55 protein-coding genes and 5 pseudogenes (1 of these 60 only partly in view) are annotated in these 57,671 nt (G+C 41.0%); 15 read left to right on the top strand and 45 right to left on the bottom strand.

The genetic code is table 11. The features are described 5' to 3' along the window. Nucleotides 1-75 precede the first annotated feature (75 nt). On the bottom strand, nucleotides 76-945 hold the full coding sequence (locus CJ483_RS17530; protein ID WP_120036392.1) for a nucleotidyltransferase-like protein: 870 nt from the start codon (nucleotides 943-945) through the stop codon (nucleotides 76-78). Nucleotides 946-1,092: 147 nt separating this feature from the next. Between CJ483_RS17530 and CJ483_RS17525 the strand changes: the two genes are divergently transcribed. Next, on the top strand, nucleotides 1,093-1,443 hold the full coding sequence (locus CJ483_RS17525) for a YgzB family protein (protein ID WP_120036391.1): 351 nt from the start codon (nucleotides 1,093-1,095) through the stop codon (nucleotides 1,441-1,443). A 32-nt stretch (nucleotides 1,444-1,475) separates the two neighbouring features. On the opposite strand, the gene perR is transcribed toward CJ483_RS17525, so the two are convergent. The 4 genes from perR to CJ483_RS17505 all read right to left on the bottom strand — a co-directional run bounded on the left by perR (nucleotide 1,476) and on the right by CJ483_RS17505 (nucleotide 4,009). Beyond that, entirely contained in the window at nucleotides 1,476-1,928 is a 453-nt protein-coding gene (gene perR / locus CJ483_RS17520) for a peroxide-responsive transcriptional repressor PerR (protein ID WP_120036390.1), read from the bottom strand. A 138-nt stretch (nucleotides 1,929-2,066) separates the two neighbouring features. Then, nucleotides 2,067-3,014 carry a D-2-hydroxyacid dehydrogenase gene (locus CJ483_RS17515; protein WP_120036389.1) on the bottom strand — a complete coding sequence of 316 codons (948 nt, stop codon included), beginning with the start codon at nucleotides 3,012-3,014 and terminating at the stop codon, nucleotides 2,067-2,069. Nucleotides 3,015-3,033: 19 nt separating this feature from the next. Beyond that, nucleotides 3,034-3,504, bottom strand: coding sequence for a thioredoxin-dependent thiol peroxidase (bcp, locus tag CJ483_RS17510; protein WP_120036388.1), 471 nt, complete (start codon nucleotides 3,502-3,504; stop codon nucleotides 3,034-3,036). 103 nt (nucleotides 3,505-3,607) lie between these two features. Continuing rightward, a complete protein-coding gene (locus CJ483_RS17505; protein ID WP_120036387.1) occupies nucleotides 3,608-4,009 on the bottom strand; it encodes a potassium channel family protein in 402 nt (133 codons plus the stop codon). A 139-nt stretch (nucleotides 4,010-4,148) separates the two neighbouring features. On the opposite strand from CJ483_RS17505, the gene CJ483_RS17500 reads away from it, so the two are divergent. Together CJ483_RS17500 and CJ483_RS17495 are read left to right on the top strand one after the other, a co-directional pair. Continuing rightward, nucleotides 4,149-5,438, top strand: a complete 1,290-nt coding sequence (locus CJ483_RS17500; protein WP_120036386.1) for a glutamate-1-semialdehyde 2,1-aminomutase — start codon at nucleotides 4,149-4,151, stop codon at nucleotides 5,436-5,438. A gap of 53 nt (nucleotides 5,439-5,491) precedes the next feature. Further along, nucleotides 5,492-6,571, top strand: coding sequence for an FUSC family protein (locus CJ483_RS17495; RefSeq protein ID WP_120036385.1), 1,080 nt, complete (start codon nucleotides 5,492-5,494; stop codon nucleotides 6,569-6,571). Nucleotides 6,572-6,603: 32 nt separating this feature from the next. Here CJ483_RS17495 and CJ483_RS17490 read toward each other — a convergent pair whose 3' ends face one another. The 10 genes and pseudogenes from CJ483_RS17490 to mutY form a co-directional block, all read right to left on the bottom strand. Then, the gene (locus tag CJ483_RS17490; RefSeq protein ID WP_120036384.1) at nucleotides 6,604-7,518 is read right to left on the bottom strand and encodes an ABC transporter permease; all 915 of its coding nucleotides are present in this window, start codon (nucleotides 7,516-7,518) and stop codon (nucleotides 6,604-6,606) included. 14 nt (nucleotides 7,519-7,532) lie between these two features. Then, nucleotides 7,533-8,537 carry an ABC transporter permease gene (locus CJ483_RS17485; RefSeq protein WP_120036383.1) on the bottom strand — a complete coding sequence of 335 codons (1,005 nt, stop codon included), beginning with the start codon at nucleotides 8,535-8,537 and terminating at the stop codon, nucleotides 7,533-7,535. Nucleotides 8,538-8,619: 82 nt separating this feature from the next. Next, complete coding sequence (locus tag CJ483_RS17480; protein ID WP_120036382.1) at nucleotides 8,620-10,227, bottom strand: ABC transporter substrate-binding protein; 1,608 nt, start codon at nucleotides 10,225-10,227, stop codon at nucleotides 8,620-8,622. 43 nt (nucleotides 10,228-10,270) lie between these two features. Next, entirely contained in the window at nucleotides 10,271-11,239 is a 969-nt protein-coding gene (locus CJ483_RS17475; RefSeq protein ID WP_120036381.1) for an ABC transporter ATP-binding protein, read from the bottom strand. Continuing rightward, a pseudogene (locus CJ483_RS17470) lies at nucleotides 11,236-12,224 on the bottom strand (ABC transporter ATP-binding protein). Before CJ483_RS17470 ends, CJ483_RS17475 begins: the two are co-directional and overlap by 4 nt. Before the next feature lie 164 nt (nucleotides 12,225-12,388). Continuing rightward, nucleotides 12,389-14,137, bottom strand: coding sequence for an ABC transporter ATP-binding protein (locus CJ483_RS17465; RefSeq protein ID WP_120036380.1), 1,749 nt, complete (start codon nucleotides 14,135-14,137; stop codon nucleotides 12,389-12,391). Between the two features lie 76 nt (nucleotides 14,138-14,213). Then, nucleotides 14,214-14,744 carry a nucleoside tri-diphosphate phosphatase gene (gene ntdP, locus CJ483_RS17460; protein ID WP_120036379.1) on the bottom strand — a complete coding sequence of 177 codons (531 nt, stop codon included), beginning with the start codon at nucleotides 14,742-14,744 and terminating at the stop codon, nucleotides 14,214-14,216. A gap of 187 nt (nucleotides 14,745-14,931) precedes the next feature. Beyond that, nucleotides 14,932-15,240 (bottom strand): gamma-type small acid-soluble spore protein, encoded by a 309-nt coding sequence (locus CJ483_RS17455; RefSeq protein WP_120036378.1) that lies wholly within the window; start codon nucleotides 15,238-15,240, stop codon nucleotides 14,932-14,934. Nucleotides 15,241-15,308: 68 nt separating this feature from the next. Then, complete coding sequence (gene fabL / locus CJ483_RS17450) at nucleotides 15,309-16,058, bottom strand: enoyl-[acyl-carrier-protein] reductase FabL (RefSeq protein WP_120036377.1); 750 nt, start codon at nucleotides 16,056-16,058, stop codon at nucleotides 15,309-15,311. Nucleotides 16,059-16,127: 69 nt separating this feature from the next. Continuing rightward, entirely contained in the window at nucleotides 16,128-17,222 is a 1,095-nt protein-coding gene (gene mutY / locus CJ483_RS17445; protein WP_120036376.1) for an A/G-specific adenine glycosylase, read from the bottom strand. A gap of 99 nt (nucleotides 17,223-17,321) precedes the next feature. Between mutY and CJ483_RS17440 the strand changes: the two genes are divergently transcribed. Beyond that, the gene (locus CJ483_RS17440; protein ID WP_120036375.1) at nucleotides 17,322-18,308 is read left to right on the top strand and encodes a metal-dependent hydrolase; all 987 of its coding nucleotides are present in this window, start codon (nucleotides 17,322-17,324) and stop codon (nucleotides 18,306-18,308) included. Nucleotides 18,309-18,425: 117 nt separating this feature from the next. Here CJ483_RS17440 and CJ483_RS17435 read toward each other — a convergent pair whose 3' ends face one another. Both CJ483_RS17435 and CJ483_RS17430 read right to left on the bottom strand, forming a co-directional pair. Further along, nucleotides 18,426-18,695 carry a YfhJ family protein gene (locus tag CJ483_RS17435; protein ID WP_120036374.1) on the bottom strand — a complete coding sequence of 90 codons (270 nt, stop codon included), beginning with the start codon at nucleotides 18,693-18,695 and terminating at the stop codon, nucleotides 18,426-18,428. Nucleotides 18,696-18,727: 32 nt separating this feature from the next. Then, on the bottom strand, nucleotides 18,728-19,039 hold the full coding sequence (locus tag CJ483_RS17430) for a YfhH family protein (RefSeq protein ID WP_120038134.1): 312 nt from the start codon (nucleotides 19,037-19,039) through the stop codon (nucleotides 18,728-18,730). 68 nt (nucleotides 19,040-19,107) lie between these two features. Here CJ483_RS17430 and CJ483_RS17425 point away from each other — a divergent pair, with 68 nt between their 5' ends. Beyond that, the gene (locus CJ483_RS17425; RefSeq protein ID WP_259455706.1) at nucleotides 19,108-19,785 is read left to right on the top strand and encodes an SDR family NAD(P)-dependent oxidoreductase; all 678 of its coding nucleotides are present in this window, start codon (nucleotides 19,108-19,110) and stop codon (nucleotides 19,783-19,785) included. A gap of 3 nt (nucleotides 19,786-19,788) precedes the next feature. On the opposite strand, the gene recX is transcribed toward CJ483_RS17425, so the two are convergent. Beyond that, nucleotides 19,789-20,586: a recombination regulator RecX gene (recX, locus tag CJ483_RS17420; RefSeq protein WP_120036372.1), complete on the bottom strand. Its 798-nt coding sequence runs from the start codon at nucleotides 20,584-20,586 to the stop codon at nucleotides 19,789-19,791. A 111-nt stretch (nucleotides 20,587-20,697) separates the two neighbouring features. Between recX and CJ483_RS17415 the strand changes: the two genes are divergently transcribed. After that, the gene (locus tag CJ483_RS17415) at nucleotides 20,698-21,603 is read left to right on the top strand and encodes a TIGR01777 family oxidoreductase (RefSeq protein WP_120036371.1); all 906 of its coding nucleotides are present in this window, start codon (nucleotides 20,698-20,700) and stop codon (nucleotides 21,601-21,603) included. A 130-nt stretch (nucleotides 21,604-21,733) separates the two neighbouring features. Here the strand turns inward: CJ483_RS17415 and CJ483_RS17410 are convergent, their stop codons facing one another. The 8 genes from CJ483_RS17410 to CJ483_RS17375 all read right to left on the bottom strand — a co-directional run bounded on the left by CJ483_RS17410 (nucleotide 21,734) and on the right by CJ483_RS17375 (nucleotide 29,017). Next, nucleotides 21,734-23,035: a uracil/xanthine transporter gene (locus tag CJ483_RS17410; protein ID WP_120036370.1), complete on the bottom strand. Its 1,302-nt coding sequence runs from the start codon at nucleotides 23,033-23,035 to the stop codon at nucleotides 21,734-21,736. Between the two features lie 186 nt (nucleotides 23,036-23,221). Beyond that, complete coding sequence (locus CJ483_RS17405; RefSeq protein ID WP_142927239.1) at nucleotides 23,222-23,713, bottom strand: STAS domain-containing protein; 492 nt, start codon at nucleotides 23,711-23,713, stop codon at nucleotides 23,222-23,224. 119 nt (nucleotides 23,714-23,832) lie between these two features. After that, nucleotides 23,833-25,710 (bottom strand): PTS fructose transporter subunit IIABC, encoded by a 1,878-nt coding sequence (locus CJ483_RS17400; protein WP_120036368.1) that lies wholly within the window; start codon nucleotides 25,708-25,710, stop codon nucleotides 23,833-23,835. A gap of 12 nt (nucleotides 25,711-25,722) precedes the next feature. Beyond that, the gene (gene pfkB / locus CJ483_RS17395) at nucleotides 25,723-26,637 is read right to left on the bottom strand and encodes a 1-phosphofructokinase (protein WP_120036367.1); all 915 of its coding nucleotides are present in this window, start codon (nucleotides 26,635-26,637) and stop codon (nucleotides 25,723-25,725) included. Then, complete coding sequence (locus CJ483_RS17390; protein WP_120036366.1) at nucleotides 26,634-27,386, bottom strand: DeoR/GlpR family DNA-binding transcription regulator; 753 nt, start codon at nucleotides 27,384-27,386, stop codon at nucleotides 26,634-26,636. The genes pfkB and CJ483_RS17390 overlap by 4 nt, the downstream gene beginning before the upstream one ends. Before the next feature lie 250 nt (nucleotides 27,387-27,636). Then, nucleotides 27,637-27,879, bottom strand: coding sequence for a hypothetical protein (locus CJ483_RS17385; protein WP_120036365.1), 243 nt, complete (start codon nucleotides 27,877-27,879; stop codon nucleotides 27,637-27,639). A gap of 137 nt (nucleotides 27,880-28,016) precedes the next feature. Further along, nucleotides 28,017-28,436, bottom strand: coding sequence for a DUF5367 family protein (locus CJ483_RS17380; protein WP_120036364.1), 420 nt, complete (start codon nucleotides 28,434-28,436; stop codon nucleotides 28,017-28,019). Continuing rightward, nucleotides 28,433-29,017 carry a TetR/AcrR family transcriptional regulator gene (locus tag CJ483_RS17375; protein WP_120036363.1) on the bottom strand — a complete coding sequence of 195 codons (585 nt, stop codon included), beginning with the start codon at nucleotides 29,015-29,017 and terminating at the stop codon, nucleotides 28,433-28,435. Before CJ483_RS17375 ends, CJ483_RS17380 begins: the two co-directional genes overlap by 4 nt. Before the next feature lie 469 nt (nucleotides 29,018-29,486). Between CJ483_RS17375 and CJ483_RS17370 the strand changes: the two genes are divergently transcribed. The 4 genes and pseudogenes from CJ483_RS17370 to CJ483_RS17360 all read left to right on the top strand — a co-directional run bounded on the left by CJ483_RS17370 (nucleotide 29,487) and on the right by CJ483_RS17360 (nucleotide 32,895). After that, nucleotides 29,487-30,494 (top strand): ATP-binding protein, encoded by a 1,008-nt coding sequence (locus CJ483_RS17370; RefSeq protein WP_259455705.1) that lies wholly within the window; start codon nucleotides 29,487-29,489, stop codon nucleotides 30,492-30,494. A 50-nt stretch (nucleotides 30,495-30,544) separates the two neighbouring features. After that, a pseudogene (locus tag CJ483_RS25835) lies at nucleotides 30,545-30,781 on the top strand (response regulator); the annotation flags it as partial. Continuing rightward, nucleotides 30,764-31,394, top strand: a pseudogene (locus tag CJ483_RS25830) (DNA-binding domain-containing protein). The pseudogenes CJ483_RS25835 and CJ483_RS25830, both read left to right, overlap by 18 nt. 229 nt (nucleotides 31,395-31,623) lie before the next feature. Further along, complete coding sequence (locus tag CJ483_RS17360) at nucleotides 31,624-32,895, top strand: cation:dicarboxylate symporter family transporter (RefSeq protein ID WP_120036361.1); 1,272 nt, start codon at nucleotides 31,624-31,626, stop codon at nucleotides 32,893-32,895. Nucleotides 32,896-32,991: 96 nt separating this feature from the next. Here the strand turns inward: CJ483_RS17360 and CJ483_RS17355 are convergent, their stop codons facing one another. The 11 genes and pseudogenes from CJ483_RS17355 to CJ483_RS17310 form a co-directional block, all read right to left on the bottom strand. Next, complete coding sequence (locus tag CJ483_RS17355) at nucleotides 32,992-33,744, bottom strand: TVP38/TMEM64 family protein (RefSeq protein WP_259455704.1); 753 nt, start codon at nucleotides 33,742-33,744, stop codon at nucleotides 32,992-32,994. 292 nt (nucleotides 33,745-34,036) lie between these two features. Next, nucleotides 34,037-34,621, bottom strand: a complete 585-nt coding sequence (locus tag CJ483_RS17350; protein ID WP_120036360.1) for a class I SAM-dependent methyltransferase — start codon at nucleotides 34,619-34,621, stop codon at nucleotides 34,037-34,039. A gap of 159 nt (nucleotides 34,622-34,780) precedes the next feature. Further along, nucleotides 34,781-36,175: a 23S rRNA (uracil(1939)-C(5))-methyltransferase RlmD gene (rlmD, locus tag CJ483_RS17345; RefSeq protein WP_120036359.1), complete on the bottom strand. Its 1,395-nt coding sequence runs from the start codon at nucleotides 36,173-36,175 to the stop codon at nucleotides 34,781-34,783. A gap of 74 nt (nucleotides 36,176-36,249) precedes the next feature. Further along, nucleotides 36,250-37,038, bottom strand: a complete 789-nt coding sequence (gene pdaA, locus CJ483_RS17340) for a delta-lactam-biosynthetic de-N-acetylase (protein WP_120036358.1) — start codon at nucleotides 37,036-37,038, stop codon at nucleotides 36,250-36,252. Between the two features lie 74 nt (nucleotides 37,039-37,112). Beyond that, on the bottom strand, nucleotides 37,113-38,138 hold the full coding sequence (locus tag CJ483_RS17335) for a 1,4-dihydroxy-2-naphthoate polyprenyltransferase (RefSeq protein ID WP_406909398.1): 1,026 nt from the start codon (nucleotides 38,136-38,138) through the stop codon (nucleotides 37,113-37,115). A gap of 167 nt (nucleotides 38,139-38,305) precedes the next feature. Beyond that, on the bottom strand, nucleotides 38,306-39,847 hold the full coding sequence (locus CJ483_RS17330; RefSeq protein ID WP_120036357.1) for a fumarate hydratase: 1,542 nt from the start codon (nucleotides 39,845-39,847) through the stop codon (nucleotides 38,306-38,308). A 139-nt stretch (nucleotides 39,848-39,986) separates the two neighbouring features. After that, nucleotides 39,987-40,163, bottom strand: a complete 177-nt coding sequence (locus tag CJ483_RS24640; RefSeq protein ID WP_182917094.1) for an SE1561 family protein — start codon at nucleotides 40,161-40,163, stop codon at nucleotides 39,987-39,989. 120 nt (nucleotides 40,164-40,283) lie between these two features. Next, entirely contained in the window at nucleotides 40,284-41,084 is an 801-nt protein-coding gene (locus CJ483_RS17325) for a YfkD family protein (RefSeq protein WP_120038128.1), read from the bottom strand. 128 nt (nucleotides 41,085-41,212) lie between these two features. Continuing rightward, nucleotides 41,213-42,363 (bottom strand): IS3 family transposase gene (locus CJ483_RS17320; protein WP_120031181.1). Its coding sequence is split into 2 segments (ribosomal slippage): nucleotides 41,213-42,090 and nucleotides 42,090-42,363, totalling 1,152 coding nucleotides; the frame shifts between segments, so codons are not numbered across the junction. Between the two features lie 117 nt (nucleotides 42,364-42,480). Further along, the gene (gene cax, locus CJ483_RS17315) at nucleotides 42,481-43,533 is read right to left on the bottom strand and encodes a calcium/proton exchanger (protein ID WP_120036356.1); all 1,053 of its coding nucleotides are present in this window, start codon (nucleotides 43,531-43,533) and stop codon (nucleotides 42,481-42,483) included. 91 nt (nucleotides 43,534-43,624) lie between these two features. After that, nucleotides 43,625-44,010 (bottom strand): annotated as a pseudogene (locus CJ483_RS17310) (OsmC family protein). A 294-nt stretch (nucleotides 44,011-44,304) separates the two neighbouring features. On the opposite strand from CJ483_RS17310, the gene CJ483_RS17305 reads away from it, so the two are divergent. After that, nucleotides 44,305-46,221, top strand: a complete 1,917-nt coding sequence (locus CJ483_RS17305) for a heavy metal translocating P-type ATPase (RefSeq protein WP_120036355.1) — start codon at nucleotides 44,305-44,307, stop codon at nucleotides 46,219-46,221. 186 nt (nucleotides 46,222-46,407) lie between these two features. Here the strand turns inward: CJ483_RS17305 and CJ483_RS17300 are convergent, their stop codons facing one another. Both CJ483_RS17300 and CJ483_RS17295 read right to left on the bottom strand, forming a co-directional pair. Then, nucleotides 46,408-47,241: a YihY/virulence factor BrkB family protein gene (locus tag CJ483_RS17300; RefSeq protein ID WP_259455703.1), complete on the bottom strand. Its 834-nt coding sequence runs from the start codon at nucleotides 47,239-47,241 to the stop codon at nucleotides 46,408-46,410. 11 nt (nucleotides 47,242-47,252) lie between these two features. Continuing rightward, nucleotides 47,253-47,603 (bottom strand): hypothetical protein, encoded by a 351-nt coding sequence (locus tag CJ483_RS17295; protein ID WP_120036354.1) that lies wholly within the window; start codon nucleotides 47,601-47,603, stop codon nucleotides 47,253-47,255. Nucleotides 47,604-48,084: 481 nt separating this feature from the next. Between CJ483_RS17295 and CJ483_RS17290 the strand changes: the two are divergent. Both CJ483_RS17290 and CJ483_RS17285 read left to right on the top strand, forming a co-directional pair. Then, a pseudogene (locus tag CJ483_RS17290) lies at nucleotides 48,085-49,442 on the top strand (alanine/glycine:cation symporter family protein). 115 nt (nucleotides 49,443-49,557) lie between these two features. Next, a complete protein-coding gene (locus tag CJ483_RS17285; protein WP_120036353.1) occupies nucleotides 49,558-49,779 on the top strand; it encodes a DUF1128 domain-containing protein in 222 nt (73 codons plus the stop codon). Between the two features lie 31 nt (nucleotides 49,780-49,810). Here CJ483_RS17285 and CJ483_RS17280 read toward each other — a convergent pair whose 3' ends face one another. The 4 genes from CJ483_RS17280 to motA form a co-directional block, all read right to left on the bottom strand. After that, complete coding sequence (locus CJ483_RS17280) at nucleotides 49,811-50,320, bottom strand: type 1 glutamine amidotransferase domain-containing protein (protein ID WP_259455817.1); 510 nt, start codon at nucleotides 50,318-50,320, stop codon at nucleotides 49,811-49,813. A 92-nt stretch (nucleotides 50,321-50,412) separates the two neighbouring features. Then, the gene (locus CJ483_RS17275) at nucleotides 50,413-51,795 is read right to left on the bottom strand and encodes an alanine/glycine:cation symporter family protein (protein WP_120036352.1); all 1,383 of its coding nucleotides are present in this window, start codon (nucleotides 51,793-51,795) and stop codon (nucleotides 50,413-50,415) included. Nucleotides 51,796-51,900: 105 nt separating this feature from the next. Further along, complete coding sequence (gene motB, locus CJ483_RS17270; RefSeq protein WP_120036351.1) at nucleotides 51,901-52,674, bottom strand: flagellar motor protein MotB; 774 nt, start codon at nucleotides 52,672-52,674, stop codon at nucleotides 51,901-51,903. Further along, nucleotides 52,667-53,458 (bottom strand): flagellar motor stator protein MotA, encoded by a 792-nt coding sequence (motA, locus tag CJ483_RS17265; protein WP_120036350.1) that lies wholly within the window; start codon nucleotides 53,456-53,458, stop codon nucleotides 52,667-52,669. Before motA ends, motB begins: the two co-directional genes overlap by 8 nt. Nucleotides 53,459-53,693: 235 nt before the next feature. On the opposite strand from motA, the gene CJ483_RS17260 reads away from it, so the two are divergent. Continuing rightward, entirely contained in the window at nucleotides 53,694-55,709 is a 2,016-nt protein-coding gene (locus CJ483_RS17260; protein ID WP_120036349.1) for a bifunctional diguanylate cyclase/phosphodiesterase, read from the top strand. A gap of 61 nt (nucleotides 55,710-55,770) precedes the next feature. Here the strand turns inward: CJ483_RS17260 and hmpA are convergent, their stop codons facing one another. Further along, nucleotides 55,771-56,979: an NO-inducible flavohemoprotein gene (gene hmpA, locus CJ483_RS17255; RefSeq protein ID WP_120036348.1), complete on the bottom strand. Its 1,209-nt coding sequence runs from the start codon at nucleotides 56,977-56,979 to the stop codon at nucleotides 55,771-55,773. 175 nt (nucleotides 56,980-57,154) lie between these two features. On the opposite strand from hmpA, the gene CJ483_RS17250 reads away from it, so the two are divergent. Next, on the top strand, nucleotides 57,155-57,601 hold the full coding sequence (locus tag CJ483_RS17250) for an RrF2 family transcriptional regulator (RefSeq protein ID WP_120036347.1): 447 nt from the start codon (nucleotides 57,155-57,157) through the stop codon (nucleotides 57,599-57,601). Between the two features lie 2 nt (nucleotides 57,602-57,603). Here CJ483_RS17250 and CJ483_RS17245 read toward each other — a convergent pair whose 3' ends face one another. Further along, nucleotides 57,604-57,671, bottom strand: the 3' portion of a protein-coding gene (locus CJ483_RS17245) for a hypothetical protein (protein WP_120036346.1). Its footprint extends 340 nt past the window's final position; the window shows 68 of its 408 coding nt (coding positions 341-408); its start codon lies off the right edge, out of view; it ends in the stop codon at nucleotides 57,604-57,606.

The following is a 57,671-nucleotide window of genomic DNA, read 5'->3' as shown; positions in this document are numbered from 1 at the left end:
GTTCATTGTCGTCAGCGACGCTTACTAATATAACAAGTTTTTTAAAAACCGTCAACACTTTTTTCGAAAAAACTTTTATTCATTCGTTACACGGTAATATCTATGGTAAATGCCCTGCCCTTTCGTTTGCACTTGTTGCTCTTCAACAAAGGACTTACCAACCAAGTATTCCAGTAAAACACTAAGATCTACTGCGTAATAATTGATCTCCGGGTGGTTTAAAAGCTCTTGGAATGACCACGCTTCTTTTTCTTTTAGAATAGAAAGTAAATGATCTGCCCCATTTTCTGTTCTTGAATGAATTAAAAAATCAATAGCAATGAACAAAAGCTCTAAGCGCTTCTCCAGCTCTTCGTCGCTCGTTAACAATTCTTCATACAACTTATAGATTTCCGGCTCCATCTGCTTCACCTGCAGCCAGACCGTTACTTCAGGATAAAATCCATTTTCAATTACAGCAAGACGGGCAAGATGATGAAGGGAATGCATGACATGATTATAGGCATCTAAGTAATGACCATTCTTAAAAAAGTCCCTTCCATACGTCCATCTTCTAATTAATTTAGAAAACTCTATCGCCATTTTTATTTTTCGGCCAAAGAAAGGAAACTCTCTCATTTCCTGTTTCATATGAAAGACATACTCATTTCGATCAAACAAAACTTTGCCATGATAGAGCCACTCAATAAACTTTCTGTTGTTGCCGAGAAGCAGCCATTCTTCCAGCTGTGCTTCTGTAACCGTATAAAGTGCTGCCTTTTTATCTCCATATATATACTGCTTTATGAAAACAGGCGATTCTGCTTCTTTTACTATAATAAGTAGAATGACGTCAAAACTCTCAGTAAAGGATGCTTCGTTTTCTTTCTTTTCTATTACAATAACACCCATGGTATTCTGTTGACTTGTCCGTTCCTGATAAAGCGGACGAAGGATATCATCCATAGTAATTCCTCCAAACGCGGGTTTCTTCTATTTCCATTCATTTCGACAAATTAAGAAAGAATCCTTTAAAACTTTTAAATTTGGAATATTCCTGTGCTTTTTCACTTACAAACTATGATATAGTTTATTGTTAGGAGGTTAAAGAATATGGCCAGAAATTATTCAAGTAAAATTAACCGGATTCGCACATTCGCTCTTAGCTTAATCTTTATCGGCATTGTTATTATGTATGCAGGAATCTTCTTTAGACAATCTCCTTTTTGGATGACACTGTTTATGCTAATTGGCTTACTGTCGATTATTGCCAGTACGGTCGTTTACTTTTGGATTGGCATGTTATCCACTAAAGCAGTACAGGTTATCTGTCCTAGCTGTGGAAAACCAACAAAAATGCTTGGCCGTGTAGACATGTGCATGCATTGTAAAGAGCCTCTTACACTCGATCAAAGTCTGGAAGGCAAAGAATTTGATGAAGGCTATAATCGCAAAAAGAAATAAAAAGAATTGTTCGTTTAACGAACAATTCTTTTTTAATGAACTTCTTTACTTGTTGTACATTCCGGACACGTGCCATACACTTCCATCCGATGATGACTAACTTTAAACCCTGTTACATGCGATGCAAGCTGTTCTACTTCATCCAGGCCGGGGTAGTGGAAATCAACAATCTTTCCGCACTCTTCGCAAATAACGTGATAGTGATCTGTTGTAACGAAATCAAATCGGCTGGATGCATCTCCATACGTAAGTTCTTTTACAAGACCGACTTCACGAAATACCCGCAGATTGTTGTAAACTGTTGCCACGCTCATATTAGGAAATTTTCCTTCAAGCGCTTTGTATATATCGTCTGCTGTTGGGTGGGTCATAGATTGAATTAAAAACTCAAGTATCGCATGACGCTGAGGAGTAATCCGAACGCCAGTTGCTTTTAACGTATCCAACGCTTCCTGTAGATGATTATGCTCATGAGACACCGTCATGCACCTCTTTTCTTTCTAAAAGGTATTATTATATTATAATCTTTATAATTAGTGTACTAATTCTTTCTATACTTTGTCAATAAAAAAGAAACCTTTACAGGACAATCAGCTCTAAAGGTTCTTGATTTTTCTTACTTATTAATATCCCTTTTTCAAATTCACTTTATTCTCATAATCAGACCCGTTTTCTTTATATATTTCCAGATTATGCATAAATATTTCCAACGCTCGCGGTACATACTCGCTTGTTACGCTTGAAATATGAGGAGTAATTGTTACTCTTTCCTCATTCCAAAGTGGATGCTTCTCTGGCAGAGGCTCTTCTGTAAACACATCCAGATAAGCATGAGCAATCTCTTTATTTTGCAGCGCATTCATTAAAACCTCATCTTCAAGCAGATCGCCACGGCCAACATTAATGAAAACAGCCGTTTCTTTCATCGCTTTAAAATGCTTTTCCTTAAGCAAATGCTTTGTTTCATCTGTACTTGGCAAAACAGACACAATAAAGTCCGCTTCCGGAAGAAGCATAGATAATTTGTCCATTGTATAGATTTCGTCAAAACAGTCACTCTGATGCCCGCTGCGATTGACTCCAATCGTGCCCATTCGAAATGCCTTGGCGAGCCGGGCAATCTCCGTTCCAATGGCTCCTGTACCTAACACAAGCAAATGCTTGCCTGCTAATTCTCCAATTTCCAATCTCTTGTTCCATATCTTTTTCTTCTGCAGATCGAGCAATTCTGGAAAGCGTTTTACATGGTTAAGCATATAGCCCATTGTAAATTCAGCCATCGGAATTTTATGTATGCCCTTGGCGTTAGTTACTAAAATGCCTCTTTTTTCAATTGCTTTGAAAGGCATTTTTTCCATGCCTGCAGACGCTACCATAATCCATTGTAAGTTCGTGCAGCTATTGATATGGTATTCCGTTAAGTCTTCACCGAATGTAACAATTACTTCAGCTTCCGACAAATTTTCTGCTTCATCTATCGATTTATAATAACTAAACTCTTCCTCAGGGAATGCCATGCTTAGTTTTCCTTGCCACGCCCGTGGAGGCCGAAAAGTAAATATAATCTTCATTTCTCTCCTCCTTATTTCTTTAGGATAATTGTTCTTTAATAAACTGAAGCGCTTCCTCTACATGCCCCGCTACCTTTACTTTTCTCCATTCCTTAACTAACTTTCCTTCTGAATCGATCACAAAAGTAGAACGCTCAATCCCCATGTACTCTTTGCCGAAGTTCTTCTTTAGCTTCCAAACATCATATAATTCGCATACTTCATGATTTTCATCTGCAAGTAGTAAAAACGGCAGGTCGTACTTGTCAATAAATTTCTCATGACGAGCAACAGGGTCTGTGCTCACTCCCAAAATCACTGTTTCTAGATCACTAAACTGGTCATGCTTATCACGAAAATCACAAGCTTGTGTCGTGCACCCTGGAGTCATGTCTTTTGGATAAAAATAAAGAACAACATTTTTGCCCCTGTAATCAGATAAACCTACTTTTTCTCCATTGTTTGCTATTAATTTAAAATCCGGGGCTACTTCTCCTATCTTTGCTACCATTTTTCTCTCTCCTTTGCTTTAAATAAGATAAATAACCAGATTCATTCGTCTGAATTATCTTATTACTAGCGTAGCGGATGGGAAAAAATATGGCAAATAATAATTAGTTATTGTCTTTTTCCAGCATAGTACGCACTACAAAAGCTGTAGGGATTGTGTAGCCTATCCATGCTTCAATAAGAGCGACCCATCGGCCTGCCCCCTCAGGCACGATATCACCGTAACCCACCGAAAAAAGTGTGATGCCACTAAAGTAGAGTGAACTAAAGAATTTGTCCCAAAAATTAACAGCGCCCGCTTCCTCTCCCGTCCAAACAGCTTGTCCATTAAGCTGCAATAATGTATAGATTAAAGCAAAGCCGATCATAAGTGTTAAATACAAGCAGCCAAAATATAAGAAGTAATGAAAGGATAAGTAACGATTCTGAGGCTGTCCCGGAGCAAACATGCCTTTTATACTCATTGTTAAACAAAAAACTACTGCGCTAAAAATTGCAGGAGTCATGCTTCCGCCTCCCATTGCTGCTCACTTTTCTCTTATATATATGCTGGCTATAATCTGTTTATGATTGACGGACTTCCGTTGCTTAAACGGCAAGGCAAGTCTAAAATGAATATGTATCTATCACCAAGGAGGCCTATACATGCAACACACTAATTCTGAGCAGCTTCATCAAGAAGCACTAAAACATATTGTGGGAGGAGTAAACAGCCCTTCACGTTCTTACAAAGCCGTTGGCGGGGGCTCGCCTGTAGCTATGGAGAGAGGAAAAGGAGCCTATTTCTGGGATGTAGATGGCAATCAGTACATTGATTATCTTGCTGCCTATGGCCCGATTATTACTGGGCACGCACACCCGCATATTACGGAGGCAATTAAAGAAGCAGCTGAAAAAGGCGTGCTGTATGGTACACCAACACCGTATGAAGTCACCTTTGCAAAAATGTTGAAAGAAGCTATTCCAAGCATGGATAAGGTTCGATTTGTCAACAGCGGGACAGAGGCTGTGATGACAACAATCCGTGTAGCTCGCGCTTATACAGGACGCGACAAGATTATTAAATTTGCCGGCTGTTATCATGGACATTCTGATTTAGTTTTGGTAGCAGCAGGATCAGGACCTTCTACGTTAGGAACGCCCGATTCTGCGGGGGTACCAAAAAGTATTGCTCAAGAGGTTATTACAGTTCCATTTAACGAAACAGAGCCATTGAAAGAAGCATTAGAAAAATGGGGCGAAGAGATTGCTGCGGTTCTTATTGAACCAATCGTCGGTAATTTTGGTATTGTCGAACCGAAACCAGGCTTTTTGGAAGAAGTCAAAAAACTGACACACGAAGCCGGCGCATTGCTCATTTTTGATGAGGTCATCACTGGCTTCCGTTTCATGTATGGAGGAGCACAGGATCTATTAGGCATTACGCCTGATTTAACAGCCATGGGAAAAATTATTGGTGGCGGTCTACCAATCGGCGCCTACGGCGGCCGCAAAGAGATCATGGAGGAAGTAGCTCCGCTTGGTCCGGCTTATCAGGCAGGAACCATGGCTGGCAACCCGGCCTCTATGCTTGCTGGTATCGCTTGCCTTGAAGTGCTTCAAAAAGAAGGAGTATACGAGGAATTGGATCGCCTCGGTGCTATTCTTGAAGAAGGCATTTTAGCATCAGCCCAAAAATATAATACCCCTATCACAATTAATCGTTTAAAAGGTGCTTTAACCATTTACTTTACAAACGAGAAGGTTGTGAACTATGAACAAGCAGAGGCAACAGATGGAGAAATGTTTGGTCGCTTCTTCAAATTAATGCTTTCTCAAGGAATTCATCTTGCCCCATCCAAGTACGAAGCATGGTTCTTAACAACTGAGCATACAGATGAAGATGTTGAGAAAACATTGCAGGCAGTAGATTTTGCTTTTTCTCAATTGCGTTAAGTGATATAATCTTCACCTAATACACTTACACTGAGAAAGGAATCATTTTATTTATGAAGCTGGGTGCACGAATTTTTAAAACGGGAATCGCTATTGTCTTAGCTTTATTCGTTTCCACGCTATTAGGCCTGCCTTCCCCGGTTTTTGCAGGCATCGCAGCAGTGTTCGCTATTCAGCCTACTATTTATCGTTCTTATTTAACTTTAATTCAACAAGTACAGGCAAACATTATAGGAGCAGCAATTGGCATCTCATTTGTGCTTTTATTCGGAAATCACATTGTATTTGTAGGGCTGGCAGCTATCGTCGCCTTAATTATCATGGTGAAGCTGCATTTAGAAAAATCCATTGGTCTTGCATTAGTTACATTGATGGTTATCATGGAGTTACAGAATGAACATTTTATTCAATTCTCCTTGATCCGCTTTATCACTATTATGATTGGGGTACTATCAGCCTCAGCTGTGAACTTAGTCTTTCTGCCTCCACAATATGAAACAAAGCTGTTCGGGCAAATTAATCAGGTAACTGAGGACACATTAAAATGGATTCGTCTAAGTTTGCGAACCGGAACGGACTATCACGTTTTAAAAAAGGACATCAGCAAGATTCGCGAGCGGCTCATAACAGTTGATAATCTTTATTTAATGTATAAAGAAGACCGCGGAACACTGAAACGAAATCTCACTTCTAAAAAACGAAAAATGGTTCTATACCGTAAGATGATCTTAGCCACTCGTAGAAGCTACGATATACTGCGAAGGATGAATCAATTTGAAAACGACATCTCTCTTCTAACGCCGGAATTACAAAAGACCCTTGTTGATTATCTTGATTCATTGATGAGCTATCATGAACATTTGCTTTTACGCTTTATTGGCAAAATAAAAACAACGGTTGAGATAGAGGACGTTTTTGAAATGGGCGTAGATCGGGAACAGTTTATGTCTCTGTTTACTGCTGAAATCAAGTCGAGCACTTCCGATGAAGATGATTTTTCTGTCCACCTGCTCCATCTCCTTTCCTCTGTTCTGGAATATGGGGAAAACTTGGAGCACCTTGATCAGCTCATTACAAGCTTTTCAAAATTTCATCCTGATGACCAACTTCCTGAGTTTGAAGAAGGTGAATAAAACCAGCTGCCAATGGCAGCTGGTTTTATTCATTAGTTTTTCATCCGGGGATCAAGTGCATCACGTAGCCCATCCCCCATTAAATTGAAGCCAAGCACCGTTAGCATAATCGCAATACCTGGGAAAAACACAGTCCATGGTGCCTGCATAATAAAATCTTTTGAATCCGCAAGCATTTTTCCCCACTCGGGTGTTGGTGGCTGGGCACCCATGCCGAGAAATCCGAGAGCCGCCGCTTCAATAATTGCTGTAGCAATAGCTAATGTTCCTTGGACAATAATGGGGGCCATACTATTTGGCAAAACATGATGAAGTAAAATTCGGCTGTCTTTCATCCCAATGGCTTTAGCCGCTGTAATATATTCTTCTTCCTTGACGGTTAGCACTTTGGCTCGGACAAGCCGCCCGAATGTTGGCACATTAATAATAGCAATGGCAATCAAAGCATTTTGCAAAGACGGTCCTAGCATAGCCACAACAGCAATGGCCAGCAGAATACTTGGGAACGCAAGCAAAATATCAAACAGACGGGAGATAATTGTATCCACCCATATACCATAATAACCGGCAATAATACCAAGGCTTGAGCCTACAATAACTGAACCAGCTACTGAGACAAACCCTACCCACAAAGAAATACGAGCTCCGTAAACGACTCGGCTAAAAATATCACGGCCAAATTCATCTGTTCCAAACCAGTGCTTGGAAGAGGGCGGCAAGTGCTTGTTGGCCAGCACGGTTTCCTTAAAGCCATAAGGAGCAATTAAATCAGCAAAGATGGCTAGCAATATAAAGAAAGAAACAAGGCCGGCACCAAACAGGGCAGCTTTATTTTTTCGAAACCTCCGCCAAACATCGACCCACGGTGAAACTGTTTTTTCTTCCTGGTTTATCTTCACGTCAGGTCCGGACGGAGGCAGCTGAGTCTGTTCTGCAATTTCTGTCATGTAGGCATCCCCCTTTAACGGTATTTAATCCGCGGATCAATTGCGGCATATAAGAGATCAACAACCAAATTAATACAAACAAAAATGGCAGCAACGACTAAAATACCAGATTGAATGACAGGATAGTCACGGAATTGAATGGCACCATAAATATAGTTACCAATGCCTGGCCATCCAAAGATTGTCTCTGTCAATATCGCGCCGCCTAGCAGCAAACCAGTCTGCAGTCCGATAATGGTTAAGATAGGAATAAATGCGTTTCTTAAAGAATGTTTATACACTACTTTAAGCATGCTCATCCCTTTCGCTCTCGCAGTCCGAATGTAGTCAGAACGCATAACTTCAAGCATACTTGAACGAGTGATTCTAGCAATAATAGCCATCGGAATCGTTGCAAGGGCTATGCCCGGCAAGATCAAATGCTTAATGACTTCAACAAATTGGTCGAAACGTCCTTGTAAGAGGGTATCTAGCAAATATAGATGAGTAATAGGCGTTATAGGATCACGAATATTATCCCGTCCGGTTGTTGGTAGCCAATCAAGCTTGATAGAAAAAACATATTGCTCCATCAATCCAAGCCAGAAGATCGGCATAGACACGCCAATCAGGGCGAATATCATTAACAAATAATCAAACCAGGAATTTTGAAACCAAGCGGAGATAATACCAGCATTAACACCTACCACCACAGCAACAATCATAGCGAATAAAGCAAGCTCAATGGTGGCCGCCAAATAAGGCCAAATTTCTTCACTGATTGGGCTTCTCGTTCTAAATGATTCTCCCAGATCACCGGTGAACAGGTTTTTTAAATAATCGATAAATTGAATGTATAATGGCCGATCAAGCCCCATTTCTTTTGTAAGAGCAGCTACCGCTTCCGGTGACGCTTGCTGACCGAGCAAAATTTGTGCTGGACTGCCGGGGATCGCATGGATAAGCGAAAAGACAATTAAAGTCATCCCTAATAAAACCGGAATTAGCATGGATAGGCGCCGAATTGTATAAGCAAACATGTGCTCACCTGCTTTCAGTAATTAATTCCATTCTGGCTTATCGAAAAATAGAGGAGGAGCTTTCCCGCTCCTCCTCCCATTCTTATTTAATCGATACATCCCCCATTGGCTGTGAACCAGTTGGATGTGGGAAGAAGCCTTCAATCGTACTTTTTCCTGCCAGCAACGGAGTAGAATGGGCCAGCGGTACCCATGGGGCATCCGTATGAATGATCTCTTGTGCTTTTTTATACAATTCTGCACGCTTCGCTTCATCTGTTTCTGCTTGTGCTTCCAACAGAAGCTTATGAACATCTTCATTAGCGTAGCGAGAGTAGTTATTCGATCCAATCGCATCTTTATCAAGAAGTGTGTACAAGAAGTTATCGGCATCACCGTTATCTCCTGTCCAGCCGAGCATGAATAGAGGAGCCTCTCCCGCCTGTACTTTTTCGAGATAAGTCGCCCATTCCATTGTTACGATATTAGCCTTCACGCCGATCTTTTCAAAATCAGCCTGCAGTGCTTCTGCCACTTTTTGTCCATTCGGCATATATGGACGCGGCACTGGCATTGCCCATAAATCTACTTTGAATCCATCTTTGTATCCAGCTTCAACTAGTAGTTTCTTGGCTTTATCAAGATCGAAATCATAATCTTTTATTTCATCGTTATAACCGTTAAGAGTTGGCGGCATTGGGTTCTTAGCAGGTTCTGCTGTTCCCTCGTAGAAGTTTTTGATTAAAGCTTCTTTATTTACTGCGTAGCTGAGTGCCTGACGCACTTTCGGATTGTTAAAAGGCTCTTTTTCTACGTTAAAGCCCAGATACCCTACGTTTAAAGAAGGTCTCTCAAATAATTGAAGGTTTTTATCACTTTTTACCTTTTCAGCATCGCTTGGATTTAAGCCATCGATTAAGTCTACTTCTCCTTTAACCAATGCATTTAAGCGGGCAGAGTTGTCTTCAATTACTTTGAAAATTAACTTATCGACTTTAGGCTCTCCCTTTTTGTGATAATCCTCATTTTTTACAAGAGTGATCGTATCATTGCGTTTCCAGCTCTCAAATTTAAACGGACCTGTACCCACTGGATTTTCGCCATATTTATCCCCGTACTTTTCAATAGCTGTCGGGCTGGCAATAGCAAATGGTGACATTGCTAGGTTTTTCAAGAATGGCGCTTGTGGCTTGTTAAGCGTAAAGATAACTTTATTATCTCCTTCAGCCTTCACCTCTTTAATGATGGCCGTGTCACTGCCTTTAAAGCCGCCAAATTGAGAAGCAAAGTAGGCAAATTTCGCCTCATCATTGCTCGTCAGCCATCTTTCCACATTTTTCACAACGGCATCCGCATTAAAATCCGTGCCGTCTTGAAACTTGATTCCCTCTTCCAGTTCAAACGTATACGTTAAACCATCTTCAGATATTTTCCAGTCCTTAGCAAGTCCCGGAACGATATCTGTCGTTTCTTTATCAAAGTTTACAAGCGTTTCATATACCTGCTCTGCAATGATCAACGATTCCCCATCGGTAACAATAGCCGGGTCAAGTGAGACAGCATCTCCGCCGCGTCCATAAATTAATGTTCCGCCGCCTGCTCCCTCTCCTCCTTTGCTTTTGCCTCCATCGGAAGAATTTGACGAGCATCCGATTAATGCCATAGAAAGCACTAACAGGAGTGATAACATCCCCAAAAGCCTTTTCTTCATGTTTCTTCCCCCTCATGTCTCTAAATTTATAATTACAACTGTCTCAGTCATATAAATGACAAGCAGTGTAATGACCTGGTTCCACTTCTTTAAAATCAGGCCGTACTGAGGCGCATGCCTCCATTACTTTTGGACAGCGCAAATGGAATGGACAGCCAGCCGGTGGATTGGCCGGACTTGGCACATCTCCTTTAAGGACAATTCTTTCTTTTTTATAAGCAACATCAGGAACCGGTACAGCAGACAACAACGCTTGAGTATAAGGGTGTTTTGGTGAATCATATAGTGCTTCACTGTCTGCCAGCTCCATCATCTGACCTAGATACATGACCCCTACACGATCACTTATATGACGCACGACGCCCAGATCATGGGCAATAAATAAATAAGTAAGTCCAAATTCCTTTTGTAGATCCTGCAGCAAATTTAACACTTGCGCCTGGATAGATACGTCAAGAGCAGATACCGGTTCGTCAGCAACAATTAGCTTGGGATGAACAGCAAGCGCTCTGGCAATGCCGATACGCTGTCGCTGTCCACCTGAAAATTGGTGAGGATAGCGCTTCGCATGCCAGCTGCTTAACCCTACTGTTTCCAATAGCTCCCGAACACGTTTTTTACGCTCTTCTTTGTTCTTCACCCCATGCACAATGAGCGGTTCCTCAAGAATCTTTTCGACTGTATGGCGCGGATTCAGTGAAGCGAATGGGTCCTGAAATACCATTTGAATTTCTTTGCGCATCTTTCGCATTTCTTCTTTCGATAACTTTGTTAAATCCCGCCCCTCAAATTCGATCTTCCCTTCTGTGGGATCAAGCAGGCGGAGAAGCATGCGGCCAGTTGTGGACTTGCCACATCCACTCTCCCCCACCAGCCCTAGCGTTTCACCTTTATTAATATAAAAAGAAATGTCATCCACAGCTTTTACTTCTCCGACTTTACGCCCGAGCAAGCCGCCGTGAATGGGGAAAAACTTCTTCAAGTTGTCCACTTTTAATAAAGTTTCTGTCATACAATGTACTCCTTTTCCTCTTCATACAACCAGCAACAGACTTTTTGGCCGTTTGGTAACGCTTTCAATTCTGGCGTTTCCTTTAAGCACTTTTCATGGGCTTGGCTACAGCGCGGAGCAAATTGGCAGCCGATCTTTAAACTGCCTGGCTTCGGCACATTTCCCGGTATAGAGAACAATCGCCGTTTTTTCTTGCGCATATCAGGAACTGACTGGAGCAAACCGATGGTGTAAGGGTGAGACGGATTTTTAAAAATTGATTCGACCGGCCCTTCTTCCACAATCCTGCCTGCATACATAACGATAACCCGCTGACAAATTTCAGCAACGACTCCTAAATCATGTGTAATCATAATAATTGCAGTATCTGTCTCTTCGTTTAATTTTTTCATCAATTCCAGAATCTGAGCTTGAATGGTTACATCAAGGGCGGTTGTTGGCTCATCCGCAATCAATATTTGCGGATTGCAAATCATTGCCATGGCAATCATCACACGCTGTCTCATCCCTCCTGATAATTGATGGGGATATTCATTAATCAATTCATCAGCACGAGGAAGTCCAACCTTTTTCAGCATAGCAATCGATTGCTGAATCGCCTCTTTTTGGATAACTTTTTATTGTGAAGCCGCAGCGCTTCTGTTAATTGGCTCCCAATTGTAAATAACGGATTTAAGCTAGTCATCGGCTCTTGAAAGATCATAGCAATGTCATTGCCACGTACTTGACGCATTCTTTTTTCAGAAGCTTGCGTTAAATTTTCCCCTCTGTATAAAATTTCTCCCTCTACTTTGCTTGTTAGAGCAGGAACAAGACCCATAATGGATAAAGAGGTGACGCTTTTTCCGCACCCTGATTCACCGACTATGCCGAGAACTTCTCCAGCGTTTACATGAAAATCCACTTCATTTACAACTGTTAATGGCCCGTCATCAGTGAAGAAGGAGGTTTTTAAATTTTTTACATCTAGCACAGGAGTAGTCACAACTTATCCCCCTTTTATCTATGAAATGTTTTTACAAAATTATTACTCTTTTTCTAAATTTAAGAATATTGTAACAACTATTTTTTTGAAAGTCTATCCATATTTTGAAAATATATTATTTAGATATAAAAAAAAGCCTGAAGGGTTCCCCCTTCAGACCTAGACTAATTATCCAGCTGTTGCACTTGAAAAAGGCGGTGATATCCTCCTTTTTTTCTCATTAATTCGTCATGAGAGCCGCTTTCTACAATTTGGCCATGTTCGATTAATACGATGCGGTCGGCATGAGTAATCGTCGACAAGCGGTGAGCAACGATAAAGGTCGTCCGATCTTTTGCCAGCTTTTCCATTGCTCCTTGGATTAAATGCTCACTTTCTAGATCTAATGCTGAAGTGGCCTCATCTAATATAAGGATTGGCGGGTTCTTTAGAAACACCCGCGCAATAGCCACTCTCTGTTTCTGCCCTCCAGAGAGCTTCACTCCTCTTTCCCCTACCTTTGTATCATATCCTTGCGGCAGATTGACGATAAAATCATGGGCATTCGCTGCTTTAGCCGCTGCTATTATTTCTTCTTCTGTAGCATCGGGTTTCCCCAGCAAAATATTTGTTTTCACTGACTCACTGAATAAGATATTATCTTGCAGTACCATTCCTATATGGTCTCTTAAATCACGCACTTTAAAATCACGGATATCTGTTCCATCCAATGAAATCCGCCCGGATGTCACATCGTAAAAGCGGGGAATTAAACTGACGAGCGAAGATTTCCCGCCACCGCTCATGCCGACAAGAGCAATGGTTTCCCCAGCTTTCACATCTAATTGGATATTATGCAGAACTTCTTCCTCGTCTTTATCATAGGCAAAATGAACATTTTCAAAAACGATATGTCCTTTTACATCGCCTACATCTCTGGCATCTTCTCTGTCAGTAATATCGTATTTCTCATCGAGCAGTTCAAATACGCGGTCCATTGAAGCAATCGCCTGCGTCATCGTCGTAGACGAATTAACAAGCCGACGCAGCGGATTATACAAGCGGTCAACGTAAGCGATAAATGCCGCCATGGTTCCGACCGTTAATTCACCGTGGATCACTTGATATCCAGCGTAGCCAACAACGAGAAGCGGTGCAATATCGGTAATGGTATTCACAACCGCAAATGCTTTTGCATTCCAGCGCGTATGATCCAGCGCTTTTGTTAAAAAGTTTTTGTTTTGCACTTCAAACTGAGTTTGCTCATAATCCTCAATTGCAAAACTTTTGATCACGGACATCCCCTGTACTCGTTCATGTAAATAACTCTGCACTTCAGCTAATGCTTGAGAACGTGTTCTCGTCAGCTTGCGCAGGTTTCCAAAAAAATAACGGACAGATAGGCCATAGAATGGAAAAACAATGAGTGAGACGATTGTTAATTTTACATCCATTGTCAGCATGATGATCACAGCTATTAAAATCGTTGCTCCATCCAGCCAAACGTTCATTAATCCGGTGATGACGAAATTTTTGGTTTGTTCTACATCATTGATAACCCTTGAAATGACTTCTCCAGCCCGCGTATTGGCATAATACTTGAAGCTGAGCTTTTGAATGTGTGAAAATAAACGGTCACGAATATCATAAAGGATTTTACTGCCTGTCCATTGGGCAAAATATTGCCGATAATATTCGATCGGCGGGCGTAACACCACAAATAAAATAAGCATGCTGCCCAAGACCACCAGCAGTTGGTGCTGTTTTTCTGCTGTTGACATCGCTCCGTTGCCCACAATGTCATCAATTACATACTTGATAAGCACCGGAATTAATAAGGGAATCCCAAACTTTATAATACCGATCAGCAAAGTACCTATAATTTGCCAGAAGTACGGCCTTACAAATTGCATGTAGCGTTTAATTGCATCCAATCCTGTTCCCCCTCTAATCAAAATAAGAAAAAACCTGTTGAAAACTCAACAGGCGCCGTCTCTTTTTATTGAGATATCAGCCTCGGTGCGTCAAATACTTTCCGTACCACTTATCGATAAAATTTGGTGAAAACGGACCTTGACGCTGACGGATCAATTGAATCAAGTGATCAACATTGCGCCTCAAAATTTTATCAATTACTTCCGGGTAATTCATTCTTCTGCTGTGCTGTTCGTACTCATCCTCATCCAGCAAAATATATGACATATCCGGAAATACTTTTACATCGAGATCATAGTCAATATATTTGAGCGCTTCCCGATCGTATACGAATGGAGAGCTAATATTGCAATAATAATAGATGCCGTCCGTTCTCAACATACCAATGACATTAAACCACTGCCTGGCATGGAAATAACAGATAGCAGGTTCCCTCGTAATCCAAGTCCGTCCATCTGACTCTGTGACAACCGTATGATCATTGCCGCCAATCACAAGATTATTCGTTGCTTTTAAGACTATGGTCTCTTCCCAAATACGATGAATATGCCCGTCATGTTTATAACTGTGGATTTGGATGGATTCACCTTCTGTGGGAATCGCCATGATTTTCCCCTACCTTCATTCCAAGCTGTTTGCCTTTAATTTTTCCTTTGTGTGAACAAATAAACGTTTATATTCCACTATTATAACGATTTCAATAGGAAATTGAAACAAAAGAGGCAGAAGAATGAGAAAAAGGGCTATCAACCGCTTTGAAGGTTGACAGCCCTTTTCTTTGTGTTGGTGATTCTTATTGATTTCTCGGTGCTTGGTTTTTACGAGCTTGTGATTGAGCGTTTTGTTGTCTCACTTGCTGAGCATCTGTCTCAGCACCAAACTCTGTACCGAAGTTTGCACTTTGGCCTGCAGTAGGCGCTTGGTTCTTGCGAGCTTGTGATTGAGCGTTTTGTTGTCTCACTTGCTGAGCATCTGTCTCAGCACCAAACTCTGTACCGAAGTTTGCACCTTGACCTGCAGCTGAAGCCGCATTGCGTTGTCTTACTTCATTAACATCTGTACCAGCTTGTGTACGTTGTCTGTTGTTTGGTTGGTTTGCCATGATTATCACCTCCACAAGAACTAATTTGCCCCGGGAGATCATAACTTATCCTCTCTTAATAAAAAATTTTAAACTAACAGTGAGCGTCCACCATCAACAATAATTGTTTGCCCGCGAATCATATACGCACCTTCCGAAATTAAAAACATAACGGTATGTACAATGTCCTCTATATGGACAATTCTTCCTGCAGGCGTATTCATTCTCGCATCTTCCAATATTTCTTCACGATTAGGGAAATGCTTCAGTGCTTCCGTATCGATAGCTCCACCTGAAACAGCATTGACTACAATGTTCTTCTCCGCCAGCTCCACTGATAGATAACGCGTCAACGCCTCGACAGCCGCTTTGGACACACCCACTGCTGTGTAATTTTTCAAATAGCGGATAGCTCCAAGTGAACTAATGCTGACGATGCTTCCACCTCCAGTTTCTTCCATGAGGCGAGCTGCTTCCTGAGAACAAAATAACAAGGCTTTACTGTTAATGTCCATCGTCCAGTCCCAATGCTTTTCTTCTAATTCCATAATCGGCCGTTGAACTCCGGAAGCTGCGTTGTTAATTAACACATCCAGTCGGCCAAACTTTTCCTTTATTTCCGCAAACATTGCTTTTACCTTGTCCACATCGCCCACATTTGCCTTAATAACGAGTGCTTTTCTTCCTAATTGTTCAATCTCTTCCGCTGTTTCAAGGGCAGCTGTTTTGCTGCGTGCATAATTCACAACAATGTCATAGCCCTTTCTAGCTAATTCAAGAGCGATCTGCTTGCCCACGCCGCGGCTACTACCGGTTACTAATGCTACTTTTTGTTCCATTATTCTTTCTCCCTTCTTTCTACACTTTTAGAGTGTACGGTCTTTTCGGGGAATAAACAACGCCCGCTGTCACTTCTGCCTGGCCTTTTTCCAAATTTTTTGATGGGAAACAGAAAAAGCATACTTTTCTACCTCTTCTGCTTTTACAAGACGGCTGTTTTCTCTTTTTAAATCTGCTATGGAAACGGTCCCTCCATATACGTCAATATCCCACGTTAAGTGGGAGAACACGTGCTGTATTTTTGCAAAAGGCTCAGAGTCTAATTGAACCTCCAGACCATACACTTGTCTCAAAAAAAGTTCCAATTCCACTTTTGGACTGCCCATTCCGCTGAGCTCGGTATTCGGAAACTCCCACAGGTTGGCAAGCAATCCTTCTGATGGACGCTTTTGAATAATTACTTCGTCTTTTTCTGTTTTTACAACAGCTGCCGCTAAGTGGACATGACGCATCGTTTTCTTTTTTGTTTTGACCGGCAGTTCATGGATGGTTCCCTCTTGGAAGGCACAGCAATGTTCCCTCACCGGGCAAAGAAGACAAGAAGGCGAGGAAGGCGTACAAATCAACGCTCCTAATTCCATTAATGCCTGATTAAATGAAGACGGATCTTCCCGTGATATTAACTGCCGTATCGCCTCTTCAAAGATCTTTCTCGAGGAAGCTTTAGCAATATCCTCCCAAATCGATAGGATCCTGGACAGCACGCGCATAACATTGCCGTCCACAGCAGGCTCAGGCACTCCATAGGCAATACTTAAGATGGCACCACTCGTATACGGCCCCACTCCTTTTAAGGAAGAGATTTTTTCTTTTGTATCAGGTACCTTCCCGCCATATTGTTCATGCACTTCACGAACTGCCGCCTGCAAATTGCGGACACGCGAATAATATCCCAGCCCTTCCCATGCTTTCAACACTTGATCTTCATCTGCTTTCGCAAGTGCCTCAATTGTCGGAAATTGCTTAATAAAGTTTTCAAAATACGGGATGACCGTGTCCACTCTCGTTTGCTGTAACATAATCTCTGACACCCACACTTTGTAAGGGTCTTGGTCTTTCCTCCAGGGCAGATCACGCTTTTCCTCTTTATACCAATGAAGCAAATCTTGTTGAAATTGCCGGACATTTACTTTTTCTATATTATTAAGAGATGGAAAATTCACAACTAGCCTCCATAGATGTTAGAATTAAAAAGATAAAGGGAATAGTAAAATTTAGAACCAAAATAGCATCATCCGTACTTTGTAAAAGGAGGGACGCATTTGGATACTGGCACTCACCTTGTAATGGGGATTGCGCTAGGCGGTCTGGCAACACTCGACCCTGTTGTCGCTGTTGAACCAATGACCAAGTATGCAGTGATGACTGCAGTAGTAATCGGCTCGCAAGCCCCTGATATAGATACAATTTTAAAGCTTAGGAACAACGCTGTCTATATACGCAATCACCGCGGAGCCACCCACTCCATACCGGCAGTGATTCTTTGGCCGGTATTGATTACTGCAGTCATTTACTTTTTATTTCCAGGAAGTGACTTGCTTCATTTATGGTTGTGGACACAGTTCGCAGTGTTCCTTCACGTATTTGTCGATATCTTTAATGCTTATGGTACCCAGGCGCTTCGGCCCTTTTCTTCTAAGTGGCTTGCTCTTGGGGTGATTAACACCTTTGATCCGTTTATCTTCTCTTTGCACTTAGTCGGATTGATCATGTGGGGACTGGGGGCTCACCCTGGTTATACGTTTCTGTTCATTTATTTACTTTTAATCGGCTATTACATTCTGCGCTTTCAAATGCAGGGGGCAATTAGGAGCTCAGTGAAGAAACTAATCCCCGACGCAGAAGAAATTATTATCGCGCCAACAATCCGTTTTAACCAATGGCGTGTCGCGGTCAAAACACCGTCACACTTTTATGTTGCCCGTGGCTATAGGCGTTCGGTTACAATTCTTGATAAATATAAACGGGTCAGAATTCCTGATTCTGAGCTGTTCCAAGCAGCAAAGAAAAACGAAAACCTCGCTGCTTTTTTGCACTTCTCCCCAGTGTACCGTTGGGAAGTAGCAGAGTACAATGATTGTTATGAAGTAAAATTTATTGATCTTCGCTACCGCAATAACGGCTATTATCCGTTTGTGGCTGTTGTTCAGCTTGACCTCGATTATAATGTAATCGGCTCTTACACTGGCTGGATTTTCAGCGAAGAAAAATTACGCAAAAAGCTGACTTTTATACCGGAATCCCATTAACGATCGAAAAAGGACGCCTTTAAGCGTCCTTTTTCTTTTATTACCTTTGGTATGCCTATTAGCGAAAACAATAGCTGGATTATCATGCATCCTGTTAGTATAAGTCAGCGGGTTCCATTAATGCATCAGATCATTTTCATCTTTGAGCAAATGACTGTATTTAGGGTTGCGCCCGGCAAATTCGTGAAGACGGTCCCCATAGTTTTCAAGCCACTGCCGAACAACTTTTTCGGTCAATTCTTTCCCTTGATAGTCATGTCCAGCTTTTGCATAAGTCGTTTCAAAATCTTCCCACAAAAGCTCGACCCATGTCCGGGCACGAGCATGGGACAAACGCTCATTTTTACTTAGCAAAAGATTCGTCAGCCTTTCAAAAATATCTTCCACTTTGCGCACCCTTTCTTTTATAAAATCATGGACTAAAGCTTGAGCATGGAAATTGGCAAGCCTTCTTCCTCACCATCGCCACCGACTCGATATCCCCAAGCAAACACACCGTTCATATAATCAATTTTAAAGTAACTACCTGGCGCTCCTTTTATTTCATACTGCTTTCCTGGAATAAAATCATTCGGATTCATTAAATAAGCTTCTGCCATTAACGCTTTTCTTTCTAAAACGGCAAATTCATTCACGATACCTAGCTGTTCAGCTTTGCGTGCTTTCTCTTTTAATCGGGCAATTTCCTGTCTCAATTCATATTCTTCCATATCACTGTAACGTTTCTGCATTTCCAATAGTTGCACACCCTTTTTTCCTTCAGTATAGTGAAATGACAACAAATAAGAAAGCAGAAAGGATGGTTATCTTGAAAAATTGTTTCATTACCGGGAGCGGATCAGGACTCGGAAAAGAATTAGCACTTCTTTATAGCCAAAAAAGTTTTCACGTTCATTTAGCAGGTCGCAATATCGAAAAGCTAGCAGCAGTCAAAAGAGAAATTGAAGCAGCTGGTGGCGTAGCAACGATTTATTCACTCGATGTAAGCCAACCGGAGTCCATTGAAAAGATAGCCGCCTCCCTTCAATCAAGCGGCTGCTCCATAGACATTTTAATTAATAATGCAGGGATTGGTATGTTTGGTCCCTTCTCTGATACTACAGTCGAAATGATGGAAACGATATTTTCTGTTAATGTCTATGCTCCGATTTTACTCACAAAAGCTTTTTTGCCGCTTTTAACAAGCAGTGGCATGGTTATTAATATTATATCCACAGCTGGCCTGCGCGGAAAAAAACACGAAGCCATCTATTGTGCGAGCAAGTTTGCCCTGCGCGGACTTACAGAAAGTCTTCAAAAAGAATATGAAGGCAGTGGACTGCGCTTCGTAGCCGCTTACATGGGTGGCATGAACACGCCCTTTTGGGATCATTCAAACCATGTGGAACATCCCTCTCGCTTTCCGCTCCCGAAAGAGATTGCTAAGCAAATCGTTCATGAAGCAGAAGAGCAGTTAGAGGTTATTATTAAAACATAACCCCTATTCTTCCTGCAGCTTTTCGATAGCCTGCTCAATGTCGCTCATAGAAAAACCCTTTCGGTAAAGCGCCTGCTTCATCTTCTGACGATATTCACCGCCTGAAAATTTATTATATCGGCGGTGAGCCTTTGCCGCTTGATACATAAGCACTTCCAAGTGCTCCTCTTCGTTTCCTTCCTCTTCTGATCCTGCGACCGCTTCTTGAATAATCCCCCATTCATATCCTTTTCTGCTTAACGTCTGTTCTATTTTTTGTTTTTGAATAATAGGAGATTCTTTTCTATACTTCTGACGATATTTTTGGGCAAGCTTGATTGATTTTTCAAGCTGAAGCCCCTCTTCAAATTTGGCGAGTGCTTCTTCTATTAAAGAACCCTCAATTCCTTTTTCCTTTAACTCTCGTTCAATGACTTTCGGTCCTTTATCTGATGCATTGATTTGTGTATTCGTATAAGCCTTGGCAAATTCAGCATCATCTAGATAATTCATCCGGTAAAGAGCATGGATAATCTCTTCTATGGACTCACTTTCGACCTCTTTTTTTATTAAAAACTCTCTTACTTCTTTTTCGGCTCTCATTCGAATAGACAAAAATTGAATAGCCATATTCAGGCCTTTACGCACTGCATCTCTCCGAATAATACCGTCTATCTGCTCATCGGTCAGCTCCATTCCTTTTTTTAATCCATATTGAATGAGTACAGATTCATCAACGCTAAAGGCGTATTCCTCATTTATGAAAATGTTATACCGATCTGTAAGCTTTTGTTGAAGAGAGATTTTTGTAATAACCTTCATATCTATCACCTCTTTCTTCTACTGTACCATGAAATTGTTTCAATGCCGCTCAAGGAGGGGTACTATAATAGATAAAATCCAATGTTTAAAGGGAGATTGGGAGGGGTAAAAATGAAGGTGGTTATTGCCGGCGGCACAGGATTTGTAGGAAGAGCACTAATCGATGAGCTTCTAAAAAATGGACATCAAGTCGTTATTTTAACACGGAGCTTCGAAAACAAACGAGATACAGACAACATTCGCTATGTCAAATGGCTGGACGACCGCTCCAAGCCAGAAAAAGAACTTCAAGATATCGATGCCTTTATTAATTTAGCAGGTGAATCGCTTAATAGCGGACGCTGGACGGAGAAGCGCAAGCAACAGATAATCAGCAGCCGTATCTCATCCACTAAAGAAATGATTAGAATTATGGCAGCACTTCCGCAAAAACCTAGCGTCTTTATCAACGCAAGCGCCATTGGTTGTTATCCAGTTTCTCTTGAAGAGACTTTTACAGAATCATCAAAGACGACAACTAAAGGCTTTCTCGCAAAGACGGTAGATATTTGGGAGTCGGAGGCACAACACTCTGAAGCACTTGGCATCCGGACTGTGACAGCACGCTTCGGTGTCATTCTCGGAAAGGAAGAAGGCGCACTTCCCCGCATGGCTTTACCTTATAAATTGTTTACAGGTGGACGAATTGCTTCAGGACAGCAGTGGATGTCCTGGATTCATATTAAGGATGTAGCAAGGGCCCTCCTTTTCATTATGAACCAGTCAGATATAAATGGTCCGGTTAACTTAACTGCCCCTTCGCCAGAACATCTAAATACACTTGGAAAAACGTTAGCCGAAGTTCTTCAGCGTCCTCACTGGTTATTTGTCCCGGCTTTTGCTATCAAAATGGCTCTCGGAGAAATGAGCACTTTGATTCTAGATGGCCAAAGAGTCCTTCCCAAAAAATTAACGGCTCACTCATTTACCTTTCAATTCCCACATATAAAACAAGCGTTGACAGACATTTATACATAGTTGTGCACAAAAGTATCCACACCCTGTGAATAATGTGGATACTTTTGTTTATTCTTTTATTTTATCAATCTATGTTTTCTAAAATATGTGGAAAAAGTTATCCACAGTATGTGAATAAAATGTGGAAAGTTTATTTTTCATATAAACCCGGAGTGTCATATCTTTCCCATTTAATGGCTAATTCCAAAGTGATGGATAGTAAAACCCCCATAATTAATCCATTAGAAAAAAGCGGCTGCAAATAAACAGGCAACTGGCTAAAAATAATCGGATCAACAGTCATCAGACTGATTCCTGTTAACACGGGGAGGGCAACCCGAAAAATAGTGTTTGAATTAAAAACCGTCCCTTGAATGGATTGCAGCGCGGTGCCAAATAATTGCAAATAAGCGACAAATAGCACCGCGTTTCCGATAGTAATAGGCATCGTTGCAAAGAAAGAGCCGACAACCGGAATCAGGCCAAGCAGGCTAAATAAGCCGCCACCAATTAAAAAGGGAATCCGGTCAAGAATGCGGGTGCTTTCCAAAAATCCAATTGTGGAAGTAAACGGGGCATAGGGGACGAGCCCTAAAAAAGAACCGGCTGCTGTGTATAAACCAGTCAACGTAAACGAGCGATTATAACGACTTTCCGAAGGCTGCTCCTTGTACAGCCGAGCAGCTGCCTGAATGGAAGCAATGGTATTGCTGAGATTCAATACACCGGCTGTGAAGGTTGTCAAAATAATTCCCCATTCTAAATTAGGTGTCCCTAGAGGGAACATGTCAAATGATTGGCTGCTTGCGGACAAAGCAGCGCCTCCCGGAAACAGCAGGTCATATAGTATCCATCCGACTACAATACCAATCAAAATCGAAAAGTTACTGATAGAGCCTTTTCCCTTCACTTTTAGTATCGTTACAAGCAGCACAACACCGATAGACAATAAGCTAACCGGAATATCTAATGTTCCATTCGGCTTTAGTTTCAGCATGCCTGTGAAAAAGATAAAAATAAGCTGTGCAGAAAGTAAAAATAGATACACGCTCATCACCATGGGCGTGAAAACTTTTTGGATTAGTGCAGACAGGCCAAATAACCCGGCTATGATCATAAAAACAGCTGAGGCAATCATTCCTGTAGCAATTCCTCCACCAATCGTTTGCAAATCCATGCCAAGTGCAGCAGCAGAAGCGCTCAAATTCAAAAGCAGCCCCCACATAAGTCCTGAATGCCCCTCCATCAGCGGATAACGGTGTCCCCATAATCCTTGCAGCACACAGGCTGCTCCTGTAAATATAAGCGAGCTGCGAAGTGTCATTGCCACTTCTTCTGCAGATAGATCAAACGCTGCCCCTATTGAAACTGGGACAACAATTGTATTAGCAAAAATAAAGAAAACCCACTGAATTGCTGCCATACCCATCGGCAATGCTTTTAATGCTTTCATCCTACCCATCCCTTCTTCATTCATCATCCAGCGGCGCCATTGTCATTTGGAGAAAAAAGAAAACCATCCCATAGCCCACTCCCCGTTGTCACATCTTTAACTGCTGGATGCTACGGGAAAGCCCGGTGCTATGGGATGGTTTTATATACTAGATCTGCGGTCTTTCCCCGCGAACAGGCTGCCATTTCATTTTATTTTTTGAAAAGTGATCCCCCGCTTTTTCATTAAGTAATGAAGGGCTGCCCGAAAAGACAAAAAGGTATTTAAGTCATTTACAATAGATACCCCTGATTGGATAAGATCCTGAGTAACTGCTGGAGTAAAGCCAACAAAGATTGTATCGATTCCCATTAATTTTAGAGCTTTTTGGAAATTTTCGATATACATTCCCAGCGTATCAATCTCTCCTAATTCTCTTTTAGAAATAGCGGTAAAATCAATGATCACTGTATTTAAGCCTTCCGTATAAGACAGGCGATAAGCCACTTCATTTATTTTTGTAAAAATCAATTCTAATCGATCAGGAGACAACTTTCCCGTCACAGGCACTAAAATAGTCTCTGGAACGATAGATGGAATGATAGGTACAGAGATTTCATTAATCAATTCTTCATACTCTCTTAACTGCTGTTTTAATTCCTTAACCTCTTGCCGCAACTCGTCTACTTCTCTCTGCATAATCTCTATAAACCCCATCGTTATTTTAAAAGGCCGGAAACTACCATTCATTATAACAAAAAGCCAGCATAAAAAGAATCCTCCCACTGGTTTTTGTGGAAGGATGTAAGTTAAAAAAGTTATTTAATTTCTTTTTTCAGTAATCCGACTGTGAAAGCCGTGACGAGCGCCCCAATCACCACAGCTAGTAAATAAAGCCACGCGCTTCCCTGAACGATTGGAAAAACAAAAATCCCACCATGAGGAGCTGGAAGACCGATGCCGAACATCATGGTAAGGGCTCCTGCCACTGCCGATCCAGCGACAGCAGCCGGGATCACCCGTCCTGGATCCGCTGCTGCAAACGGAATCGCTCCCTCCGTAATAAAGGAAAGGCCCATTACATAACATGTTTTTCCCGCTTCTTGTTCTTGCTTTGTGAATTTCTTTCTAAATATTGTAGTAGCAAGGGCTAAGCCAAGCGGTGGAACCATTCCGCCGGCCATAATGGCTGCATGAGGTGCATAGTTGCCGGCATCAATCATGGCAATGCCAAATGTAAAGGCCGCTTTATTGATCGGTCCTCCCATATCAATAGCCATCATGCCGCCAAGCAAGAGGCCGAGGAAAACGAGATTTCCAGTTCCGAGACCAGATAAGAAAGTTGTAATCCCTGTATTTAATGCTTTAACCGGCCCGATCACTACAAACATCATAATTAAACCGGTAATTAAAATCCCAAATAGCGGATACAAGAGGACAGGCTTTAAGCCCTCAAGTGATTGCGGCAATCTAGCAAGCGCTTTTTTCACTCCCAGCACGACATACCCTGCCAAAAAGCCGGCAATTAACCCGCCGAGAAAACCGGCTTCTCCGTTAGCCGCCATCAAACCGCCAACCATTCCCGGAGCAAATCCCGGACGGTCAGCAATGCTCATCGCGATAAAACCGGCCAGCACTGGTATCATTAAATTAAACGCATTTCCACTGCCGATGTCCATTAGTGCTTTAGCAATTGGATTGTAAGTTTCATGTCCTGGCTCGGCTGCATGAATACCAAAGATAAATGAGATAGCGATCAAAATTCCGCCGCCGACAACGAATGGCAGCATATTAGATACGCCGTTCATTAAATGTTTATAGAAACCGCCTGTTCTTTCTTTCTTTTCCTCGCCTTGCTCCTGGGAAGCATTTGAATGATCCCCTTTAAATATCGGAGCATCCTGGCTGAGGGCTCTTGTAATCAATTGTTCTGAATTGCGGATTCCTTGCGCAACAGGCACTTGGATAACATGTTTTCCTTTGAAACGGTTCATTTCCACTTGTTTATCTGCTGCCACAATAATGGCTGTCGCTTCTTCTATGTCTTGCGCCGTTAATGCATTTTTAATTCCGCTCGATCCGTTCGTTTCTACTTTGATATCTACGCCCATTTCTTTCGCTTTGGCTTTCAGAGCATCAGCTGCCATATACGTATGAGCAATTCCTGTAGGACAAGCAGTTACTGCGAGCACTTTTTCTTTAGGCGAGGATGTTTCTGGTTCTATTTCTTCCTCTTCTTCTCCTTGCTCCATTTCATTAATAGCTGCCAACACTTCCTCTTCCGTCTGTGCAGCATCCAGCTTTTGGCGAAAGCCCGGATCCATAAGGAAAGAAGACAAGCGTGACAAAGTTTCCAAATGGGTATCGTTGGCTCCTTCAGGCGCTGCAATCATGAAAAAAAGGTGGCTTGGCTGTCCATCAAGGGCTTCGTAATCAATGCCTTCTTTAGAGCGGCCGAAAGCGATCGCTGGTGTTTTAACAGCACCTGTTTTCGCATGTGGAATGGCAATACCTTCACCGATTCCTGTAGTGCTTTGGGCTTCACGGGCTAAAATCGCCTCTTTATACTGCTGCCGGTCATTCAACCGGCCCGCTTGGTCAAGTTTTTCAACAAGCTCATCAATTACAGAGGCTTTATCGGTCGATTGAAGGTTAAGAATCATTGTTTCTCTTGTCAATAAATCTGTAATGTTCATCTTCATGCCCTCCTATTCCAATTTCGAAATCTGCACTTCAGAACACAATTTCTCTGCTTTTTCTCTCGTACATAAATCCTCAGAAAAGGCGGTTGCACTTCCAGCTGCGACGCTGAAACGGAATGCTTCTTCTATTGCCGCCCCTTTTGCATAACCAGCTAAGAAACCAGCAACCATTGAATCTCCCGCACCGACTGAATTCTTCACTTGGCCTTGCGGCGGTTTCGCGGAAAGAACGACGTCTTTATTGACGAACAAAGCTCCTTCTCCCGCCATGGATACCATTACGTGCTCAACGCCTTCGCTTACTAGCTGTTTTGCCAGAACAACGGCCTGTTCTCTTGATTGGATATCTGTTTGGAACAGCTCACCCAGTTCATGGTGGTTAGGCTTAATTAAAAACGGCTTATGAGCAAGCAGCTTCTTCAGTATGGGACCGCTCGTATCTACAGCTATCTTAATGCCACGTTCTTGGGCTATTTTCATTAACAGCACATAATAGTCTTCCGGCAAAGACGAAAGAACGCTTCCCGCTAAAAGCAGGATATCTCCTTTATTTAGCTGCTTAATCAAGTCTTTAAATTGCTCACTTTCCTCAAGCGTAACCGTTGGCCCTTGCCCATTGATTTCTGTTTCATTTCCTGCTTTTACTTTCACATTAATCCGCGTATCTTGTGCTATTCGTATGAATTGATGATGAATCCCTTCTTTATTAAGTTCATCTATAATAAACTCACCGGTGAAACCGCCAAGAAAACCAAGTGCCGTGTTCTCCGCTCCGAAACGGGTAAGTACCCTAGAGACATTGATTCCTTTTCCACCTGCAAACTTGGCTGTAGAGACTGCCCGATTTAAGGTGCCTGTCTCGAGATGTTCAAGATGAACAATATAATCAATCGCTGGGTTTAGCGTGCATGTATAAATCATGCTTTCACTTCCTTTATACTAGTTTTTTTACCGTATAAATGGAGAATTTCTTCTTCTAATTTATCTGTAATAATAATTGCTTCCTGTAAATGGCCAATATGAGCAAACGCTGTTTCATTAAATTTGGATGGATCAGCTAATACATATGCCGCTTGCGACCGTTCGATTGCTGTCCGCTTAATAAGGGCTTCCTCCGGATCAGGAGTAGTAAATCCAGCATTGGGATGTATGCCGTTTACCCCAATAAAACATTTATCAAAACTATATTGACTTAAGCCATGTAAAGCTCCTTGTCCAATAAGCGCCCGTGTATTCGCTTTCAAATAGCCGCCAATAACAAATGTTTGTATCCCTCTTTCTACTAAAGCCTCGGCATGGGCAATTCCATTTGTGACGACCGTTATATCTTTCCCCTCTATGTGAGGAATCATTTCAAATGTGGTTGTACCGGCATCAAGATAAATACAATCACCGTTCGCAAGAAGACTTGCTGCATAAAGCGCCATTCGCTTTTTTTCTGTTGTATGCCGAGTTGACTTTTCTATCATGCTTGGTTCTGATCGTTTTTGCTTCACTAGCGCTGCTCCGCCATGAACTCTAATCAGTTTCTTTTCTTCTTCCAACTGGCTTAAATCTCTTCTAATTGTTGATTCTGAAGAACCTGTCGCTTCCACAAACTCTTGCAGCTTCCGTACTTCTTTTTCCTTCAGCAATTGTAAAATGAGATGATGCCTTTCTTCTGTTAACACTCCACTCACCTCTCTTAATGAGATCGGTTTTATACTCTTATAATAAGACAAACCAACAGCAAAATCAATCAATATCATTCAAAAACAATCATATCTAATCAAAAACAATCATCAATAACAAAAAAAGAAACGCTGCCTAAGCATCAGCATTTCTTTAACAAAGTTATAATGGAAACCCGGCTCGGGTTGTTTCTAATACAAACGCCAATTTGATTAAGCGCCACAGAAGAGGCTTCATTAAATTTGGCATTTAGTGACCGAATGGATAAGAGCAGCTCCGTCTGATGAACCAAGTCCTTAGTCGAAAGGTTGAATTCTTCCAAGCCTCAAATATAAGTAAAGCTTTTTGTCCGAGAGATAATTGCTTATCAACCTGTTGCTTTGCTTCGTTGTCTTTTCCACGAATCGCCGGAATAACCGGTGCAAAACATGCAATTCCGAGCTTCACACCTTTCAAATAACCAAAAGCCGCTTTGTTCATTTTAATATGCAAGTCTTGATTCTCCTCCTTTTATAAGAAGGCCTGTCTTTCTGGCAATAATTATGCTAACTCCTATCCCTGTACCAGAGCTCTCTTCTGATTATCGGTTAATTGGCATCTTGAATCACCTGTTTTAATTAACAAAAACTTCACACCCTCTTATGCCAAATTAGCCCTCCTCCTCTTCTTTCATTTACCATGGCAGGAATGATTAAATATAGTGCGTACGCAAATGACATCCAAACAGTAAAGGCAATGATCTGAGATTCATTAAGTTCCGGAAAAATATAGCGATGATTAGTTAATGAGAAGGCGTCGAGTGTCAGGCCTACAGCCGTACCGATTAACCCGAATTTCAGTGTGGCATTTTTTGATTGATCGAATAGTGAGTACAGGAAAGTAACAGCCAGCAATAATATTGCTGTTCCAGCAGTTAACAAAAACAGGCTCATAAAGAATGGATCTGAATCCGGGCTGAAAAGAACTTTCTTTCCAAAAAAGACAAAAAACAATGTAGCAAACAGCCAAACGAGCACGCCCCAACAAGCAACGAACAAGTACCCCTTCATTCTCCCTCCTCCCTCATAGCCAAATTGCTTAGTAATGCTACTAACTGCTCAAGCCCCTCATATGCCTTTTCTACAGGAAAATCTTTGATCATGAGAGCCTGCAATGCTATCCCATCTACGATCGCATTGAACAACACTCCCCACCCCTCAAGAGAAACCCCTGTTACTGGTGACTGGGCCCATATTTTTGTAAGATTTCCGGCTAAAGCTTTGTTTTCCTGTTCTAACACACTTCCAAGCTGCTCCTTAATTTTTTCATTATTTAACCCTGCAGCAATTAATGTAAAAAACAACTTATGATAAAATGAATCGCTGCCGCAGCGGCTCTTTGCCGATTCCAAGGCTTGTTTTATCACATCTTCTTCTTGCGCTACCTCATTCCATGAACGGTCACAGACGTCTTTTACAATATCCAGCAACAACTGTTCCTTTGTCCGAAAATGATAATAAACGGTTCCCTGTGTGACTTCTGCTTTTTCTGCCACTGACCTCAGTGTAAATTTCTCAATCCCCTTATCAGCCAAACACTCTTTGGCTAATTGAATTAGCTTTTCTTTGCTAATCATATTTGGCTTTGCCATATATACGCCCCCTATTAGTTAGTCAACTAACTAACTATATTTGCAAAAATTTTACCATTAACTTTTGTCCCTATCAATGCTTATATTAAAGATTGTCAGCACCTTAAAACAGATTTCTTTTATACCGTCATTCCATTATAATAAAATTGTTTTTTACAAGGCCGATTTATCTCTATAGCGAAAATAGGAGAACAAAATGTCAATCATATACAAACTTCTTGGAAGAAATTCCAAAAGAACAGATGCTTTGTCTTTATTTCTTACCGCTGTTTTAACTGCGATTGTCAGCGAAGTGAAAATTATTCCCTTTTATGGAGAGGACCTTCGTTTCGGATTAGGCAGTATCACTTTTTTTCTATTTATCCTTGTTTGGCCTCCAGCTTCTTTTTTAAGAACGGGTATTATTACGGGGATCACGGTTGTTTGTTTTCGTTTATCTGCAGATATGATAATGGGCAGTGCCCCTTTGTTGACGAGTGTCATGACTCATTTTCCTGCATTTCTGTTTTACTTGTTATTTTCTTTAGGATTTGGCCTGATTAAAATAGAAGCGTATAAAACCTCCCCCTTTCTTCTTGGCGCTTTTGCTACTGGAATAGAATTTATAGCAAATAGTGTAGAGCATTTGCTGCGCTACTGGCTGTTACAACACACTAATCTTGGCTTACAAGAATGGGCGTTATTGTTTGGCATCGCTCTATTTCGCAGTTACTTTGTAGTAGGTTTATACAGTTCAATCACTATTTCGGAACAAAAAAAACGACTTCAGGAAATGCTGGGAGTTAGATCAGAACTATATGTAGAGATTCTTTATTTGCAAAAATCCATGGAAAATATTGAGCGAATCACCGCAACCAGCCATGATTTATATCGAAAACTAAAAAAGGGAAACATGCCGGAATTAAGCGTACAAGCGTTGCACATTTCACAAGAAATTCATGAGGTGAAAAAAGATTCTCAACGAATTCTTTCGGGACTCTCTAAAATATATGTCCAGAAAAAAAACGATAGAATTTTTCTTTCTGACGTATTTGGCTTTGTGATTACTGCCAACCAAAATTATAGTGAGCTATTGAAGAAAAAACTAACCTTTCATTCATCAATCGGTGTTGATTTTGAAACAGATAGGCACATACCTCTTCTTGCTCTTTTAAATAATCTTGTGGCTAATGCAGTAGAAGCTGTAAAAGCAGAGGGGTGTGTTGATTTGAGCGTATATGAAAAATCGGAATATACCCACTTTGTTATACAAGATTCAGGGAAAGGGATTCCTTCAGAAGATTTATCATTAATATTTGAACCAGGCTATACAACAAAATACAACGACCAAGGGGTGGCTGCCACAGGAATTGGTCTTTCTCATGTAAAAGAGATTATTCAAAACTTACAAGGGGAAATTTATGTAGAATCTTCGACTGAAGGAACCATTTTTACAATCCAAATTCCAACGAACGAGATTAGAAAGGGAGTTGAATAAAACTGAAACTTCGCTATTTTATTGTGGATGATGACACAGCCAGTCGAAGAATGTTAAACAAAATTATAACAGAAGAGGAACTTGGGCTTGTAATAGGTGAGGCTGAAAGCGGTGAAAAGTCTATCCCGCTCGTCCTTTCCACTCGTCCTGATTTTGTTCTGATTGATTTATTAATGCCTCAATTGGATGGCATTGAAACCATTGAACAATTGAGGATGCAAGGATTTGAAGGACAATTCATTATGATTTCCCAAATAGTCAACAAAGAAATGGTCGGTGAGGCCTATGAGAAAGGCATCGAGTTCTTTATTCATAAACCGATTAACCGTATTGAGGTACGCAGCATTTTAACCAAAACTGCTGAGCGGTTTCAATTGAGACATTCACTGATGACAATCAGGGAATCTTTAGCACACATCGACTCCTCTCATTCCGCTCAAAAGCAGCGCAGCGTAAAAGATATTGTTTTATCTATTTTAAATGACATGGGAATAGCCGGAGAGGCGGGAAGCAAAGATATCGTAGCAATGATGGAGTTTTTGCTCGAAAAAAATGACTCTTCTGCTTTATTACCTCCTTTAAAAAAATTGTATGAAGCAGTAGCTAGCATGAATAAATCAGATCCAATTAGTATAAAAAAGAAGTCAAATCTATTGAACAGCGTATTCGTAGAGCGATTGTAGCTGCTCTCAACAATCTGGCTTCAATGGGTGTAATAGATTATACTAACCCTAAATTTGAGGATTATGCCCCCGCTTCTTCGAATTTCAAGAGGTAAGATTGAGAATGAAAGAGCTGGACTCAGACCGGAATGAACCGATGAAAGTTAAAATTAATATAAAAAAATTTCTTCAAGCCCTGTATCTTGAGACAATAGAAAAGTTTTTTGGACATTCTTGAGAGATTACATAACCCTCACCTTATAAAATTATGTGTAGGAGCTTTGCACATTATAGTTATAACATCAGACTGACTCTGCCAATGAACTTAATGGCAGAGTTTTCTTTTTATAGAAAACAAAAAAGAAAATGTCGGATTTTATAGTTTTTTATTACTTCCTTATAAAATTGACTTATATATTTTTATTTTATAAAGAAAGCGTTTGCACTATATATGAAGAGGTGACTAAATGAAAAAACGTAAATTTGGTTTAGCTTATCAAATTCTTGTCGGGTTAGCTTTAGGGATTACTGTTGGTGCCATTTTTTATGGGAACCCTGCCGTTGAAACTTTTTTACAGCCAATTGGCGATATTTTTCTTCGATTAATTAAAATGATTGTTGTGCCAATCGTTATTTCCACGATCATTCTTGGTGTTGCCGGAACAGGCGATATGAAAAAGTTAGGTAAACTTGGTGGGAAAACAATTCTTTACTTTGAGATTGTCACTACAATTGCTATCATTGTCGGACTCCTCGTGGCGAATATTACTAAGCCTGGCGAAGGGATAGACATGTCTAAGCTGGCTAAGGGCGATATTCAGCAATATGTTGAGACAACCGAGGAAGTATCAAGCCACAGCTTTGCCGATACTTTTGTAAATATTGTACCAAGCAATATTATTGAATCTTTAGCTAAAGGCGATATGCTCGCTATCATTTTCTTTGCTGTTTTATTTGGTTTAGGAGTGGCAGCAATCGGTGAAAAAGGGAAACCAGTTCTTGCTTTCTTCCAAGGTACAGCAGATGCTATGTTTTATGTGACGAATCAAATTATGAAGTTTGCTCCATTTGGTGTATTTGCTCTAATTGGTGTAACCGTGTCCAAATTTGGCGTAGAGTCATTGATTCCACTCGGAAAATTACTTATTTGCGTATATGCAACGATGATTTTCTTTATTGTTGTCGTTCTTGGAGCTATTGCTAAGATGTGCGGGACAAGCGTCTTTCATATTATCAAAATCTTAAAAGATGAACTCCTCTTAGCCTACTCTACTTCGAGTTCAGAAACAGTTCTTCCAAAAATAATGGAGAAAATGGAGAAATTCGGTTGTCCAAAAGATGTCGTTTCCTTCGTTATTCCAACCGGCTATTCATTTAACTTGGACGGATCTACTCTTTACCAAGCACTTGCGGCAATCTTTATTGCCCAAATGTACGGAATCGATTTAAGTATTATGGAGCAGTTAACACTAATGGTAGTATTAATGGTGACATCTAAAGGGATTGCCGGTGTGCCGGGCGTTTCCTTTGTTGTTCTGTTAGCTACTTTAGGATCTGTAGGTATTCCACTTGAAGGTCTCGCCTTTATTGCTGGTATTGACCGGATTCTTGATATGGCGCGTACAGTTGTTAATGTAATTGGTAACTCTTTAGCCGTTGTTGTTATGTCTAAATGGGAAGGCCGATTTGATGCTCACAAGGGAGAAAACTACCTTAAATCTGTTCAAAAAGCATCTTAATATTAGCCAAGATATAAATAAAAAGCAGACAGTTTCATGGTGATGAGACTGTCTGCTTTTTTCTATGTGCGGCTTCTTTCTTGCTTCATATCAATTTTAATTATTAGCGGTTTTGGTTCGCTGAGTTTTAGCCCTATTAGAAAAGTTTACAGCATTCTTTAGGTTGTTCCAAATATTTATCGACACGACCGTAACTCCCCCAAGTAAAACAACACCCGCTGTCATGCCAATTAAAGACTCACTGATACTCGTTCCGATCAAGCTATATAGCAATAAAAGTGGAAGGTTGGAGACGATTATGGTCAGCATATAGCGCATATATTTTGCTCCTAATGATGCTGATAAAAAACAAATGGCATCTGTAGGAGCAATGGGACAAATAATCCCTAATGCTAAAAACTTGTAATTTTGGGTTTCCAAAAGTGCCCCTAGTTCTGGTCTCTTCTTCTCTAGGAGCCGGCTTAGCTTTGTGCCTATAACAGTTTTGGAAAATAGATAGACTAACGTTTCACTTAAAATGATGCCAGCCATGGATAGTAAAAAACCTAAAAGCGGTTCAAAGTATACTCCTCCGAAAATCATCAGTGTAGCACCTGGTATAAAAACGAGGAGCCTTAAACACCATAGAGCAACGAATAACAACATGGCATATTCTGTATGTCTGGATATAAATTCCTTTAACTCATCCATATCAGAGGGCAATAAATGATTATGCTTCAATACATAGATAGATACTAACCATACAGCGATAATAAAAATACTCTTCTTCAATTCCTCCACACTCTCTTTCGCTGTGATATATACATCAAAAGCAGCGAGAACTAAGAAATACTCTGCAAAACCTTTCATTTTAAGTTCTGGCAATAAACTTTATAGAGGCAGTTATCCCTAGCTCTTATTTTTAGCAATAGCAATTACCCAGCCATGTTTCTATTGTTCCCTCATGGAATTTATCCATTAAATTGAGGTTTAATTTCCTATTCCTTCGACATGTATCTGTCATAACGAATGAGTCACCGATGCCCTTGTTATTATTAATTTCTGTATTATATGTTTTATACCTTCTAAAAGGAGAATTTACACTTACAGTTTCCTCTAATATCCTATCCTTCGTTTCCTTTATTTCCCGCCTACTTTGCGCTCATCCATTATTTGCTCTATCTAGCCGCCGATTGTTGCAGCTTAATATAAAGGCAGGTGGTACATTTCTATACTCGAACTTGACATCGACTTGAGTAAAAAATCGGCTTATCAATTCTTTCTTAAACAGCGTATATTGAAAAGTGATGAACTTACCATTATGCCCTAATAACTCTTTCGTTTTAAGCAAAATATTATTCGAAACATTCTTAGGCAAGCTGGCAAAAGGCAATCCAGAAACCACATAGTCCACATAGGGAATATCATACCTTTCTACATACTGGTCAATATGCTCCGCGGTATCATTAATGATGATAAGATTATTTTCTTCTTTATACCTGTCCTTCAGCAGCTTATAAAACTCTCTATTGTTCTCTATTAATAAAACAACCGTATCTGGCTTTCTATATGTAAGAATTTGATCTGTAAAGATGCCTGTTCCCGGTCCGTATTCCACTATATATTTGGCCTGTTGAAAATAAATATTGCCTATCATCTTTTCAGCCAAATAAAAGGAGCTCGGAAAAACAGCTCCAATTTTTCTTGGGCTTAATATATATTGAAAAAAGAACGCATGAGTTTTCAAGTTTCTGTCCCTCCAACATTTTTGGATTTTATCTCTAGAATAAAGCCCAAATCTGAAGAAACAGTGATAGAATCTCTTAAGAATTCTTAAGATTTAATTGTTCATCTATAACGGAAAAAACCACCCTATTCAGCGGGTGGTTTTCCTCCTTGCCATAAATTATTGATGCCGGCTGCTGTCTTTTAGCGTTAGCAGCGTGACAGCTTCGACGTGCGCCGTTTGCGGAAACATGTCCACAGGCTGAATATATTCGATGTTATACAAATGGCTTAGCTGGTTAATATCTTTAGCCAGTGTCGAAGGATTACAGGACACATATACAAATCGTTTTGGCTTTACCTTCTTGATCGTATCGAGCAGCTTTTGGTCGCATCCTGTGCGCGGCGGATCGACGATAACGACATCCGGATTCCAGCCTGCTTTTAGCCACTTGGGCAGCCATTGCTCGGCGGTACCCACTTCATATACCGCTTTAATCTTTAAAGCCTTCGCATTTTCTCTGGCATCTTTAATCGATTCAGGAACTACATCCATCCCGCGGATTTCAGCAGCCCCTTCTCCCACCCAAAGGCCGATCGTTCCTGAGCCGCAATAGGCATCGACTACTTTCTCGCTGCCAGTCAGCTGTGCCGCTTTCTTTACTTCATCATAAAGTCTGATCGTTTGTTCAGGGTTAAGCTGGAAGAATGCGCGGGCGGAAAGAGCATACTTATGATCACCCAGCCGCTCCTCAATCGTCTCTGGACCAGCGAGTGGCAAGCTTTTATCTCCGAAAATTAACGAGGTCTTTTTGGGATTAATATTATGGATAATAGATTTTACGTTCGGCAGCCGCTTTTGGATTTCCTGGACAATCAGTTCTTTTTTCGGCAGCTTATCCGTCGCGGTAACAATGACCACTTGAATGTCGCCAGTAGCAATGCCCACACGAGTCACAACCGTTTTAACGATACCTTTATTTTTCTTTTCATCATAGATCGGAATATTGAAATCCTGCAATATTTGTTTGACTTTATTTAGTACATCATTTAATGCCGGCTGTTGGACGATGCAATCTGGAATATCAATCAGCTTGTGAGAATTTTGACTGTACAGTCCAGCAATGACCATGCCATCTCTCTTGCCTACCTGGAATTGGCTTTTATTGCGGTAAAACCAAGGCTCTTCCATTCCAATCGTCTCGCGGATATCAAGAGCATCAACAGGCACCTTCGTATACCGCTCAAGCGACTGAATTAAAATTTCACGCTTGGCATTAAGCTGTTCTCTATATGTCACGTGCTGCAGCTGACAGCCGCCGCATTGGTCGTATACCGGGCATGGCGGAGTCACACGATGCTCAGATTTCTTTCTGATTTTTTTGATTCGTCCTTCTGTAAATTTTGGGTGTACCTTCACCGCCTCCACAACCACTTCTTCCCCAGGGAGAGCTCCAGGAACGAAAACGACCTGCCGTTTAAAATAACCGACGCCTTCTCCGTTAATGCCTATGCGTTTAATGGTCAGCGGAAACGTTTGTTTTACTTTTATCTTTGCTTTATCTTCCTGTTTCACTTTGTCACGTCCTCACTGTTTTTGCCAAATGTTATCCCTCATTATAACGAAAAAACAGGACTGCCGCAGCAGCCCTATGCCGAAATTCTTTTTTGTTTTTTACGGTAATCATCCAGGCTCTCAAAGCGGTATCCTTGCTTTTTCAAATCTTTAATTGCTTTAGGAAGAGCCTCGGCATTGTCTTTTGAAACAGTGTGAAGCAGCAAAACAGCCCCCGGATGGATCTGCTTCATAATGTTGTCATAAGAATATTGCCAGCCTTTTTGGTTGTTTGTTTGCCAATCAACGAAAGCAAGCGACCACATCACGTGTGTGTATCCTTCTTCCCGCGCAACCTTTAACGTTCTCTCACTGAAAATTCCGCGCGGTGGCCGAAGATATGTCATTTGTTTTTGTTTGGCTATCCGGGCCGTTTCCTTTTTCACGAGCGCGAGCTCTTCTTTCAGCTTCTCATCACTCACCTGCGTTAAATCAGGATGATGCCATGAATGGTTGCCGATAATATGGCCTTCCTTGTTCATTCGCTTGACAAGATCAGGCGCGCTTTTTAAATAATGGCCTGTAATAAAAAAAGCAGCAGGCACGTTCTCTTTCTTTAATGTATCTAGGACGCTTTTCGTATAGCCGTTTTCATAGCCATTATCAAACGTCAAATACAGCACTTTTTCTTTGGCGCTGCCCTTATAAAAGGCGCCATGGTCAGCTAATAACTTATCGAGCTCCCGGCCCGCTTCCGCCTGCTGTCCATCGGAGCCTTTTTTGAATCCCCAGTGAATGGCCTGATTGGAAGCCGACATGGCAGGATAAGCGAAACTAAAGAAAAATAAAACAGCAAACGAGCTGTACATGATCCACTTCTTCATCATCATCTTCCTTTGCTTTTTCCTCTAGTTTCAGTTTTAAAAAGAAAAATATCCACCTTTTATCGAGTTAATTTTCACCAAAAATAGCTGATAAACAAGCCAATAGACAGCAAGAAGCCAAAGAATGTATTTGTTTGAGCGGTCGCTTTCATGGCCAGACCGGTCCGCTTAGGCGCCTTCTCTCCTAAGAATCCTTTGATGGCTTGAATAGGTTTTGGAAGGCTTAAAAAGATTAAGAACAGCCAAGGGCTAACATCATCAAACACCACTAAACCAACAATCCACACGTATGCGACAGCAAACAAAAAGCCTAAAAAGTATACCGCTTTTTCATGTCCCATCAAAATCGCCAATGTTTTCCTTCCGCCTTTTTTATCCTCTTCAATATCGCGGATATTATTGGAAAGATTGATGGCGCCTACAAGAATGGCAATAGGAATGGAGATGATGATGCTTTGCGTATTCACAACACCCGTCTGGATGAAGAAAGAAATCAGTATAAAAAAAGAACCCATGCACAGACCGGAGAAAAGTTCTCCAAATGGTGTATAAGCAATTGGAAGCGGGCCGCCTGTATATAAGTAACCAACTGCCATTCCGCCTAATCCAATCAACGCCAGCCACCAGCTGCTGCTCACACATATATATACTCCCAATAAAAGAGCCAATGCATAAAAGCCTAGTGCCAGCTGCAAAACCGTTCTTGGCTGCATCCCGTGTCGTACAATGGCACCGCCAATACCAACAGACTCCTCGGTATCTAATCCCCGTTTAAAGTCATAGTACTCATTAAATAAATTTGTCGCGATTTGAATCCATAGGCATGCGAAGAGCATCGCTAAGAACAGCCAGATGTCCACCTTTGTATAAAACATGGCCAACACCGTTCCGATTAAAACAGGCACAAATGATGCGGTTAAAGTGTGGGGCCGAGTTAACTGCCATAATATTTTACCTGTGCTCTGCTTTTGAGCATTACCAGATTTTTGTGTTGTATATTCTTGATTCATTCCTCTCTTCCTCTCAACTTCGGATAATAAATTTAAATAAACAACTTTCATTATAACCGAAAAAACGACATAAATGGCGAGCTTTTTCATGATTCAACCGGAAAGTTATCCTGCTAAAGCCAAAAAGAGGGAGCAGTCCTTCCAGTATAAAAAGACTCCCTAAATAGGGAGTCTCAATCTGAAGAATGGAAATAAATTTTCTTTACACTCCGCCCCCTCCTATTTTCAGTAAAACAGGAGGGGGATCGATCAAATGATCAGCTAAATACTGGCTCTTTAAATTGAGAAAGCTTTTCCAAGGAAGATTTATCTACATGAGCGTGAAGGCTATTGCCGTGTGAATCCATCGTCACCACAGCTGTAAAGTCCTCTACTTGGAGATGCCACATCGCTTCCGGAATACCAAAGTTCATTAAATCAACGCCGTCTACTGACTTAATACAATCTGCATAATATTGAGCGGCTCCGCCGATCGCGTTCAAGTACACACCACCATGCTCTTTCAAAGCAGCAAGTGTTTTCGGTCCCATGCCGCCTTTACCGATGACAGCACGAATACCAAACTTCTTCATAATGTCGCCTTGGTAAGGCTCCTCGCGAATCGAAGTAGTTGGTCCGGCCGCTTTTACGTGCCATTCCCCCTGCTCATCCTTCAGCATAACCGGGCCACAGTGATAAATAACCTGGCCATTTAAATCAACCGGTGCATCATGATCCATTAAGTATTTATGGATCGCATCACGGCCTGTGTACATTCTTCCCGTGATTTTCACCACATCTCCTACTTTAAGTTCACGGATTTGCTCTTCTGTAATTGGTGCAGTTAACGTAAATGTACGGCTTTCTGATTTTGTCTCTTCCGACTCTGGCTGAGAAGAGTCAAATGTAATTTCTTCTCCATCTTGATAGAACCACTCTTGGATTTCTCCTGTTGCCGCATCAATTTGTACACCTAAGCGACGGAAAGCCCAGCAGTTATAGGCAACTGATACAAAAAAGCTAGCAGGCAAACGGTTGATAACGCCAACTTTACAGCCTAGTAAAGTCGTTTCACCGCCGAATCCCATTGTGCCAATACCAAGCTCATTCGCGTGCTTCATCACATACTCTTCCAACTGACGCAGACTTTCGTTAGGGTTCACATCGTCAACACGGCGGAAAAGCTGCTCTTTCGCCAGCTCATAACCTGTTGTACGATCACCGCCGATGCCCACACCGATAAATCCGGCACTGCACCCTTGTCCTTGAGCTTGATAAACGGAGTGCATAATACACTTACGGATACCGTCAAGGTCGCGCCCCGCTTTTCCAAGGCCTTCAAGTTCACAAGGGAGACTGTATTGAATATTTTTATTCTCACAGCCGCCGCCTTTTAGAATCAAGCGGGCATCAATATAATCTTTTTCCCATTGTTCAAACTTAATAACTGGCGTGCCTGGTCCTAAATTGTCACCGCTATTTTCTCCTGTCAATGAATCAACCGAGTTAGGACGAAGTTTTCCGTTTTTTGTCGCTTCAATCATTGCCTGATAAATGGCTTCTTTAATTTCTAATTGGTTAACGCCCACGGGTGTTTTTACTTTAAACGTCGGCATACCTGTATCCTGACAAATGGGAGAAATATTTTCATCTGCCATCTGAATATTATTTGTAATGGTATTAAGGCTCATCGCTGCGCTTGTGCCAGCATTTTCACGCACGGCGGCTGCTTTAACTGCGCGACGCACATCTTTCGGCAAATTAGTTGATGTTTCGACAATCAACTCGTACATACTTTGTTGGAACTTTTCCAAATTCATGATCTTTCCCCTCTCCACTCACTCTTTATGTATCTCTTTGCATTGCCATACTTTTTTTATTATACTGCTGAATTTTGTTGTTTTAAAGGAGAACTTAAGACTAATAAAAAGAACCAGCCTCTTGGCTGGTTCTTTTTGTTTATCTGCTTTTAAATTGTTCACACTTCTCTTCAATATCGTCAATCATTTCAAGAAGGCGGTCAATGTCTTCGATCTTTGTTTCCTCTGGCTCGATGGCATCAAGAACTTCCATAAACATATTTAAACGCTGCTTTAAGTAGCTAATTTGTGATTCTTTATCGATGATGGGCTTCATATTCGATTAGCACTCCTGTATATTTTTCTTTTGTCGCCTGCCTTCCATCGTAAAGGATTCAGCCGTTTAATTCAATTATTTCCTGCGAAAAAGATAGTTGCGCTTAAAAATTTTTGTTCATTACTGCTGCACGGATTTATAACTGAATGATACATGGTTTTTAACCGGAATCCATGCACTGATTGGTTTGGAGCTTACATTTTTCACAACAATGGCTCGTTTCCATCCTGACACGACAAGATAGACTTCCCCGTAAGTGATGATCCCTCTTTCATTTATTGCAGGGGCAAATCCATATAAGTAACCGGCCGTTTTAGGAGGTACGTTGTACACCTCATTCTGTTTTGTTCCGGCTCCAATCGCTGTTGTATAAGACAACGGCCAGCCGGTTTTGTCGATTGCCTCTTTTAAAATCATTTGTTGGACTTCTTCTGTTTTGGGCAGTTTGGCAGATAAACCACCTTTTATTACTTTGTGTGCTTCCTGAACATAGTGGATTTGATAATTGGTCTTGCCACCGCGATTGTCATAAAAGTTTGTGTTAATTTTTTGATATTGCCAGTTAGCGCTTGTTTCCTTTGAATGGTAGGCAAGCGGCCATTCACCGAGATAAATCGACACTCTGGACCCGAAAGCAAATGGCGATTTTTTAATGGATGATTCATTCAACATACGAACAAGCAAAGGATTCGTAATTTTTGTTGGCGAAGTGCTTAACAGCTCTTTCGTTAATTCACTGGGCTGTAACTGAGACAGTTCTTCTTCCTCATTTAAAAAAGTATTTTCACGTGCAATGTTTTTGACCGAGTCAGGCATTTTCTCATTAAAGCCTTTCTCCTTTTTTTCTGCCAAAGCAAGCGGCGGATTTCCTGTATATATAATGGCAATGAGTAGGCACAAAAGTAAACGACTCCACATCATCACATTCTATCCTCCCTATTTCTTTTGCTTAGTTTGCTCTTGGCTTTTCAACTTATCCGCCTAACAATAAAAAAGCTGTGCAAGTGAAGGGACTGACCCCTATTTTTGAGACAGGGATCAAAACACCTTTAAGCAGCCAGCTGCCGATACTTGACCGGTGGCTGGTTGTTTAGTTTCGCTTGAATACGGATATGGTTATAATAGTGAATATAGCTTTCGACAGTTTGCTCTACGATAGCCGTCGTAGTGCTTGTCAACTCGTCGAGATAGAACGTTTCAGACTTTAGCGAGGAATGAAACGATTCGATGGAGGCATTATCAGAGGGTGTCCCTTTCCGGGACATACTCATGGTAATGCCTTTTTCTTTGACTGCCTGCTGATAAGCATAAGATGTGTACACAGATCCCTGATCGCTGTGCAGAATGCATCCCTCTGGGAGGGGTGGCAGCTGGGCCAGCGTATGTAGCACAAAATCTGTATTCTGGCAGCTTCCTAAAGAATAGGCAATGATTTCGCCGTTAAATAAATCCTGAATACTTGAAAGATACAGCTGTTTCTGGCCAAAAGGCAAGTATGTAATATCTGTGACGAGCTTTTGAAGAGGCTGATTTGCCTGGAAATCTCCTTTTAACAGGTTATCGGAAATATGACAGGGCTGTCCTGTTCGTTTGCGTTTCTTCACTTTTACCCGGCACTGCCAGCCATACTTCTGCATTACACGCTGTACCGCTTTATGGTTAATCGACATCTCTCGTTTTAATAAGGCCGTGATTTTACGATAACCATATCGAAACTTAAGGTCCCGGCACAACGTGCCGATTTTTCGTTCAACGATCTGCCTGGCTGTTTCTTTCCGGCTCCTGCTCTTCCAGCGATAATAAGTGGATCTAGCAATGCCGAGATGCCGGCATATTTCCCTGACGGGCATGCTGGTTTGGAGTTCTTTTACTAATTCTACAGCTGTTTCTGGGACCACTTCCTCTCCAATTCTTTGTACTTTTTTAGTACTTCAATCTGCTGTTTCAAATACCGATTTTCTTCCTTCAGTTTCTCTGTTTCACTTTCATACTCAGCCCCTTTTCCGAAGGAATACTGCTTGCCCACTGGCTGTTCAAATCGATGAAACTCGCCTGCTTTGTACCATTTCATCCATGTTTTAAGCTGTGTCTTATTTCGAATGTTTAATTCCTTTAAGACTTCTTTGACCGGCACCCCAGCTAATCTCATTTTTACAGCCTTCATTTTTACTTCCGCTGGATAACTGACTCTTGTCCCCATAGAAAAACACCTCCAAGTTATTTTCGAGTATCCCATACTCGTTTTCAACTTAAAGGTGTTTTTTATTTGTCTCACTTTATGGGGTCAGTCCATGAATCACTTGCACAGCTTTTTTATCTATAATAGATAAAAACCTATTCCCATAATAAAATAAGCAGCGAGAAGCGTTAGGCCTTCGAACCAGTTTGTTTCTCCATCATTCGAGAGAACGATCGATAAAAATACTGCTGTTACCATGGCTACCAGCTCAGGGATTGTAAAAACAAGCGGCATGGACGTCTCAAACATTAACGAGAGTAAAACAAGTATCGGCGCAACAAACATGGCAATTTGCAAGGTTGAGCCAACAGCTATCTCTACAGCTACATCCATTTTATTCTTCATTGCCATCAACACAGCTGAAGCATGCTCTGCAGCATTTCCAACAATGGCCACAATGATGATCCCGATAAACAACTCTGACCAGCCAAAACTCTTTCCAACCTCTTCAAATGTATGCACTAAATTTTCTGATACATAGGCAACAGCAAGTGTAGCCAGAAGCAATACAGCTATGGCTTTCCCCTTGGACCATTCCGGCTCTTCATGTTGAGTGGTTTCTTCTGACTGACCGGTATATACTCCACGGTGTGTAACAAGCTTAAAAAATAAAGCAGCCAGATAAAGAACAATCATAATAATAGAAATTCCTACACTTAAAGAAAGGGTCTCTGAGTCGCTCATGCCTCTTGAAAAAATTTCAGGAATGACAAACGCTACAATAACAGCAAATATTAAAAGCCCCGAGTTATGACGAGCGTCATGCTCATTAAATTTTTGGCGTTTGTACTTAAGGCCTCCCATAAAATATGATAGCCCGGCAACAAGCAGCAAGTTCCCTAATACAGAACCGGTTAAAGAAGCCAGAACCACTCCAATCAACCCAGCTTGTAAAGCAAAAATCGAAATGATCAATTCGACTGCATTTCCAAAAGTGGCATTCAACAATCCGCCAATTCTTGGGCCCGTAATAATCGCAAGGCTTTCTGTGGCTCTGCCCATATAACTTGATAAAGCAATTATCGTTAAACAATAGATGCCGAACATCATTAATGTCGGCCAGTGCATAAGTGATCCAGCTACAGACAGCGGGACTCCAATCAGCACCATAATTCCAAATATCTTACCCATAAGCTGACCTCTTTTCCGTTAGAAAAATAAATACAGGTTTTTAATCAAGATACCCCATTTTCTCATTTCCTAACGCTAATTGAGGTAGTTATTAAGATTGGATAATTTCAAAAGTTTCGACTACTTCAATGACAGGGATAACCGATTGTACCATTGAACAGTTCTTTCTCGTCAGCTCCATCGCTTTTTTATTTGTCCTTCTGCTAGCTCTTTTCCTTTAATAATAAAGTGAACTTCTACTTTTTCAATCCGGCTTGCCTCTTGTTCGTTCCGATAGACCTTCGTGTTAATTTCAATGTTCTCTACGTGCATTCTTTTTTTCTCAAGAATCTTTCGCAGAACACCTCCGCTGCAAACAGCTATAGACGCGGTTAGTAGTTGATAAGGACGAAATCCATACAGCTCATCACCAGAGACATCAAGCTGTCCGTAAGGTAGATCAGCTGTAAATCCGCCTTCCTTCATTCGAAATTTCATTTTTTCACCTCTTTGCAATCATCTACCTTATTTTAAATTATTTGCAGCGAAACCTCTATCTCTGAACAAATGTTTGATGAAGCATTAAAAAAAGATATTACTCTTTATTTTTAAGCACGGCTATGTTAATATAATCTTAATTATAATTATTATAAATTAATAATAAAACTACATTTAAACAAAAAACCTTATTTTAAAACTAATGAGAATGTTTTTCATTCATCAAAAGAAAAGTGAATTTGATTACTATTCTCAATTATAAAGAGGAAATATCAATTAAGGAGGAATATTATCATGAATATGCAAGCAAAAGCTTTAGAGGCCGGACATCAAGAAGAAGCGCTCTGGATTTCTTCCATAAAACCTCACGCCGAACTGATAGCAGCTCTTTTAAGCGGTGTATTGATTTTAGCTGGATGGCTCTTAGATAAAAACGGCGTTCATTCTGCAGCCGTTCCAATTTATATGATCGCCTTTATTATCGGCGGTTTTGCCAAAGCCAAAGAAGGGATTGAAGAAACGATTGCCGAGAAAGAGCTGAATGTAGAAATGCTCATGATTTTTGCTGCCATCGGCTCAGCTATTATCGGTTATTGGACAGAAGGAGCTATCTTAATTTTCATTTTTGCTCTTAGTGGAGCACTCGAAACTTATACAATGAATAAAAGCCAAAAAGAAATTTCTTCCTTAATGGGAATTCAGCCGGAAGAAGCCTTATTGATCAAAAATGGCACAGAAGAAAAAGTTCACGTGTCTTCTCTTGCAGTTGGAGATTTAATCCTTGTAAAACCGGGAGAGCGCATTCCTGCAGATGGCCTAATCTCAAAGGGACAGACAACGATTGATGAGGCTGCTATAACAGGGGAATCAATCCCCGTTTCTAAACAGCAAAACGGAGAAGTATTCGCAGGTACTGTGAACATTACTGGATCTGTTTATATTGAAGTAACAAAGCCTGCAAGCGAGACACTTTTTCAAAAAATCATCCAACTTGTTCAATCTGCCCAAAGTGAAAAGTCACCTTCCCAACTATTCATCGAGAAATTTGAAGGCAAATATGTAAAAATTGTATTGGCAGCGGTTGGTTTAATGATGTTTTTACCTCATTTTGCCCTTGGCTGGACCTGGACAGAAACCTTTTATCGAGCCATGGTCCTTCTCGTTGTCGCTTCTCCATGTGCGCTCGTCGCTTCAATTATGCCGGCGACACTTTCAGCGATTTCTAACGGAGCTCGCCGTGGCATTTTATTTAAAGGCGGCGTTCATTTAGAAAACCTGAACAATTTAAAAGCGATTGCTTTTGATAAAACCGGTACCCTTACAAAAGGGAAACCTGAGGTAACAGATGTAGTTGTCCGCGAAGGTCTAGCAGAGAATGAATTGCTTAGTGCTGTTGCTTCGATCGAAAGTCAGTCCAATCACCCACTCGCTCAGGCGATCATTCGATTTGCCCAAGAAAAAAATGTCGCTTATTCTGCACCAGATGAGTTGGAAGATGCAGCCGGTTGGGGAGTCAAAGGAACTGTTAAGGGAAAACAATGGAAGATCGGGAAAGCTGATTTTATTGACCGGGAAGCCGCACTCGCTTTCCATGGCGGCAAAGCGAATGAACTTGCCTCTTCTGGAAAAACAACTGTTTTTGTGGGAGATGAATATGGAATTGCAGCGGTTATTGCTTTGAAGGACTTAATACGGGAAGACACAAAACAGGCTTTAGAGCTTCTCCATCAAGAAGGCATTCACACTATTATGCTGACAGGCGACAATGAAACAACAGCAAGAGCGATTGCTAAGGAAGCGCACTTAGACACCTTCATTGCTGAATGTTTGCCGGAGCAGAAAGTAGATCAACTAAAAAAGTTAATTCAAGATTATGATACTGTCGCAATGGTTGGAGACGGCATTAATGACGCTCCCGCTCTAGCTACCGCAAACATTGGGATTGCTATGGGAGAAGGCTCAGATGTGGCGATGGAAACAGCAGATATCGTCCTGATGAAAAATGACTTGCCTAAAATTGCTGAAGCCATTCGCTTATCAAAAAAAATGCAACGGATCGTTAAGCAAAATGTGATCTTTTCCATATCAGTCATTATGCTGCTTATCATTTCCAACTTCTTTCAAGTGCTTGACTTACCGTTTGGCGTTATCGGGCACGAAGGCAGCACTATTCTCGTTATCTTAAACGGGCTGCGTCTCTTGCGGTCTTAAAAACGTTCAGCTTGCTGAACGTTTTTTTATTGACTCAATCAGTGCAAAAGGCCATTTATCAATGATGATTCCTATCCAAATGTTATGTCTATACTTTTGTGGATGGTGAGCAGAAAAAATTCATTTATGAGCAAAGCCCATTAAAAAAGCCCGCCTACCAACAGTAAAGGGTAAGCAGACTCTTCATTAACAATCGCCAGCTAAGTCGTTTTTCAAGGCATTGATTTCTCCACCAATAAGGATAATCATCGCTGACAGATAAAACCAAATCATCATGACAATGATGGCTCCAATGCTTCCATATGTGGCTGAGTAATTGCCAAAATTATTGACATAAAAAGAAAAACCTAATGAAACGACAATCCAGCCAACAGCAGCAAAGATGGCTCCCGGCAAAACGGTTAAACATTTGACACTAATGTTCGGAGCCAAATAATACAAACCAACAAATACTCCAAAAATCAACAGAGGAGAAATCAGCCAGCGCAGCCAGTTCCAAAGCTTTAGAAACTCATCGGACAGGCCTAAATAGTCAGATGCGAACAGTCCGATTTGCTTCCCGAATACCTGTAAGATTAAGGCAGCCGCTATCACAAAAATTAAACCGACTGTTAATAAAACAGACATGCCCCTCACCTTGTAGAACGGTCTTGTCTCGTCTACGTTGTATGCATGATTTAATCCTTTAATAATAGCATTCATCCCTTTAGAAGCTGACCAGAGAGTGGCGATTACCCCGAAGGAAAGCAAACCGCCATTTCCATTTTGCAACACTTCATTCAATGTATTTTGAATGGTTTCTACTGTATCGCCAGGGGCATAATCGCGAACCAAAAGAAACATATCCTGCTGGCTAATAGGCAAGTAAGCCAGCAGGGTTACAGCAAAAATTAACAATGGAAAGAGCGATAGCAGAAAGTAGTACGACATTTGTGCAGCAGTGTCCGGAACATCAGATTGTTGTATTCTTTTCAGCAAATGCTTTGAAAAAATTTTTAACCCTATCTTGTTGTCGGACAAATAATCGCCTCCTAGTGCGTTACTGAAGTTTTTCCTGCTGCACCGGATGCGCTTTCTTCATCAGGAAGAAAAGTGCTCTTTGTCTCATCCACAAGATCTTTTACCTCAGGTGTCAAATCGCGTAAACTGTCGACTTTTCCACGAATGTAACTAACGTCATCGCTAATTTGCTGAGCTGTTTCCTTTGCTCGATTTACAATTTCTTTAGAGGAGGCAGATAAGCTTTCAGGGTCTTTTGCCATCTCAAATAAATAGATGGCCCACTCCTTCATCTCCTCTCTTGTCTGACGGTCCATTAAAGCAATAGCGCCTCCAATTGCTGCGCCAATGCCTACCTTTGTAAAAAATTTACCTTTTCCCATTTTCATCATCCTTTCTTTCACAACTAAACTAATTGTATCAGCAGAATCATGGCTGACAAATTATCCGAACTGGTCATCTGCTTGCTCGCAAGTACACTTTCATCGCTTATCCTTTAAGAATAAAGAATGTTCCCTTTCCATTCTTACTTGGGCTGTAGCATTTTCATTATTCTCATGCTCTATCAATTCCCCTTTTGTAAAATAACAAAACATCATTCGTAAGAAACAGGGCTCTTGAAAGCAGGCTGACTCATTGTTCGTCTATATAAGAGTACCATGACCCTATTCTTTAGTGGATGACTCTTTTCCTTCTTTTTAAATCGCTCTTTAGCGCTAACATACTATCAGTAAATGATTTTTCACAATTCAACCAACTTTTGTTTGTTTCATTTAACAAAAGTTTCTATTTTTTAAATATTTTTAAATACTGACTACTCTTTTCTAGGCATTTTTATATAATGAGGGAGAAGGAGGGGATAATATGGCTCAGGAAAAATTACTTGGCATCATGAACACTATTAGTGGTTACATTTGGGGACCGCCTCTGCTAATTCTTTTAGTTGGAACTGGAATTTATTTAACCGTACGTATTGGCTTTTTACAGCTCAGATTACTGCCTTATTCTCTTAAACTTGCATTTAGCAAAAGCCAGGATAAGCAATCTGAAGGTGATATCTCTCACTTCCAAGCTTTAATGACAGCGCTCGCAGCAACGGTTGGAACTGGAAATATCGTTGGGGTAGCGACCGCTGTATTAATGGGAGGCCCTGGAGCTGTCTTCTGGATGTGGTTGAGTGCATTCTTTGGCATGGCTACGAAATATGCAGAGGCTGTACTCGCCGTAAAGTACCGCGTCCAAGACCTAGACGGAGAAATGTCCGGCGGTCCAATGTATTATCTCGAACGGGGATTAAATCAAAAATGGCTGGGCATCCTGTTCGCTTTATTCGGTGCCGTTGCTGCTTTTGGTATCGGGAATCTAGTACAAGCCAATGCAGTGGCCGGCGTGGTAAAAAATACGTTTAATGTATCTCCATTCGTTACAGGAATTGTTTTACTTATCTTTACTGCCCTTGTTTTATTAGGCGGCATTAAAAGCATCGGTAAAGTGACTGCTTTTTTTGTGCCAATTATGGCAGCGTTCTATTTGATCGCAGGCCTTGTTATCCTGCTGACAAACTTAGGTGGCATTCCAGCAGCCCTAGGTCTAATTTTCTCAGATGCTTTTACCGGTGAAGCTGTAGCAGGAGGTGCGATTGGTGCAGTTATTCGTTACGGTGTGGCTCGTGGGTATTCTCTAATGAAGCAGGTCTCGGCTCTGCCCCGATTGCAGCAGCGGCAGCAAAAACAGACATGCCTGCTCGCCAGGCTCTCGTCTCTATGACTCAAGTGTTTATTGATACTATTTTAATTTGTTCCATCACAGGAATAACCATTGTGATGGCTGGACAATATGATCAGGGATTGGAAGGAAGCGAACTGACAACTGTATCCTTTGAATCCTTCCTTGGTCCGGCAGGCTCTTACGTAGTCGCTCTTGGCCTGCTGTTCTTTGCTTCTTCTACCATCATCGGCTGGTCGTACTATGGAGAGAAATGTTTCTCCTACCTATTTAGCAAAAAGGTTGTTAAATACTATCGGCTGGTCTTTGTATTAGCGGTCTTCATCGGGGCAGTAACAAGTCTCGAACTAGTTTGGACATTTGCCGATATTATGAATGGATTAATGGCCTTCCCTAACCTGGTTGGTATCATCGGCCTATCTGGAGTAGTCATTCACGAAACAAAAAATGTATTAAAAGCCATCAAGGAAGAAAAAGAAAAGAAAGCGGCTGCTTAACAAAGCATAAAAAAAAACAGACTTTTTTAAAAGTCTGTTTTTTTAAATAGTTGATTGACAAACTAAATGAAAAGTGAAATGATGTTATCAAATTACTGGAGAGGGTGAAAAGAACGTGGATCTATCTGTCAAATCCCCTGAAAATATTGAATACATGCTAGAGCAAATCACAACAAAATTACGCATGGTAAATGTCGGCGCTATTAAACCGGATCACTTCAGCGAATCTTCTTATGAGGATTTAAAGGAAATTTATGAGTTAGTGAACCGCAAAAGTAACTTCAGCCCAAGTGAAATGCAAGCTATTGCTGAAGAACTTGGTAGTTTGCGAAAATAAAAAGCCGGTAGTTTACCGGCCTTCTCTCCATTTATTCTTTTGCAAGAAGCTTCAACGACTCTCTATTGAAAGCGGGAATGTCATCAGGTGTGCGGCTTGTGACAAGCTGATCTTGACAAACAACCACTTCCTCATCCTTGTAAGTAACACCTGCATATTCCATATCTACTTTAATCGACTTATATCCTGTAGCACTTCTGCCTTCCAACGATTTGGCCGTGATAAGCAGCTGTGGACCGTGACAAATAGCAAACACCGGTTTTTTCTCATCCATGAAGGCTTTCGCAAAATTTACAAAGCGATCATCTGCTCGCAACTGGTCTGGTGAAAAGCCCCCCGGAATTAGCAGCGCGTCAAAGTCACTTGGGCTTACGTCATCAATCCCCTTATCAATGGCGATGGTTGCTTCTCCTTGTTTTCCTTTTACTGCTTTTCCTGCTTCTTTTTCAATAGTAACAACCTCATGGCCGGCTTCTTTATATGCATTCACCGGTTCTGTGTATTCGGAATCTTCCACCATGTCTGTTACTAATACAGCAATTTTTTACTCAATGAGAAAACCCCTTTCATTTTTTATACGCTTTTGTATGTTCCCTCTTTCTGCAGAGATAAACATAAAAGCAGCCATCTGGTTTAGCTGATCTTCTTTTTCTTCACATCTTTTAAGTAATACTTCTCCGATTCAAAGAATTCATTTTTTAATTCTTTGACTTTTCCGCTCAGAAGGAGCACAGCAATAATATTAGGCAGCAGAATGGCAGCGAGCGCCAAGTCAAGGAATGACCATATTGTTTTTGCCGCACCGACAGCCCCTAAAATGATTGCCGCCAAATAAATAACTTTAATCGCTTGTGCTGCTTTTAAGTTAAATAAAAATTCTGCTTGCTTAGATCCATAAAAGACAACCACGATAACGGTAGATAAAACGAAAAAGATCAATGAAGCTGTCACGAGGAATCCTCCAAAGGCTCCAAAGCTTTCCTTAAAAGCAATCGTCGTTAAAGCCGATGGGTCATCGAGAGCTCCTTCCTGTTTCCATACACCTGTTGACAGCACGACAAAGGCTGTCGCTGAACAGACAACAAGCGTATCGATGACAATGCCGATGATAGCCCAAAACCCTTGGCGCACCGGGTGATCCGTTTGAGCTGCTGCGTGAGCAATCGGTGTTGTTCCTAGCCCTGCCTCATTCGAATACAGTCCTCTGGCAAATCCCCAGCGAATGGTTTCAGCTACCGCTGCTCCTGCAAAACCGCCAACAGCTGACATCGGCTGAAACGCATGAGAAAAAATCAACGAAATAACTGTTGGCACTTGGTCAATATTTAAAGCCAGCACGACAAGAGCTCCTCCCACATAAAAAAGCGCCATAAAAGGAACAAAGATTTCTGTTACACGGCCAATTCTCTTAATGCCTCCAAATACAACAAGTCCAGTAATCACGGCCATCACAATACCTGTATAAAGGCCGTCAATCTTAAATGTTTGCGAGATAGTGGAAGCTACTGAGTTCCCTTGCACCATAATGCTCGGAATCAGCTCAATCATTAAGGCGAAGGAAAACCACACACCCAGCCATTTCATATTCAACCCTTTCGTCATATAATACATCGGGCCACCAACAAATTCTCCTTCTTCATTTTTTTCTCGATAGTGGACAGATAATACACTTTCAGAGAAATTAATAGCCATGCCAATAACAGCAATCACCCACATCCAGAAAACAGCCCCCGGGCCACCAAACATAATCGCCGCTGGAACGCCGACGATGTTTGCAGCTCCAATGGTCGAGGACAAAGCAGATGTCAAAGCTTGCAAAGGTGTGACCGTACCTTCGCCTTTTGGCTTTTTTAAAATGCTGCCTAACGTTTGCTGAAAAATATAAAGCGGATATCTAAATTGAAAGAAACCTAGTTTTATTGTCATGAAAATACCTGAAATTGTTAACAAAGCTATTAAAGGTACTCCCCATAGCCATCCCGAAAACTTTTCTACCCCTGCAATAAAATTATCCAAAATGCGCCTCCTTCACCTATTTACTCTATGTATGTATATTTCACCGTTTTCCTATACCCTTCCTAATTTTCCATAAACACAAAAAAACTGAACCAATAGATTAGCTCAGTTTTTTGAAGCGGGAACTTGCTGGTTATTTTCTGTTTCTCCTTGCGGCAATACTAATATTTCTACACGGCGGTTCTTTGTTCTACCCGCTTCTGTTTCATTTGAAGCAATCGGCTGGTATTCACCGTATCCTTTTGCACTAAATAGGCGGGGATCAAGCTTGTTATTTTCCAATATGACTTTCATAAAGTTGACTGCTCTCATCGCACTCAACTCCCAGTTTGATTCAAACTCTGCTGTTTTGATCGGAATGTTGTCGGTGTGTCCGCTAATAATAACCATGCGGGGCAAATCCATTTCTAACAGTCTAGAAATCTCTCTCGCTGCTTTTTTATCCTCTTCCCTAATTTCGGCTACACCAGAATTAAACAACACATTGTCCCGTATACGCAGCAAAAGACCTTCTCCACTTAACACTGTTTCTACTTTACTCTGCAGCTTATTATCTACGATATATTGATTAATTTTCTGCTGCATGTGAGCCAGTTCTTTCTTATCCTGTTCTTTTAATCCTGACAACTGTTTATCATTAGACTTACTTTGGGAAGTTGTTTCAGGCGGGGATAACTCCGGATAATCCATCACGCCTGTTCCTCCTTGAAAAGCCGTGTTAAATGCTTGGGAAACAAGCTGAAACTTTTTCGCGTCTACAGAACTCATTGCAAATAAAACGATAAATAAAGCGAGCAGCAGCGTCAACAAGTCAGCATAAGGCAAGAGCCACGATTCATCCATGTGTTCATGCTCTTGATGTTTCTTTCGCTTACCCATTTTGCTCGCCGCTTTCTTCAATTAGTTTCCGCTTTTCCTCTGCAGGCAAGTAAGAAGATAGCTTTTGCTCAAGCACTCGCGGAGCTTCGCCTTCCAAAATAGAGAGAACTCCTTCTATCATCATTTCTTTTACTTTTATTTCTTGTTTAGACTTCCGCTTTAACTTATTGGCGAACGGATGCCAAAGCACGTAACCGGTAAATATCCCTAATAGGGTTGCTACGAAAGCAGCTGAAATAGCATGTCCAAGCGTTTCTGTATCATTCATATTACCAAGAGCTGCAATTAAACCGATAACTGCTCCAAGTACCCCAAGTGTTGGTGCATACGTTCCTGCCTGAACAAACATGCTCGCCCCAGCATTATGCCGTTCTTCCATTGCAGAAAGCTCCTCATTCATCACATCACGAATATAATCCGCATTTTGTCCATCGACAGCTAAGCTCAATCCATTCTTCAAAAATGGTTCATCCACTTCATTCACCTTTGACTCAAGAGCAAGCAATCCTTCTTTTCTTGCAAGTTCTGCCCATCCAGTGAATTGCCGGATGACTTCTTGCGGAGACATGATTTCTCTATTCTTAAAAATAATGCCGAAAAGCTTAGGCAGCTTTTTTAATTCACTCGATGGAAAAGCGATCACAATAGTTGCGACAGTTCCAAGTAAAATGATTAAAAGTGCGGCCGGATTAATTAATACTGTTGGACTGACCCCTTTAAACACCATCCCTACCCCAACAGCGATAACACCAAGAATAATTCCTATAATTGTACTTTTATCCATTCTCATTCACCCTGTATTTTTATTTTTGTATATCTAATATCGGTTTAAAAAAAATTTTTTGTATTCATTTTCATAAGTATTTTGCAGGTAAAAAGACTTAATAAAAGAAAAAGAAAGTCGATACTATACATATATCGTATATTTTTGTCGAATATTTACAGGAAATGTTCTATTTTTTTGGCTATTACTAGATTTTTATTTATTATTCTAAAAACAAAGAAAGACGGTCTATAAAATGAAAACTTTATCAGAGTTTTATCAAGGCGACATCGTTCTTCTTTCCATCATCATTGGCATTTTTGGATCTTTTGTTACGTTAAATTTAAATGAACGGATTACTTCCTCTGGTGGTCAAAAGCGAAGTTCGTGGATATCTCTTGCTGCTATATCTATGGGCTTAACCGTCTGGTCCGTACACTTTATTGGCATGCTGGCTTTTTCCTTGCCAGTTGATGTTAATTATGACATCGGATTGGTTCTTCTATCAATGATCCCAGCGGCGGGAGCTTCGGGCATCGCTTTTTACACCCTCCATAACAGAGTAATAAAAACCAGAACTATTGTAATCGCTGGCCTTCTTATCGGTTTGTCCATTGCAGCTATGCATTATTTGGGAATGAGCGCGATGAAAATGCATGCGAGCATTTCTTATCAATTGCCTCTCGTCCTCTTGTCCATCGTCATAGCAGCCATGGTTTCCTATGCGTCACTATATATTTTTTATTCGCTTAACAAAAAGAAAAAACTTTCTTATAAATTGATCGCAAGCACGATAATGGGACTCGGGATTGCCAGTATGCATTACACTGGTATGAAAGCAGCAAACTTTTCAATGGCAAGCCACCTTACTAATAATGGCCATCATGTTGAACAGCCCATGCCGCTCATTCTTCTCGTTCTCTTTATGCTAGGCCTGCTCTTTATCTTTTTCCTAGCTATCGCTGTTTTTGATCAACAAACCGCCATGCGACTCGCTTATTATGATGACCTGACTGATTTGCCCAATCGTCGGAAACTTCAAGTGACCGCTGATTCTTATTTAAAGGAACAACAAAAATCAATCATGTTAATCATGCTGGATATTGATAACTTTATGTGGGTAAACGAAACGTTTGGATTTACAAATGGCAATTTGCTAATGAAGGCTTTTTCCAATCGGCTTGAATTGCTCATCCCCGCTGAAGGATTATTAAGCCGAATGGAAGGAAACAAATTTACCGTACTTTTCATTGAAGAGTACACCGAACAGCAGGCGCTGGAAAAAGCAAAAAACTTGCTCAACAAGCTATCTGATCCGTTTGTGATTAATAGGCATCCAGTTACCGTGACAGCCTCTGCCGGCATCTCTTTTGCTCCGGCCCATGGCATCACATTCGAACAGTTAAATGCCGCAGCGGAAAAAGCCTTATACTTTGCCAAACGGAATGGCAAAAATCAAATCGTCGTTTACACTCCGACAACGCATGATAACGAAAAAGAAAGGCAAATAGCTATGAGTTTTAGAGAAGCGCTGCAGAACAACGAATTTTACTTATGCTATCAGCCTAAATATAATGTGAAACAGAAAAAGATTATGAGCGCCGAAGTGCTTGTTCGCTGGACTAGCCCATTATTCGGCTTTGTTCCGCCTTCCATCTTCATTCCTATTGCCGAAAAAAATGGTTTTATTACTGAACTGACGGAGTGGATTTTAAATGAAGCATGCAGACAAATGAAAGAATGGAGAAACAATAACCACCCGCTTGAAAAGATAGCTGTAAATATTTCCGCTCCTATGTTTCTGTCTGATGCCTTACATCGAACAGTCACAAGCATATTGAAAAAATATAACTTAGATAGCAAACACTTGGAATTAGAAATTACTGAAACATCGATTATGGAAAATCTTGATACAGCAGTGAGTGTGATTGAGCGTCTGAAAGCTGATCGTATTTCTATTGCTCTTGACGATTTTGGTACGGGGGTTTCCTCACTGACTTACTTAAAGAAGTTGCCCATTCACTCATTAAAAATTGATAAGTCCTTTATTGATGATATTAATACTTCTCCGGAAGGAAAAGCACTCGTTCAAATGATCATTAATTTGGGAAAATTGTTTCGGCTGCATATTGTGGCAGAAGGAGTAGAAACAAAAGAACAGTTACAAACGCTTATTTCGTTAAATTGTGATGAGATACAAGGCTACAATATTAGCAAGCCATTAAAAGCACAGGAATTAGATGAATTCTTCAAAAAATTCCGCGCTGTATAAATAGAGAAAAACTGTGTAAAGAAAAAAGCCGGACTTAGGAAGTCCGGCTTTTTTCTTTAGATTATTGTGCTTGCTGGAGCTGAACCGCTGGCCCGAAGAATTCAAATTTAATTTGCTCTTCTGGAATGCCATTTTTGCTTAAATGTCCAATAACGGCTCCCATAAATGGCACTGGACCACAAACATAGCAGATGCTGTTTGAAGGAACAACTTCTTTTAAGAAGTCTGCACTAATATGTCCTTCCACATCGCAAATGGTCTGCTCCTTCTTTTTCTCTCCGTATGCCACATATGCCCGAGCGTTTTCTAGTTCACTTACCAATTGTTTAGTATGCTCTTTAAAAGCATGTACTTCTTCGTTACGTGCAGCATGGATAAAGACGATTTCACGTTTGCTGTTGTTTGCTGCAAGTGTTTCAAGCATGCTCATTGTTGGAGTAATTCCAACTCCTCCACTGATTAATACAACTGGTGCCTTATTGTCTACATCAAGATAAAAGTCTCCGGCAGGTGCACTTACTTCTATGATGTCGTCTTTATTTACGTGATCATGCAAGTAGTTAGACGCTTTTCCTTCCGGCTGATGATCTGCCTCGCGTTTTACAGAGATACGATAGTACTCACCATTAGGGGCGGCTGATAAGCTGTACTGTCGATTAACAATATGTTCTTCACCAGGGATGTGAAGCTTGACAGTAATATATTGTCCTGGGTGGAAAGTTGGTAGCTGCACGCCATCCTTTGGCTTTAAGTAAAAAGACGTAATAAGAGAGCTTTCTTCTACTTTGTCTGCAACTTCAAATTCTTTAAAGTCTAACCAGCCTCCTGGCTGTTCACTTGCCTCATTGTACAGTTGGGCTTCTGTATCGATAAACACTTTTGCGATCGCCCCATATGCTTCTGCCCACGCATTGATAATGTCATCTGTCGCTGCGTCACCCAGAACTTCTTTAATTGCTTTTAATAAATATTCACCAACGATCGGATAATGCTCCGGTTTAATTGCCAAACTACGGTGTTTATGAGCAATTTGCTTAACGGCGGGAATCAACACTTCCAATTGGTCAATATATTTTGCTGCCGCATACACAGTATTGGCCAGTGCTGTTTGCTGACGGCCTTTTTCCTGATTGGCATGGTTGAATATATCCAAAAGTTCCGGATGGTCCTGAAACATTGTTCGATAAAAATGGGTAGTAATTTCCTTCCCTTTTACTTCAAGTACAGGAGCTGTAGATTTCACGATATCAATAGTTTTTTGGGATAGCATATTAAGCCCTCCAATAAGATAGTTTTAAAAGATGTATTTTAAATACATCTTATTTATAATCCTTTTTTGCGATCAAATCAACGCTTTTTGATTTGTGTAATAAAATGTTCACATTCTTTGATTCCTCACGTACCCGGATATATAATGAACATAAGACAAAGGTAGTGGTGAACACATGAAACTGACTCTCTATACTGATTATTCATTGCGCGTATTGATCTTTTTAGCTTCTAAGCGGGAAGATGAGCTATCGAATATTAAAGAGATAGCAGAAGCTTATCAAATCTCGAAAAACCACTTAATGAAAGTGACCCATGAGCTGGGCAAGCTCGGGCTGATTGAAACTATCCGTGGACGCAATGGCGGCATCCGACTTGCTCTTCCGCCAGAAGAGATTAATATCGGTAAAGTGGTCCGCCAAACAGAAGATGATTTTCATTTGGTGGAATGCTTTAATCCCGAAGCGAATCGCTGTACGATCACCTCAGTATGCGGTTTGAAACACGTCCTCTTTCAGGCCTTGCAAGCATATCTCTCTGTACTTGACCGCTACACGCTGAAAGACCTGGCAGCCAATCCGGAAGCCCTGCGCAGCTTACTGTTAAAAAACCCCGAAGACTAGACTTACATCTTCGGGGCTTTATCAGTATCTTTTCCATATTTAAATGACACAAACACAAATAATAAAAAAC

The organism is Bacillus sp. PK3_68 (assembly GCF_003600835.1).
Taxonomy (GTDB): Bacteria; Bacillota; Bacilli; order Bacillales; family Domibacillaceae; genus Pseudobacillus.
This window is presented reverse-complemented; position numbering and strand designations above follow the sequence as displayed.

What these genes read in the sequence shown, in the direction of transcription:
- hmpA (WP_120036348.1), bottom strand. Translation starts at nt 56,979, where the DNA reads ATGCTATCCCAAAAAACTATTGATATCGTGAAATCTACAGCTCCTGTA.
- CJ483_RS17335 (WP_406909398.1), bottom strand. Translation starts at nt 38,138, where the DNA reads ATGAAAAAGCTCGCCATTTATGTCGTTTTTTCGGTTATAATGAAAGTT.
- CJ483_RS17525 (WP_120036391.1), top strand. Translation starts at nt 1,093, where the DNA reads ATGGCCAGAAATTATTCAAGTAAAATTAACCGGATTCGCACATTCGCT.
- CJ483_RS17480 (WP_120036382.1), bottom strand. Translation starts at nt 10,227, where the DNA reads ATGAAGAAAAGGCTTTTGGGGATGTTATCACTCCTGTTAGTGCTTTCT.
- CJ483_RS17360 (WP_120036361.1), top strand. Translation starts at nt 31,624, where the DNA reads ATGAAAAAACGTAAATTTGGTTTAGCTTATCAAATTCTTGTCGGGTTA.
- CJ483_RS17515 (WP_120036389.1), bottom strand. Translation starts at nt 3,014, where the DNA reads ATGAAGATTATATTTACTTTTCGGCCTCCACGGGCGTGGCAAGGAAAA.
- ntdP (WP_120036379.1), bottom strand. Translation starts at nt 14,744, where the DNA reads ATGGCGATTCCCACAGAAGGTGAATCCATCCAAATCCACAGTTATAAA.
- CJ483_RS17400 (WP_120036368.1), bottom strand. Translation starts at nt 25,710, where the DNA reads ATGAACATTACAGATTTATTGACAAGAGAAACAATGATTCTTAACCTT.
- CJ483_RS17330 (WP_120036357.1), bottom strand. Translation starts at nt 39,847, where the DNA reads ATGAATTTGGAAAAGTTCCAACAAAGTATGTACGAGTTGATTGTCGAA.
- CJ483_RS17405 (WP_142927239.1), bottom strand. Translation starts at nt 23,713, where the DNA reads ATGCAGAGAGAAGTAGACGAGTTGCGGCAAGAGGTTAAGGAATTAAAA.
- CJ483_RS17425 (WP_259455706.1), top strand. Translation starts at nt 19,108, where the DNA reads ATGGTTATCTTGAAAAATTGTTTCATTACCGGGAGCGGATCAGGACTC.
- motB (WP_120036351.1), bottom strand. Translation starts at nt 52,674, where the DNA reads ATGGGTAAGCGAAAGAAACATCAAGAGCATGAACACATGGATGAATCG.
- CJ483_RS17355 (WP_259455704.1), bottom strand. Translation starts at nt 33,744, where the DNA reads ATGAAAGGTTTTGCAGAGTATTTCTTAGTTCTCGCTGCTTTTGATGTA.
- CJ483_RS17380 (WP_120036364.1), bottom strand. Translation starts at nt 28,436, where the DNA reads ATGAAGGGGTACTTGTTCGTTGCTTGTTGGGGCGTGCTCGTTTGGCTG.
- CJ483_RS17325 (WP_120038128.1), bottom strand. Translation starts at nt 41,084, where the DNA reads ATGATGTGGAGTCGTTTACTTTTGTGCCTACTCATTGCCATTATATAT.
- CJ483_RS17410 (WP_120036370.1), bottom strand. Translation starts at nt 23,035, where the DNA reads ATGAAAGCATTAAAAGCATTGCCGATGGGTATGGCAGCAATTCAGTGG.
- CJ483_RS17495 (WP_120036385.1), top strand. Translation starts at nt 5,492, where the DNA reads ATGAAGCTGGGTGCACGAATTTTTAAAACGGGAATCGCTATTGTCTTA.
- pfkB (WP_120036367.1), bottom strand. Translation starts at nt 26,637, where the DNA reads ATGATTTATACATGCACGCTAAACCCAGCGATTGATTATATTGTTCAT.
- motA (WP_120036350.1), bottom strand. Translation starts at nt 53,458, where the DNA reads ATGGATAAAAGTACAATTATAGGAATTATTCTTGGTGTTATCGCTGTT.
- recX (WP_120036372.1), bottom strand. Translation starts at nt 20,586, where the DNA reads ATGAAGGTTATTACAAAAATCTCTCTTCAACAAAAGCTTACAGATCGG.
- CJ483_RS17375 (WP_120036363.1), bottom strand. Translation starts at nt 29,017, where the DNA reads ATGGCAAAGCCAAATATGATTAGCAAAGAAAAGCTAATTCAATTAGCC.
- CJ483_RS17530 (WP_120036392.1), bottom strand. Translation starts at nt 945, where the DNA reads ATGGATGATATCCTTCGTCCGCTTTATCAGGAACGGACAAGTCAACAG.
- CJ483_RS17500 (WP_120036386.1), top strand. Translation starts at nt 4,149, where the DNA reads ATGCAACACACTAATTCTGAGCAGCTTCATCAAGAAGCACTAAAACAT.
- bcp (WP_120036388.1), bottom strand. Translation starts at nt 3,504, where the DNA reads ATGGTAGCAAAGATAGGAGAAGTAGCCCCGGATTTTAAATTAATAGCA.
- CJ483_RS17505 (WP_120036387.1), bottom strand. Translation starts at nt 4,009, where the DNA reads ATGACTCCTGCAATTTTTAGCGCAGTAGTTTTTTGTTTAACAATGAGT.
- CJ483_RS17305 (WP_120036355.1), top strand. Translation starts at nt 44,305, where the DNA reads ATGAATATGCAAGCAAAAGCTTTAGAGGCCGGACATCAAGAAGAAGCG.
- CJ483_RS17295 (WP_120036354.1), bottom strand. Translation starts at nt 47,603, where the DNA reads ATGGGAAAAGGTAAATTTTTTACAAAGGTAGGCATTGGCGCAGCAATT.
- CJ483_RS17250 (WP_120036347.1), top strand. Translation starts at nt 57,155, where the DNA reads ATGAAACTGACTCTCTATACTGATTATTCATTGCGCGTATTGATCTTT.
- CJ483_RS17485 (WP_120036383.1), bottom strand. Translation starts at nt 8,537, where the DNA reads ATGTTTGCTTATACAATTCGGCGCCTATCCATGCTAATTCCGGTTTTA.
- CJ483_RS17415 (WP_120036371.1), top strand. Translation starts at nt 20,698, where the DNA reads ATGAAGGTGGTTATTGCCGGCGGCACAGGATTTGTAGGAAGAGCACTA.
- cax (WP_120036356.1), bottom strand. Translation starts at nt 43,533, where the DNA reads ATGGGTAAGATATTTGGAATTATGGTGCTGATTGGAGTCCCGCTGTCT.
- fabL (WP_120036377.1), bottom strand. Translation starts at nt 16,058, where the DNA reads ATGGAACAAAAAGTAGCATTAGTAACCGGTAGTAGCCGCGGCGTGGGC.
- CJ483_RS17260 (WP_120036349.1), top strand. Translation starts at nt 53,694, where the DNA reads ATGAAAACTTTATCAGAGTTTTATCAAGGCGACATCGTTCTTCTTTCC.
- CJ483_RS17455 (WP_120036378.1), bottom strand. Translation starts at nt 15,240, where the DNA reads ATGGCAAACCAACCAAACAACAGACAACGTACACAAGCTGGTACAGAT.
- CJ483_RS17475 (WP_120036381.1), bottom strand. Translation starts at nt 11,239, where the DNA reads ATGACAGAAACTTTATTAAAAGTGGACAACTTGAAGAAGTTTTTCCCC.
- pdaA (WP_120036358.1), bottom strand. Translation starts at nt 37,038, where the DNA reads ATGAAGAAGTGGATCATGTACAGCTCGTTTGCTGTTTTATTTTTCTTT.
- CJ483_RS24640 (WP_182917094.1), bottom strand. Translation starts at nt 40,163, where the DNA reads ATGAAGCCCATCATCGATAAAGAATCACAAATTAGCTACTTAAAGCAG.
- CJ483_RS17430 (WP_120038134.1), bottom strand. Translation starts at nt 19,039, where the DNA reads ATGCAGAAACGTTACAGTGATATGGAAGAATATGAATTGAGACAGGAA.
- CJ483_RS17490 (WP_120036384.1), bottom strand. Translation starts at nt 7,518, where the DNA reads ATGACAGAAATTGCAGAACAGACTCAGCTGCCTCCGTCCGGACCTGAC.
- perR (WP_120036390.1), bottom strand. Translation starts at nt 1,928, where the DNA reads ATGACGGTGTCTCATGAGCATAATCATCTACAGGAAGCGTTGGATACG.